The sequence below is a fragment of the Streptomyces sp. NPDC002853 genome (genome assembly GCF_053591915.1).
The window spans coordinates 401563-459233 of record NZ_JBSFUS010000007.1 but is presented as its reverse complement, the minus strand read 5'-3'; the positions used below and the strand labels follow the sequence as shown (position 1 = coordinate 459233).

The window sequence follows — 57671 nt, the reverse complement described above, 5'->3', positions numbered from 1 at the left end:
TCAGCAGCGGCAGTATGTCGTTGCCCCAGCCGGGGTCGACGCCGGACACGAAGAGGGAGCCGCCGCCGTCCGCGACGGCGGCGAGGAGCGGATCCCGCAGCTCGGGCGGGGCGTTGCGCTGGTCGTAGAGCGCGTACAGCGCGGGGGTGACGACGACGGCACCGGCCCGGATCGCCCGGCCGACGTCGTCCAGGGCCTCGTCGGGGCGGATGTCGCCGGAGGCCGCGTACACCACGGCCCGGGGCGACGCCGCGAGGACCGCGTCGATGTCATCGGTCGCCGTGACGCCCAACTGCCCCTGGAGACCGGCGAGGTCGGCCGCGTCGCGGCCGACCTTGTCGGGACTGTGGACGAGCACGGCCGTGAGCTTCAGCGCCGGGTGGGCCTCCACGGCACGTATGGCCGCTCGGCCGACATTTCCGGTACCCCAGACAACCGTGGAAATCATGCGCGGAGGGTAGCCAGCGGGCGTATCACTTCATAGGGCCATGACCGGAGAAATTTCCAACGAGAGCACTCGCCCTGAGGAGCAAGTGCGGGGGCCCTAGCGGATGTTGACGTCGATGCACGCGTAGAAGGCGTTCGAGGTGTCGCCTATGTTCCAGACCGCGAGCACCTTGTGCCTGCCGGTGGCGCTGCCGAGGTTGACCTGGTGCGAGACGGTGGTGGGGGGCTGCTGGTTGCCGCCGTCGATGGTGGCGACCTTCCTGCCGTCGACGAAGTACTCGTAGTTCGCGGTGCGGTGGCGTGCGGTGAAGGTCCAGGTGAAGGTCTGCGTCCGGCTGACGTCGCTGACCCGCCACCCCTTGCTGTCGTTGTCGAGTTCCGCGAACCGTGCGTTGCCGCCGCTGCAGCTGCGCAGGCCCTTGGGTCCTTCGACGCTCTGCGGTTCCCACTTGATCTCACCGCACGCGACCGTTCCGGCGGCGCACTGCGCCTGCCGGCTGGCCGGTGCGTTGACGTATCCGTGCGCACTAACCGAACCGGTCGGCAGGGTGAGGGCGAGGACCGGTGCGAGGCCCGCACCGATCATGGCGGCGATCTTCCGCTTCCTGTGCATGCGTACTCCTTCACGGCGCTGAGGTGGGGGTGTGCGTGAAGTGCTGGGGCGTGCTGGGGCCAGATGTTCGTGAGGGCCGATTAGTCCAGACCATAGACTTCGGCAGTCCTCGGTCAAGGCCCCTTTCGCGCCAGGTACGTGCGACAGGAGTTGCGCGGTCTACGCCGTGCGGCGAAGGCGTGCCGAGAGGTGGTGCTGGAGCGGCTGCCCGACCGCTTCGAGGTCGTGGACGAAGGTGAGTTCACCGTCTCCGGTCAGCGTGTAGCGGCGGCGGGTGGCCTTGACCTCCTTGGCGGTGGGGGTGCGGGCCACCTCGCCGGTGGAGAGGTCGATCGTGTCTCCGGCCGCCCGGCCCACCGCGATCTCCGCGATGCCGGTGGGCTGGGTGGTCAGCGCCTCCACCCGGCCGTCGGGCTGCAGCCGCCACCAGCCGCTCTCCCGTGCGGACGGCCGCAGCGGTGCGCCGTCCGCGTCCAGGAGCCAGGCCCGTGCCTCGTAGCGGAGGAAGGGGCGGCCGTCGTGGCTGAAGGTGACTTCCTGGGCGTACGTGAAGTCCGCCTCCAGGGTCGGGTATTCGCCCTGGCCCCGGCCGTGCCAGGTACCCAGCAGGCCGAGCACCGGCGCGAGCAGCGCGTGCGGCGTCGGCGCCTCGTCCGGCCGGTGACCGTCGGGGTACGGGTGCTCCGGTGCGGGGTCGAACACGGTGTGCGCTCCAAGGTCGGGGGCCGATGCCAGGAGAAGCCTAGGGGTCCGCGGAGCCCTGGAGCGGAAGGCGGCGGCAGCGGCAGGAACCCTCGCCACCGGTGGCCGAAAAGTTAGGGTAACCTAATCGACCGGCCCGGCTTCGGCGCGAAAAGCGTCCCGCATTACGCCCAAGTCCCGCCGCTTCCAGGGGAGTTGGCTGTTGGAGACCGTAAGGTGACGGAGAGCAGAAAAGTCCGCCCGGCCCTTCTCGTGGCTCTGCTCTGCACCGTCCTCGCCGTGCTCTGCGTGCTGTCGCTCGCCGTCGGCGCGGCCGCCGTCGCCCCGGATCAGGTCGTACGCGCCCTCTTCGGTCACGCGCCGAGCCGGCTCGTGGAGAACATCGTCTGGTCGGCGCGGGTGCCGCGCACCACGCTCGGCCTCGCGGCGGGCGCCGCCCTCGGCATCTCCGGGGCGCTCATGCAGGCCCTGACCCGCAATCCGCTCGCGGACCCGGGCATTCTCGGCGTCAGCGCCGGCGCCTCCTTCGCCATCGTGCTCGCCGTCGGGGTGCTCGGGATCGGCTCGTTCAACGGGTACGTCTGGTTCGCCTTCGCGGGGGCGCTCGCGGCGAGCGTCCTGGTCTACGCCCTCGGCAGGCTGGGCCGCTCCGGTCTGACACCGGTCAAACTGGCCCTCTCCGGCGTCGCGGTGACCTCGCTGCTCTCCTCCCTCACCAGCGCGATCGCGCTCACCGACCCCGACGCCCTGGACCGCTACCGCTTCTTCTCGGCCGGTTCGATGGCCGACCAGGACGGGGCGACGGTCCTGCGGATCCTGCCCTTCATCGCCGTGGGCACGGTCCTCGCCCTGGCGTGCGCACCGGCGCTCAACAGCCTGGCCCTGGGCGACGACGTGGCGGCCTCGCTCGGGCGGCGGCTCGGCCTCGTCCGGCTCCAGGGAGTCGCCGCGGTCACGCTCCTGACCGGTGCGGCGGTCGCCATGATCGGCCCGGTCGTCTTCATCGGCCTGATCGTTCCTCATATAGCCCGCGTTCTGGCCCAGTTGGCGGGCATCGGCCCCGACCACCGGTGGCTGCTGCCACTGTCGGCGGTCCTCGCCCCGTGCCTGCTGCTCGCCGCCGACATCGTCGGGCGAATCGTCGCGCGGCCCACCGAGATCCAGGCAGGCGTCATCGTCGCCTTCATCGGCGGCCCGTTCTTCATCGCCATGGTCCGCCGGCGCCATCTGTCGGAGGTATGAGCATGAGCACCTTCCGGCTGACGGTGCCGCCGGTCTCCGGGATCTTCCGCCCCCGGCTGGTGGCGCTGGGGGCGGTGCTCGCCGTCACCGCGTTTCTGCTGTTCTGCTGGGGCCTGTCGATGGGCGACTACCCCATCGCCCTCACCGATGTCGTGCGTGCCCTGGCCGGCTCCGGCGACCCCGGCACCGTACTGGTCGTCCAGGAACTGCGGCTGCCCCGCGCCCTGGTGGGACTGCTCGCCGGTGTCGCCCTCGGGGTCTCCGGGGCGCTGTTCCAGACCATGACCCGCAATCCGCTGGCCAGCCCCGACATGATCGGCCTGACCCAGGGCGCGGGCACCGCCGTCGTCGCGGGGATCGTCCTCGGCTGGGACGGCGGACTCGGCACCCAGGCGCTCGGCCTGCTCGGCGCGCTGACCACGGCGCTCGTCGTGTACGCCCTGGCCTGGCGACGCGGTGCCACCGGCTACCGCATCATCCTGGTCGGCATCGGGGTGGCCTGGATCTGCACCAGCGCCACCGACTATCTCGTGGCCAAGGGCGGGCGGTTCCAGGCGCAGGCCGCCCTCGGCTGGCTGGTCGGCAATCTCAACGGGCGTACGTGGGGCCAGGTCGGGCCGCTCGCTGTCGCCCTCGCGGTGCTGTTGCCGACGGCGCTGCTCCTTGGACGGCTGCTGCGCACCCTGCAGCTCGGCGACGATGTGGCCACCGGGCTCGGCACGCGGGTGCAGCCGGTGCGCCTCGCCGTCCTGCTCGCCGGGGTCGGCCTCGTCGCCTTCGCCACCGCATCCGCCGGGCCCGTGGCCTTCGTCGCGCTCGCCGCACCGCAGATCACCCAACGCCTCGCCCGCACCGCGTGGCCACCCGCGCTCGCCTCGGGCCTGACCGGGGCCGTGGTCGTCCTCGGCAGCGATCTCCTGGCCCGCACCCTCGTCACCGGCACGGAACTGCCGGTCGGCATCGTCACCGGCGTGCTCGGCGCGCCGATCCTGCTCTGGCTGCTCGTCCGCGCGAACCGCGCGGGCTCTGGAGGTTGATCCCATGTCGGCTGACTCCCTGTCGACCGACCCCGGTCCCGGCCCCGTCGAGGCCGCCGACGTGGACCTGCGGGCCGACGGCCTGCGCCTGGCCTACGGCAGCCGCGTTGTCGTGGACGGACTCGACCTCTCGGTCCCGCCGGGCCGCATCACGGCCATCGTCGGCGCCAACGCCTGCGGCAAGTCGACCCTCCTGCGCGCCCTGGCCCGGCTGCTCGCGCCCCGCGAGGGCAGCGTCCACCTGGACGGCCGCGCGCTGCACTCCATACCGAGCCGCGAGCTGGCCCAGCGGCTCGGCATCCTGCCCCAGAGCCCGGTCGCCCCGGAGGGCCTGACCGTCATCGACCTGGTCAATCGCGGGCGCTCACCGCACCAGACCTGGTGGCGGCAGTGGTCCAAGTCCGACGAACGGGCCGTGCACGAGGCGCTGGCCGCGACCGGCATGACCGACCTCGCGGACCGTCCCGTCGACGAGCTCTCCGGCGGGCAGCGCCAACGCGCCTGGATCGCCATGGCGGTCGCCCAGGGCACCCCCGTACTGCTCCTCGACGAGCCGACGACCTATCTCGACCTGGCGCACCAGATCGACGTGCTCGACCTGATCACGGATCTCAACCGCCGCGAGCACCGCACCGTCGTGATGGTCCTGCACGACCTCAATCAGGCCTGCCGGTACGCCGACCATGTCGTCGCCATGAAGGCGGGGCGGATCGCGGCCGAGGGCACACCGGCCGAGGTGATCACCGCCGATCTCGTCCGGGACGTCTTCTCCCTGCGGTGCCGCATCACGCCGGACCCGGTCAGCGGGACCCCGCTGGTCATTCCCATGGGACGTCACCACGGAGAAGCGACTTAGGGTAGCCTCACCTAGATTTTTACTGTCCGGCCCTGGAGAGGTGGCGGGTGAGTTCCTCAAGTCCGTCGGGGCGGGACGTCCTGAGAGAGTCGATACGGGGCCAGCGGCGCGATGTCGCCGTCGGCTCGGTGCTGGGTTCCGGGCACCAGATAGGCGAGGCGCTGGTCCCCGTCCTGATCGGTGTCGCGATCGACCAGGCCGTCACCGACTCCGACACCGGCGCCCTGCTCATGTGCCTCGGCGTCCTCGCCGTCGGCTATGTGGCGCTCGCGCTGAGCTTCCGCTTCGGCGCCATGGCCGGTGAGCGTTCCGCCGCCCGCGCCGAGCACACCCTGCGCGTCTCCCTCGTACGCCGCATCCTGGATCCCGGCGGCGGAGCCGAGGACGGGCGGCTGCCCGGCGCCCTGGCGAACATCGCCACCGAGGACGCCAAGCGGGTCGGCGCCGTCAACATGGCCCTGATGTCCGGGATCTCGGCACTGACCGGCATCCTCACCTGCGCGGTCGTCCTGCTGCGCATGTCCCTGACGCTCGGCCTCGTCGTACTGCTCGGCACACCGGTGCTGCTCTGGCTCGGGCATCTCCTGAGCAAGCCCCTGGAGAGCCGCAGCGAGGCCGAGCAGGAGCGGGCGGCCCACGCCTCGGCCGTCGCCGCCGACCTGGTGACGGGCCTGCGCATCCTCAAGGGCATCGGTGGCGAGTCCGCCGCCATCGCCCGCTACCGCACCACCAGCCGCGACTCCCTGGGCGCCACCCTGAAGGCGGCACGCGCGCAGGCCTTCCAGAGCGGCATGGTCCTCGCGCTGACGGGGTGCCTGATCGCCGCCGTCGCGCTGGTCGGCGGCAGGCTGGCCGCCCAGGGCAGCATCAGCCTGGGCGAGCTGGTCTCGGCGGTGGGGCTCGCGCTCTTCCTCCTCGGTCCGCTGGAGGTGCTCGCCTGGGTCAACGCCGAGTTCGCCCAGGGCCGGGCGTCGGCCGGCCGGATCGCGGAGGTGGTCGCCACCGAGCCCGTCGTCACCGGCGGGGACCGGAGCCTGCCCTTCCCGGTGCGCGGAGCGGTACGGCTCGACGGCGTACGGCACGGCGGGCTGCGCGGCGTGGACCTGGACGTCGCGCCCGGCGAACTGCTCGGCGTGGTCGCGACGGACCCCGCGCACGCGGGCGACCTGCTGCGCTGCCTGGCCCGTCGGACCGACCCGGAGGCCGGGACCGTGGAGCTGGACGGCATCCCGCTGCGGGACCTCGACCCCGCCGAACTGCGTACGGCCATGCTGGTCGCCGAACACGACGCGGACCTCTTCGAGGGCACCGTCCGCGACAACGTCACGGCCGCCGCGTCCGACGCCACCGACCCGGAGCAGGCCATGGCGGCGGCCGGCGTCGCGCAGGTCGCCCGGACCCTGCCGGACGGTGAGCACACGCCGGTCGGCGAGCGCGGCCGCTCGCTCTCGGGCGGGCAGCGCCAACGCGTCGCCCTCGCACGAGCACTGGCGGCCGAGCCCCCGGTCCTGGTGGTCCACGATCCGACCACCGCGGTGGACGCCGTGACCGAGGCCGGCATCGCGGCCGGTGTCCGCGAGATCCGCAAGGGCCGCACCACGGTCCTGGTGACCACGAGTCCCGCACTCCTCTCGGTCACCGACCGCGTGGTCCTGCTGGACGCGGGGCGGGTCATCGACACGGCCCCGCACGCAGACCTGATCCAGCGTCATGAGGCCTATCGCACGGCGGTGTTGGCATGAACGAGACCTCGGCCGAGCAGCACACGGACACCCGCGAGCTGCTCCCCACCGCCACCGCTACGCGCACCCGCGCCGCGGTCCGTGAACTGGTCCGCCCCTACCGCCGCCTGGCGGTGGGCGGCTTCGGGGTGATGATCGCGGCGACCGCCGTGGGCCTTCTGGTGCAGCCGCTGCTCGGCCGCATCGTCGACCTGGTGGCGGAGCAGCGCCCGGCGGGCGACCTCACGCTGCCGGTCGTCCTGCTGATCCTGGTCGCCCTCGTGCACGGCGGGACCACCTCGCTCGGTCTGACGCTCGTCTCCCGGCTCGGCGAGACCGTGCTCGCGCAACTGCGCGAGCGGTTCGTGGAGAAGGCCCTGCGGCTGCCGCTCGAACAGGTGGAGAAGGCCGGGGCCGGCGACCTCACCGCGCGGGTGACCCGGGACGTGTCGGTGGTGGGCGAGGCGGTGCGCAGCGCGCTGCCCGAACTGGCCCGCTCCCTCCTCGCCATCCTGCTGACGCTGGTGGCGATGGCGGCGCTCGACTGGCGTTTCCTGGTCGCGACCCTCCTCGCGGTGCCCATCCAGGCGTCCACCGCCCGCTGGTACGTCCGCCACGCCGTTCCGCTCTACGCCCAGCAGCGCATCGCCACCGGGGCCCAGCAGCAGCAGCTGCTCGACACCATCGCCGGCGCGGGCACGGTGCGGGCCTTCCGCATCGAGGAGGAGCACACCGCGCGGGTGACCCGGCGCAGCTCGACGGCGGTCGAGCTGAAGATGCGCGGCATCCGACTCGTCCTCGACTTCTACAACCGGCTGCACGTCGCCGAGTACCTCGGCCTCACCGCCGTCCTCGTCACCGGCTTCTTCCTGGTCCGCGCGGACTCCGTGTCCATCGGCACCGCGACCGCCGCCGCGCTCTACTTCCACAGCCTCTTCACGCCGGTCAACTCCGCGCTCGTGCTCCTGGACGACGCGCAGTCGGCGACCGCCTCGCTCGCCCGCCTGGTCGGCGTCGCCGACGAGGTCACCCCCGAGCCCGCGGCCACACCGCTGACGCAGCCCGGCACCGAACCGGACGGCACCGTCACCGTGATCGGCATCGACCACGAGTACGTGCCCGGGCAGCCCGTCCTGCAAGCGGTGGACCTGAAGCTCCGGGCCGGGGAACGTGTGGCGCTGGTCGGCCCGAGCGGCGCGGGCAAGACGACCCTGGCCAAGCTCATCGCGGGGGTGCACCGGCCGACCTCAGGATCGGTGCACCTGACCGGCACCCGGGGCCGGGGCAACGGCCTTCCGGTCGCCCTGGTCACCCAGGAGACGCACGTCTTCGCCGGGCCGCTCGCGGACGACCTGCGCCTCGCCCGTGCCGACGCCACCGACGACGAACTGCGCACGGCGCTGACCGACGTCGAGGCCATCGACTGGGCCGAGGCCCTGCCCGAGGGACTGCAGACCGTCGTGGGCGACGGCGGCCATCGCCTCACCTCCGCCCAGGTCCAGCAACTCGCCCTGGCCCGGCTGATGCTGGCCGATCCGCCGGTGGCCGTGCTCGACGAGGCGACCGCCGAGGCGGGCAGCACCGGCGCGCGTCTCCTGGAGAAGGCAGCGGGCCGGGCGGTCGAGGGACGCACGGCGCTGGTCGTCGCACACCGCCTCACCCAGGCCGCGACCGCGGACCGGATCGTCGTGATGGAGGACGGCCGGATCGTGGAGAGCGGCACCCACGACGAACTGCGCGCGGGCACCGGGCCCTACGCCTCCCTGTGGCAGGCGTGGTCGGGCACCCGTACCGCGAGCGACGAGACCCCCACGCAGCATGCCGGCACCGACACCACCACCGTGAAGGACGACGACTGATGCCCGGTTCTCCCAGACGCACCGGCCGCCTCGCGACCGCGCTCGCCTCCGCACTCCTCCTCATCGCCACCGCCACTGCCTGCGGCTCCGGGGACGACTCCGACGCGGGATCGGACGACGCCGCGTCCGCGAACGGCGCCTTCCCGGTGTCCATCGCGCACAAGTACGGCAGCACCACCGTCAAGACCGAGCCCAAGCGCATCGTCACCGTCGGCCTCACCGACCAGGACGCCGTGCTCGCCCTGGGCAAGGTGCCGGTCGGCACCACCGAGTGGCTCGGCGGCTACAAGGGCGCCATCGGCCCCTGGGCCGCCGACGAGCTCGGCGACGCCAAGGCACCGACCGTCCTGAAGGACACCGGTACCGGCCCGCAGACGGAGAAGATCGCGGCGCTCCGCCCCGACCTGATCCTCGCGGTCTACGGGGGCCTCACCAAGGAGCAGTACACGACCCTGTCGAAGTTCGCCCCGGTGGTCGCCCAGCCGAAGGAGTACCAAGACTTCGGGGTCCCGTGGCAGCAGCAGACCAAGACCATCGGCAAGGCGCTCGGCCAGGAGACCGAGGCGCAGAAGCTGGTGACGGGCGTCGAGGCCGAGTTCAAGACCGCGGCCAGGAAGAATCCGGCGTTCGCGAAGTCGAGCGCCGTGATGGCCACTCCGTACGAGGGAATCTTCGCCTTCGGCAGCCAGGACCCCCGCTCCCGCGTGCTCACCGACCTCGGCTTCACCCTGCCGGGCGACCTGGACAAGGTCATCGGCGACGAGTTCGGCGCCAACATCAGCAAGGAACGCACCGACCTGCTGGACACGGACGCGATCGTGTGGATCGCCACGGACCCCGCGAAGGACGAGGCCAAGCTCGACAAGAACGCCCTCTACGCCGATCTGGACGTGGCCGAGGAGGACCGTGAGGTCTTCGTGGCGGAGGCGAGCGACTACGGCAATTCCGTCTCCTTCGTGTCGGTCCTGAGCCTGCCGTACATGCTGGAGCGCCTGGTGCCGCAGCTGGCGTCGGCCGTCGACGGCGACACCGCGACCAAGGTGAAGCAGCACGCCGGGAGCCAGTGAACGTATGATCAGCCGATGTCTGACACGACCGAAACCACACCCGGCTGGCTGACCTCCGACGAGCTCGAGCAGGCCCGTTCACGCATGCCGATCCTGTATGTCGAGGCCGTGCCGGTGCGCGTCGACGACAACGGCGAAGTCACCAGCATCGGACTGCTGTTGGGCATGGGGCGGGACGGAGCGGTCAGCCGCTCCCTCGTCTCGGGCCGGGTCCTGCACCACGAGCGGGTACGCGACGCCCTGCTGCGCCACCTGGAGAAGGACCTCGGCCCGGCGGCGCTCCCCCGCGTCCCGGCCTCCCTGCAGCCCTTCACCGTCGCCGAGTACTTCCCGACGCATGGCGTCACGCCGTTCCACGACCCCCGCCAGCACGCGGTGTCCCTCGCCTACATCGTCCCGGTGGCCGGTGACTGCCGTCCCCGGCAGGATGCCCTCGACCTGGCCTGGTTCAGTCCGCAGGAGGCCTCGTCCGAGGTGGTCCAGAGCGAGATGCCGGGCGGCCACGGCGTCCTGCTCAAGCAGGCACTCGCGCACGCGGGTTGCCTGACCTGAGCGGAGTCCGGCGCGGCCCGGCGCACCGCCCCGCGAAACCCCCGGTGACGAATTAGGTAAGGCTCGGCTAAGTTGATCGGCGAGTGCCTTCCTCCGGAGGCACCCCTGCCAAGGAGATCGACGCAGCATGAGCTCAACCATCCGCCGGGCCCGCCGTACCACCGCGATAGCCGTGTCCCTCGCCGCGGGCGGCGCCCTGGCCTCGACCGGGACCGCGGGCGCCGTCACCGCGGGCGCCGGCTCCCCCGCCACCTCGGCGCCGATCGCGCCGGGTCTCTATCAGTCCGCGTACTCGGAGCGCAACGACACGCTCTGGGTCGCCTCTTCGGTGGGCCAGCCGCCGGCCCCCGTCACCGGATCCAGCCTGCTGAAGGTCGACCCGGACTCGCTGCGGGTGGAGAAGAGATTCGCGCCGGCGACCAACGCGGCCACGGGAGCCGTCCAGTCCGTGTACGGCGTCGCCGTCGACGACGAGCACAACACCGTCTGGACGACGAACACCCGCGACAACTCGGTCTCCGTCTACAGCCAGCGCACCGGCAAGCACCTCGCCACCCTGCCCGGCGTGATCCACGCGCGGGAGATCGTCGTCGACGAGCGGCGCGACCTGGTGTGGGCCAGCGCCTTCGGCGACGGCACCCTCGTCGCCTTCGACTCCCGCACCTTCAAGGAGGAGCGGCGCGTCACCGTCCCGGGCGCGGGACCGACGGGCCTGGCCGTGAACGAGCGGACCGGCTCGGTGTACGCGGCCGACCACACCGGCGACCGGATCATCGAGGTCTCCGCCGGTACCGGGAGCCCGCGGCTCATCCCGACCGGCGACGGCCCGCTGTCGGTGGCACTCTCCAAGAACGGCCGCACCGCCTACACCGGTGACCAGAGCGCGGGCACCGTCTCGGTCGTCGATCTCCGCAAGGGCGCCGTCACCCGGTCGGTGGCATCGGGCGTGGGCACCAAGTCCGTTGCCGTCGACCACCGTTCGGGGCACGTCCTGGCCGTGAACCGCCTCTCCGCCACCGTCACGGTCGTCGACCCGTACAAGGGCGCCGTCGTGAAGACGGTGACCACCGCGGCCCTGCCCAACCACGTCCACGTGAACAAGGGCACCGCCTATGTGGTCGACAAGTCGGCCTCGGGCCCCGCGGGCGAGGACCTGATGACCCGCTTCCGCGTCCGCCACTAGGCATCGCCGACTGCCGCTAGCCGCCGACGAAGTCGCGCACGCCTTGTGACACCCCGTCGTCCCCCAGCAGGTCGTTGTGCTTCAGGCATCCCGCCGCGTTGTTCGTCGCGCCGTCGACGCGCACGCTGCTGTCGGGGTTGATGACCTCGTCGCAATGGGACCACCAGGTCGCGTAGGCGACACCTCCCGGTGTCTCGTCGCCCTCCGCGAGCCCGTCCTGGACGTACGAACCCGGGGTCATGTCACGGCATGCCTGCGACCAGGCGGCGCAGGCCCAGGCGGTGGCGGTGCCGTGGTTGGGGCCCGCGAGGGAAGCCCAGTGCGCGACCGTGGCGGTGCCGCCGCCGTGTTTGACGTACCAGCGGGTGACGAGGCTTCCGAAGGAGTGGGCGACGACGTCCACCTTGGCGGCGCCCGTCCGCGCGCGCACTTCCTCGACGTAGGCGGCGAACCGGCCGGAGAGCACCTCGTTCACCGATCGGCTCGTGTCGTACCCCCAGGAGAACAGCTCCGCGTCCGTGTAGCCGGACGCCTTGAAGTCCTCCCGCAGGGCGCCCCATACGCCCGGGTCGGCGTTGTAGCCATGGACGAAGATCACCGGTGTGCGGGCGGCCTTCGGTGTCTCGTCCGCCTGGGCCGGGGTCAGCGGCAGCAGGAGGGCGGCGACGGCCGCGACGGTCAGCGGCAGGGACATTCGGCGCAGCACGGGTTCCCCCTCGGTCCGGCGGTCTTCACCACGTTCAGCCGAGAATGGTGAGGTCTGGGACGACGAATGAACAGACCTGTGCGGCAGGGAAGTTACCGCAGGTATCAAGCCTCTGGGTGATCCGGTGTGCCCGGGTCGGGCTGAATCGGCGCACCCGCCTCGTCGTCCAGGTTCCAGTCCAGGAGCCGGACCTTCGCCACCGTCCGCACGTGCCGGCGCATCGCGGCCGCCGCCGCGCGGCCCCGGCCGGCCTCGATCGCGTCGAGGATCGCGTGGTGCTGGGCGAGGGACCGGGCGGGTCGCCGCACCTGGCGCAGCGACTCGTTGCGGCTCTCGGTGATCTGCTCGGCGATGGAGCGCATGAACTCGGCGAGCAGCGCGCTGTGCGCGGCCGCGGTCACGGCGGCGTGGAAGAGCCGGTCGCCCTCGACCCCGTGCTCGCCCGCCTCGATCTCCCGCGCCATCGTGTCGAGCGCCTCCCGCATCGCCCGTACGTCGTCGTCCGTACGGCGCTCCGCGGCCAGTTCGGCGAGCTTGGTCTCCAGGGCCTCACGCGCTTCGAGGACGTCGGGCAGCCGGCGCTTGCGCTCCACGAGCCGCTCCACGGGCTCGGCGTCCAGGCTGTCCTTGACCAGATAGGTGCCACCGCCGTGCCGCACCTCGACCAGGCCCTGCACTTCCAGTACGACGATGGCCTGCTTGACGGAGGCGCGGGACACGCCGAGGCGCTGGGCCAGTTCCCGCTCGGGCGGCAGCCGGTCGCCGGAGCGCAGGCCGCCCTCGCCGACGTAGGCGCGCAGCCGGCCGAGCACCTGCTCGTACAGTCGCGTCCTGCCCATGGGGCGCAGCGCGTCAGACATCCCAGACCCCCATTTCGGCCTCAGTGCCGGATTTCGGTCCCCGTGCCGATGGGTCCGCAGCCTAACAGCGGCCGATCCAGTGGACGAGTGGGCAAGTGGCTGAGCCAATTTGCGTCCGATCTCTTGACGGCCGAAACCGATACCCCGACGCTGAGTTCCGCCAACGGCCAAATTGGCTCAGCCACTTGGCCACTGAGGGACGGCCCCAGGGACGGGAGCCCACGATGTCCGCCGAACTCATCTCCATCCTCGTACTCGTGGTGGTCTTCGTGATCGCCACCACCCGCTCCATCAACATGGGCGCGCTCGCCTTCGCCGCCGCCTTCGCGGTCGGCGAACTGGTCGCCGACCTCGACGCGGACGGCATCTTCGCCGGGTTCCCCGGCGACCTCTTCGTCGTCCTGGTCGGCGTGACCTATCTGTTCGCGATCGCCCGCGCCAACGGCACCACCGACTGGCTGGTGCACGCGTCCATCCGCCTCGTGCGCGGGCGGCTCGCCCTGATCCCCTGGGTGATGTTCGTGATCACCGGGGCGCTCACCGCGATCGGCGCGGTCAGTCCGGCCGCCGTGGCGATCGTCGCCCCGATCGCCCTGAGTTTCGCCGCGCGGTACGGGATCAGCCCGCTCCTGATGGGCGCCATGGTGGTGCACGGGGCGCAGGGCGGCGGCTTCTCGCCCATCAGCATCTACGGGTCGATCGTCAACGGCATCATGGAGCGCGAGAATCTGCCGGGGAACGAGGTCGTGCTCTTCCTCGCCTCGCTCGTCGTCAACCTCATCATCGCCGGGATCGTCTTCGTCCTCTTCGGCGGCCTCAAGCTGGGCGGCCGCTTGGAGGAAGCCGAGCCCGGAGAAGCGAAGACACGGTCGCAAGAGGCCAAGTCGGCCGAGAACGAGGCGGGTTCGCGGCTCGATCCGGCCAAGATCGCCACCCTCGCCGCCCTGGTCGCCCTCGTCGTCGCCGTACTGGCCTTCGATCTCGACGCCGGTCTGAGCGCCATCACGCTGGCCGTGCTCCTGAGCGCGTTCTGGCCCGACGTCAGCCGCAAGGCAGTCGGCGAGATCGCCTGGCCGACCGTGCTGCTGATCTGCGGCGTGCTGACCTACGTCGGCGTGCTGGAGGAGATGGGCACCATCAAGTGGGCCGGTGAGGGCGTCTCCGACATCGGCGTCCCGCTCCTCGCCGCCGTACTGCTCTGCTACATCGGCGCGCTCGTCTCCGCGTTCGCCTCCTCCGTCGGGATCATGGGCGCGCTCATCCCGCTCGCCGTACCGTTCCTGGCCCAGGGCGAGATCGGGGCGGTCGGCATGATCGCGGCGCTCGCCGTGTCCGCCACCGTCGTGGACGTCAGCCCCTTCTCGACCAACGGCGCACTGGTGCTCGCCGCCGCCCCCGACGTCGACCGGGAGCGCTTCTTCCGGCAGCTGATGGTGTACGGCGGGATCGTGGTGGCCGTGGTGCCCGCCGCGGTGTGGTTCGTCTTCGTGGTGCCAGGATTCGGGTAGGACGAACCAGCACAAGACAGAACCATGGAACCAGCACAAGACAACGGTCCGTGACGACAACCTAGGAGATACGCAGCGTGAGCTCCCCCCATCCGCCCCTCTTCCCGGCCCTCGTCGCGGGCCCCGACCTCCCCGCCCTGAGCTTCGGCGAACGCTCGCTGACGTACGCCGAGCTCGCCGCGGCGGCGGGTTCCCTGGCCGCCTCGATCGGCTCGGCGCCCAGGGTCGCGCTGTGGGCCACACCCACCCTGGAGACCGCCGTCGGCGTGGTGGCCGCGCTGCTCGCCGGTGTGCCGGTGGTTCCCCTGAACCCGAAGATCGGCGAACGCGAGCTGGGGCACATCGTGGCGGACAGCGCCCCGACGGTGGTGCTCGCGGCGCCCGAGGACGAACTCCCGGCGTCCCTGCGGGCGTTGAAACGCACGGACATCACCCTCACCGACACCACGACGGCCGCGGCTCCGCCCGTCGAGCCCGACCCCGAGTCCCCCGCCCTGATCGTCTACACCTCGGGCACCACGGGACCGCCCAAGGGCGCGGTACTGCCCCGCCGGTCCCTCTCCACCACCTTGGACGCCCTGGAGGACGCCTGGCAGTGGACGTCCGACGACGTGCTGGTGCACGGGCTGCCGCTGTTCCACGTGCACGGGCTGATCCTCGGCATCCTCGGGCCGCTGCGCCGGGGCGGCTCGGTGCGGCACCTGGGCCGGTTCACCGTCGAGGGGGTGCGGCGCGAGCTGGCCGAGGGCGCCACGATGCTGTTCGGCGTCCCGACCATGTACCACCGCATCGCGGAGGCACTGCCCACCGACCCGGGCCTCGCCAAGGCCCTGTCCGGCGCGCGCATCCTGGTCTCCGGGTCCGCCGCACTGCCCGTGCACGACCATGAGCGGATCGCGGCGGCCACCGGGCGCCGGGTGATCGAGCGGTACGGCATGACGGAGACCCTGATGAACACGAGCGTGCGGGCCGACGGCGAACCGCGCGCCGGAACCGTCGGGGTGCCGCTGGGCGGAGTGGAGCTACGCCTCGTGGACGAGACGGGCGCCGTGACCGCGGACCCGAGCGAGGTCGGCGAGATCGAGGTGCGCGGCCCGAACCTGTTCACCGAGTACCTGAACCGGCCGGACGCGACCGCCGCCGCCTTCACTCCCGACGGCTGGTTCCGCACCGGCGACATGGCGGTGCGCGACGACGACGGCTATGTGCGCATCGTCGGCCGCAAGGCCACCGACCTCATCAAGAGCGGCGGCTACAAGATCGGCGCGGGTGAGATCGAGAACGCCCTCCTTGAGCACCCGGGCGTACGCGAGGCCGCCGTGACCGGAGAACCCGACGACGACCTGGGCGAGCGCGTCGTCGCCTGGATCGTGCCCGCCGACCCCGAACAACCGCCCACAGCAGCCGACTTGGCGGACCACGTGGCCGCCCAGCTTGCTCCGCACAAGCGTCCCCGCACGGTGCGCTACCTGTCGGAGCTTCCCCGCAACGACATGGGGAAGATCATGAAGCGGTCCCTCCATGCCTGAGCCGACGCCCGGCGGCCCGGCTCTCCGCTCGACCGTCCGTCGGACCGCCCGCGCGGCCATCGCCGCCGTGGCGGATGAGGACAGCTTCCGCGAACTCCCCTCGTGTGTCGCCGACTTCGCGGCATCCCGGCCGGACGGCCCACTCGGCTGGCAGGGCTACGCCGAGTCCCTCGCCCGCGCCGGGGAACGAACCGGCGAGCGGGAGTCGGTGGTCTGCGGCACCGCCACCGTGGGCGGCACCCCCGCGGTGATCGCCTCCTTCGAGTTCGGTTTCCTGGGCGGCTCCCTCGGCGAGCGCACGGGGGACCGCCTGGAAGCGGCGCACCGCCACGCCCGGGACCACCGGCTGCCCGTCGTCTCGCTGATCGCGACCGGGGGCAGCCGCATGCAGGAGGGCATGCGCGCACTGGTCCAACTGCAACGCGTCGCACGGCAGTCCGAGCTCACCGGCGCGGCCGGCCTGGCCCGGATCGCCGTCCTGCGCGATCCGACCACGGGCGGCGGATGGGCCACCCTGGGGGCAGCCGCCGACCTGATCCTCGCCCTGCCCGGCAGCCAGGTCGGCTTCGCCGGGTCCCGGGTGCGCCCGGCGGACGCGGATCCGACCGCCTACACCGCCGAGGCCCAGCTCGCGGCCGGGGCGATCGACGACGTCGTACGCCCCGAGGAGTTGCGCGGGGCGCTGGCGCTGCGCCTCGGGCTGCTGTCCGCTCCCCGCGATGCCCACCTCGTGGCCGGTGCACTCGACTCCCCCGCACCCCCCGGCGCGCTCGGCCGCCGCGACCTGCCCGCCACCGGCTGGGAGGCCGTCAGCCGGGCCCGCGCCCCCGAACGCCCGCGCGCGGCAGCCTATTTGGACGCCTACTTCACGGAGCGGGCGCCGTTGCGCGGTGACCGGTGCGGGGGCACGGACCCAGGGATGCTCTGCGGGTTCGGGCAGCGCGAAGGACGGACCGTAGCCTTCGCGGCACAGTGCGGGACGGCGACGACACCCGCCGGATACCGCACCGCGGCGCGTCTCGTGCGGCTCGCGGGGCGGCTCGGGATCCCCGTCCTGACCCTCGTCGACACCCCGGGCGCCGCCAACGGAGCGGAGGCCGAACGGGCGGGCGCGGGCGCGGCGATCGCCGATCTGTTCGCCGCCGTCGCCACCTCACCGGTGCCGGTCACGTCGCTGGTCATCGGCGAGGGCGGCTCCGGCGGGGCGCTCGCGCTCGCGTCACCGGACAACCTCTGGGCGACACCGGACAGCTACTTCTCGGTGATCGCCCCCGAGATGGCCACCTCGATCCTCAAACGAGGGCAGGAGGAGGTCAGGGCGACGGCGGAGCAACTTCGTCTGCGCCCGCAGGACCTGGTCGAACTGGGTGTGGCACGCGGCATCGTGACGCCCCATCACGGCTGATCCCCTCCGCGCCCCCTTTCTGCCTCCCGGCTGAGTCTCCGCTCGCCACCACGAGGGGGTCAGGCATCCTCCCGTCGCCGAATTGAGCGGCCATGCGCAGTCGGATCTCGGGGCAGTTCGGGGGCGCCTGGCTCCAGTCGTCGGTGCCGACGCGGACACGACTTCAAGGCATGCCTCCAGTACGCCCACCCGCATTCCGGACTTCAGCCGTTGCGCCCGGATCCGACGCCACGGGTTCTTACGGACGGTGACGTGGACCCGGCATGGGCCACCCACGCGCACGAGAGCTCGACACCCCTCGCCTCCGCCCCATGGCGAGAACACGACACCCGCCACCCTCGCCACCACCCCGCCATTTCCTAAGGTGCGGGTATGCACAGAACCGCCACCCGCCCCGCCCCTCCACGGCCCCGCGGCAGTCACCTCCCGGTATTCGCCCCGACGGGAGGCGCCGCGTGACCCTCAATCAGTTGCGGGCCTTCGTCGAAGCCGAGCGGCTCGGTTCCTTCACTGCCGCCGCGCAGGCCATGGACATCGCCCAGGCATCCGCATCCGAGCTGGTCCGGCGCCTTGAGGCGGAGCTGGACGCCGAACTGTTCCTGCGCGGGAGCCGCACCCTGACCCTGACCGCCGCGGGGCGCGAGCTGCTGCCGTACGCCCAGGAATCGCTCGCCGCGGCGGACAGCGGGACCCGGGCCGTGCACTCCCTCGGGTCGCTCGGCGGCGGCACCGCCACCTTCGGGGTGCTGCGCAACGCCGACTACTACCTGCTCTCCAACCTCGTGCAGATGTTCCACGCCCGGTACCCGGCGGTCCGCGTCCGGCTCGTGGGCCAGAACTCCGCGGAGACCGCATCGGCAGTCGCCGAGGGGCGGATCGAGGCGGGTCTCGTCATCCTGCCCATCGACGACGAGGGGCTGGCCATCACTCCCCTCATGCGGGACGAGGTGCGCTACGTCAGCGCGAGTGCCGAACGCACCCGCACACCCGTGAGCATCGAGGCATTCTGCCGGGCGCCGCTCGTGCTGTACGACGCGCACTACGGCTGGAAGGACCCGACCCGGCGTCAGCTCGCCGAGCGCGCCCAGCTCGCCGGAGCCCGTATCGATCCCCTCATCGAGCTCGAACACGTGGAAGCAGCACTGAAGTTGGCGGCGACCGGCGTCGGCGACACGATCGCGAGCCGGGCGGTGATCGACAGCCCCAGGTTCCCCGCCGGCCTGCACACCGCGCCCTTCGCCGAACCGCTCTACGACACCATCGCGCTCGTCAGGCGCCGCGGCCGCCCCCTGTCCCGCGCCACCCGGGAGCTCGCCCGCCTCGCCGAGGACACCATCCGCGAGATCGGCCACGGTCTGCTGACCTGAACCGCACCCTGACCTGGGGAAACGCGCCCATCGGCGACATATCGGGCCCGCCGGAAAACCCACAGGGAAACCCTGTGGGACACGCAGGAATCACCCCTCTAGTCCTGTGCCCCAGGCGCATCTACGGTCCCGGGTATGCAGATCACGCACGACGAACAGAAGACCCTCGCTCCCTTCCAGTGGCTCAAGAAGCCGGAGGTCGACGGTCCCCCCGCCCAGCGCGACCCCAAGGTGGTCGAGCGCGTCTCCCAGATGCTGAAGGAGATCGAGAGCAAGGGCATGGACGCGGTCCGTGCCTACGGACAGGAGCTCGACGGCTGGTCCGGCGACCTGGAGATCAGCGCCACCGAGCTCAAGAAGTCGGGCGACGCACTGCCCGCCGACGTCCGTACCGCCCTGGAGATGGGCTACGAGCGCACCCACCGCTTCGCCTCCGCGCAGCGCGAGCACCTGACCGACTTCGAGGTCGAGCTCGCCCCCGGAGTCGCGGGCGGACAGCGCTACGTCCCGGTGTCGCGGGTCGGCGCCTACCTCCCGGCGGGCCGCTTCCCGCTCCTTGCCAGCGCCTTCATGACCGTGGGCGTCGCCAAGACGGCCGGCGTCCCCACCGTGGTGGCGTGCACCCCGCCGTCGGGTGAGCACGGCGCCCACCCGGCCGTGCTCTACGGCGCCTACCTTTCCAAGGCCGACCGCGTCTTCGCCGTGGGCGGCGTCCAGGCTCTCGGCGCGATGGCCTTCGGCCTCCTCGGTGAGGCCCCCGTCGACATGCTGGTCGGTGCCGGGAACGCCTTCGTCACGGAGGCCAAGCGGCAGCTCTTCGGACAGGTCGGGATCGACCTCCTCGCAGGCCCCTCCGAGGTGGCCGTCCTCGCCGACGACAGCGCCGACCCGGTCTGGGTCGCCGCGGACCTGCTCGGCCAGGCCGAGCACGGCCCGAACTCCCCGGCCGCCCTGATCACCACCTCGGAGAAGCTGGGCCGGGCGGTCGTCGCCGAGATGGACCGCCAGCTGGAGACCCTCGCCACCCGTGACATCGCCGGACCCGCGTGGCGGGACTTCGGCTCCGTCATCGTCGTGCGCGACCGGGACCAGGCCGTCGCCGTGTCGGACATCCTCGGCCCGGAGCACCTGGAGATCCAGACGGAGGACGACGACTTCTACCTCCAGAACCTCACCAACTACGGCTCGGTCTTCCTGGGCCCCTGGTCCACCGTCGCCTACTCCGACAAGGGCATCGCCGGCACGAACCACGTGCTGCCGACCGGCAAGACCTCCCGCTACAACGCGGGGCTCTCCGTCTCCCGTTTCCTCAAGCCCCTCACGTATCAGCGGGCCGTGAAGGAGGGCACCGCTTCCCTGGCGCCCGCCGTCGAGCGCATCTCCGCCTTCGAGGGCCTCGCCGCCCACGGCGCCACCGCCACGATCCGGATCGACCGGATCGGCCGTACCTCCGGCGCCTTCGACGCGGTCCCCGAAGCGCTGCGCGAGCAGCTCTGATCCAGTTCCGCGCCTCGCCTCCTCGCCCCCTGCGGCCGGGGACGAGGGGGCCCGGCGTCCGGAGCGCCACGCTCCGGGCGCGTCCGGTCCCCGGGCCGCCGCCGGCGTCACCTGCCCGGGACGAGTGAGTACCGTCCCCTATCAAGGGCACCCGCGCTCCCACTCCCCGAGGATCTCCCCATGCACCACCCCTCCCCAGACCCAGCCCCCACGGCCGCGGGCCCCGCCCTGCAACAAGGGCTCAAGGGCCGCCAGATCACCATGATCTCCATCGGCGGCGTGATCGGGGCCGGCCTCTTCGTCGGCTCGTCCACCGCCGTCGCGGCCGCCGGTCCCGCCGTGCTGATCTCGTTCCTGCTGGCCGCCGCCCTGGTGGTGCTCGTCATGCAGATGCTCGGGGAGATGGCCGTCGCCCACCCCGACACCGGTTCGTTCTCCACGTACGCGGACCGCGCCCTCGGCCGCTGGGCCGGATTCTCCATCGGGTGGCTCTACTGGTGGTTCTACATCCTCGTCATTCCCATCGAGGCCATCGCCGCGGGCGAGGTCATCGCGGGTCTCACCGCCATTCCAAGCTGGATTCCCGCGCTCGCCATGATCGCCCTGCTCGCGGGCAGCAACCTCCTGGCCGTGCGCAACTACGGCGAGTTCGAGTACTGGTTCGCGCTCCTGAAGGTCATCGCGATCGTCGCCTTCCTCGTGCTCGGCGCGCTCGCGATCTTCGGGGTGCTGCCCGGATCGGACGCCCACGGCGTCTCGCACCTGTGGAGCGAGGGAGGGTTCGCGCCCAAGGGCGGGGTGGCCGTGCTCGCCGGACTGCTCACGGCGATGTTCAGCTTCCAGGGCAGCGAGATCGTCACGATCGCCGCCGCCGAGTCCGAGGAACCCAAGAAGAACATCAAGAAGGCCGTCCGTGCCGTCGTGTGGCGCCTGGGACTCTTCTACGTCGGCTCGATCTTCGTCGTGGTGAGCCTCGTGCCGTGGAATTCCGACGCCCTCGCCGACGGCTCGTACCAGGCGGTCCTGGACCGGATGAACATCCCGGGCGCCGGGCGGATCATGGACGTGGTCCTTGTCGTAGCCGTCAGCAGCTGCCTCAACTCGGCCATCTACACCGCGTCGCGCATGGCCTTCTCGCTGGCCCGTCGCCAGGACGCCCCCGCGGCGCTGGCCGCCACCTCGGCGTCCGGTGTGCCCCGTAACGCCGTGCTCGCCTCGACCGTCATCGGCGTCGCCGCGGTGATCGCCAACTACCTTCTGCCGAGCGTCTTCACGTACCTCATCGCGTCCAGCGGTGCGATCGCCCTCATGATGTACATGGTCATCGCCATCACCCAGTACGCGACCCGGCGCAAGGAACCGCGGCCGACCGAGGTGCGGATGTGGGCGTTCCCCTATCTGACCCTCGCCACGATCGCCTTCATCGCCGGCGTCCTCGTCCTGATGGCGGTCCTGCCCGGCCACCGTCTCGAACTCTGGCTCTCCCTCGCCCTCGCGGCGGTCCTGGTCACCGTGGGAGTCCTGCGACAGCGGCGGCACGGCGACCGGCCCTCTGGTGAAACCGGTGACACGGGCGTCGGCACCGGCGCCATGACAGGTCAGCGGTAAGAGGTCAGGGGAGCCTGGCGTGCGTCGCCCGGGGCACGAACTCGGTCGGCAGGACGAGGCGTTCACCCTTGGGGTCGGCGTCGCCGTCGATGCGCCGCACCAGCAGCCGCGCCGCCTGACGCGACAGTTCCCGCAGGTCGTGCCGGACCGTGGTCAGCCGGAACACCTCCCAGGCCGCCATGGGGAGGTCGTCGAAGCCGATCACGGTCAGGTCGTCGGGGACCCGGAGCCCGGCCGCGAGCGCCGCGTTCAGGACACCGATGGCGACCACGTCGTTGCCGCAGAAGACCGCGGTGGGCGTCTGTGCCGCGTCGAGCAGTCGGGGCAGCGCCTGATACCCCGTCTCGTACTCGAAGGCGCCGCGCGCCACCCGGTCCTCGGGCAGTCCGATGCCCGCGTCGGCCAGGGCGAGGCGGAAACCCAGCTCGCGTTCGCGGCCGGTGGTCGTGTTGGCCGCGCCGAAGATGCCCGCGATGCGCCGGTGTCCGAGCTCGGCGAGCGTGTGGGCGACCAGACGCCCGCCGCCCTCGTTGTCGACGACCGAGGCGTAGTCGCCGCGGCCGCCCGTGTCGCGGTTGAGGAAGACGTACGGCATGCCGCGCCGGTCGAGCTGCGCCGGGAGACCGGAGTCGGTGGTGGCCGTCGCCAGCACCACGCCGTCCAGGGACTGGTCCAGGAGCTTCTCCTCGGCCACCGCCTCGTCGGAGCGCTCGGTGAGCAGCATCATGCGGTAGCCGAGGAGCTGGAGCTCGTCGTGCAGGGGGGCGATGACGTGCGGGTAGAACGGGTTCGTCAGGTCGGTCACGATCACCCCGATGCGCCGGGTGGACCGGGTGGACAACGTACGGCCCGCCTCACTGGGCACGTAGTTCAGGGCCTGCGCCGCCTGCCGGACCTTCTCGCGGGTCGCCGCGGACACCCGGCTGTCGTCCCGCAGGGCGCGGGAGACGGTCGGCTGCGAGACGCCGGCCAGCCTCGCCACGTCGTGACTCGTGATCGCCATCGGCCCTCTCCTCATCGCCCGGCGCGCCCCTCCGACGGCCCGCTTCTCAGTATACGTATGCCATACCCCTTGACATTGGACAGTGCAGAACCTGTCATGGAATGCATACGTATTCCATTCGAAGGAGCAGCCATGAACGATGTCGTCGTGTCCACCGCCGAGCTGGGGCGTCGCACGGTTCGCCGCAGCGACTTCGTCTCCTGCAACCAGGCTTTCATCGACTGCCGCACCCCGGGCTCGGACCGGAAGGAGAACTACGCGATGATCGGGCCCGGCGTCTCGCAGGCCGCAGGCCAGCACGTCAATCTCCGTCTGCCGCACGGCTACAACATCGGTGCGGCCGCCATGCCCCACGGCATCACCAACAATCTCCACCTCCACTACACCGCCGAGGTGTTCGTCTGCACCGAGGGCGAGTACCTCCTTCGCTGGGGCGCCGACGGCACCGAGGGTGAACTCCTGCTCAAGGCCGGGGACATCGCCTCCGTCCCGACCTGGATCTTCCGCGGCTTCACCAACACCGGGCCCGACGACGGCTGGATGTTCACCGTGCTCGGCATGGACCACACCGGCGGCATCATCTGGGGCCCGTCGGTCCTGCGCGAGGCCGAGGGCCACGGCCTGTACCTGACCGCCGACAACAAGCTGATCGACACGGTCGCCGGCGACGAGATCCCGCCCGGCACCGAGCTGACCGAGCCGATGACCCAGGAGTACATCGACCGCCTTCGCCACTACGGCGTCGACGAGATGAAGCGCCGGGTCGCGGCGGCGGACGACCTTGTCTGGTCCGAGCGGCCCTTCCTCGACAGCACCCTGCCCGGCGGCGGGGTGCAGCTGAGCTGCGTCATCGGGTACGGCATGACCGAGGACCTGCACCAGGAACCCCGCATCTTCAACCCGCACGGCCACAACGTCGCCTGGCTGCGCGCCGAACCGGGCCAGGGCGTGTCCCTGCACCGGCAGCACGAGACGCAGACGCTGATCGTCAAGGACGGGGAGTGGGAGATCACCCTCAACCGCACCGACCCGGTCTCGGTACGCCTGGGCCCGCGGGACATGCTCTCCGTGCCGCGGGACGCCTGGCGCACCCTGCGCAACGTCGGTGACGAGCGAGGCGACCTCATGGTCGTCAACTCCGGCGACGGCCGTGTCCGCCTGGACTGGGACGACGAGGTCTCCAAGTGCGCGGCCGACGCGGGTCTCGGCATCGACCACAACGGCTACGTGGCGCCGTACGCACTGCTCCCCCGCTCCGCACGCCGCTGGTGACCGCCGTGCCCCGCATCGAGTCGTCGTCCGGACCACTGCCGCTGGTGGTGGCCCCCGGCATGCTGTGCGACCCGAGCCTGTGGTCGGAGGTGGACTTCCCCGATGCCCACCCGGTCCACCACATCGAACTGAGCAAGCCGGACATCGGGGCCCTGGCCGACGACCTGCTGTCCTCGATGTCCGGCCCGTTCGTCGTGGTCGGGCTCAGCCTCGGCGCCATCGTCGCGTTCGAGGCGCTGCGGCGGTCCCCGGACCGGATCGCCGGGCTCTGCGTCATGTCGACGAACGCGGGAGCACCACGGCCCGAGCAGTACGCGGCCTGGCGTGCGATGGACGGCCTGATCGCCGACGGCAGGTTCGCCGACGTCGTCGAACAGACACTGCCCGGCATGTTCCCCGTCCCCCGGCCGCCGAGCTCATCGGCCGGGCGCTACCGGCACATGGCACACGCCGTGGGGCCCGGGGCCGCGCGCGCCCAGCTGGCCTCCCAGGCCACTCGCCGGGACGCGATCGACGCGCTGCGCGGGGCCCGTTGCCCGGCCGTGGTCCTGTCCGGGACCCAGGACGCGCTGTGCCCCCCGGACTTCCACCGGACGATCGCGCGGGCCCTGCCGGACGCCGAGCTGCGCGAAGTTCCCGGGGCGGGACACCTGCTGCCCTGGCAGCGGCCCGCCGCCGTCTCCACCGCGCTGCGGGACCTGCTGGCGCGGGTGCGCCGGACCCGGTCGTAGGCCACCACGCCTGGCCGCACATCTGAACGAACGAAGCGCCCCCTTTTTTTTGACGCCCGAGTTTTTTGAAGCCCAAGCCTTCCGAAGCCCGAGAAAGAGAGCCGTCATGCCCCGTTTCCTCAAGTCCCCCGTCCCCGCGGGCACGGTGAGTGCCGCCCGCGCGGATGTCGCCGACCGCGTCAGCGCCATCCTCGACGACATCCGCGCCCGGGGTGACGAAGCGGTCCGTCAGTACTCCGAGAAGTTCGACGACTGGAGCCCGGAGTCGTTCCGGCTGTCCCCGGACGAGATCAGGAAGATCGTCGCCGATGTGCCGGAGACGGTCCTGGACGACATCCGCTTCGTACAGGAGCAGGTGCGCACGTTCGCCCAGGCGCAGCGTGACTCGCTGCACGACGTGGAGATCGAGACCCTGCCCGGTGTCCGTCTCGGGCATCGCCACGTCCCCGTGGCCGGCGCCGGAGCCTACGTGCCGGGTGGGCGCTACCCGCTGACCGCGTCCGCGCACATGACGATCGTGACGGCGAAGGTGGCGGGCGTGGAGCGCGTCGCCGCCTGCACCCCGCCGATCCGGGGCGAGATCCCCGCCGCGACGGTCGCCGCCATGCATCTGGCCGGGGCCGACGAGATCCACCTCCTCGGCGGCGTCCAGGCCGTGGCCGCCCTGGCCATCGGCACCGAGACGGTCGGCCGGGTGCCGCTGATCGCGGGGCCGGGCAACGCGTACGTCGCCGAGGCCAAGCGGCAGTTGTTCGGCGAGGTGGGCATCGACCTGTTCGCGGGCCCGACGGAGATCCTGGTGATCGCCGACGAGAACGCCGACCCGTTCGTGGTGGCCGTCGACCTCCTCTCGCAGGCCGAGCACGGCCCGGACTCCCCCGCGGTGCTCGTCACCACCTCCGAGCAGCTCGGCCGTGCCGTCGAGGCCCACATCGAGCGGCTCCTTCCCGGCATGCCGACGAAGGACTTCGCCGGTCCCGCGTGGCGCGACCACGGCGAGATCGTCGTCGCGGACTCCCTCGACGAGGCCTTCGAGATCGCCGACTCCTACGCCGGCGAACACGTCGAGGTCCTGACGGAGAACCCGCGTCAGGCGCTGGACAAGATGCGGGACTACGGCGCGCTGTTCCTCGGGGAAGGGACCTGCGTCTCGTACGGGGACAAGGTCATCGGCACCAACCACGTGCTGCCGACGCGCGGGGCCGCGCGCTACACCGGCGGTCTGTGGGTGGGCAAGTACCTCAAGACCGTCACCTACCAGGAGGTCACCGACACCTCCTCGTCCGCGCTGCTCGGCGAGGTGTGCGGGCGTGCCGCGCGGGTCGAGCTGTTCGAGGGGCACGCCCGCTCCGGCGACGTACGGGCGGCCAAGTACGGTCACGGCACGCTGCCGTGGAACGACGAGGCGACCGCGTGAGCGCCCCCGCGACACCCCTGGCCGGGCGCACCGCGCTGGTCAGCGGGGGCGGCAGCGGACTCGGCGCCGCCATCGCCCGCGCCCTGCTCGCGGACGGGGCCCGGGTGGTGATCACCGGCCGCAACGAGCAGGCCCTGAAGGAGACCGCCGCGCGTCTCGGCCCTGGTGTGGTGCACCGGGTCTGCGACGTGTCCAGGCCCGAGGACGTCGAGGCGCTCACCGCGAGTCTCGCGGACGAGGAGATCTCGGTCCTCGTCAACAACGCCGGGATCGCGGGGCCGGTGGCTCCCCTGACCGAGATCTCGGCCCGGGACTGGGACGAGGTGTTCGACGTGAACGTCCGCGGGGTGTTCCTGATGTGCCGGGCCTTCCTGCCCGCCATGACGGCGCGGGGCGCGGGCGACGTCGTGAACATCGCCTCGGTGTCGGGCAAGCGGCCGCTGCTGAGGCGTACGCCCTACTGCGCATCCAAGATGGCGGTCATCGGCCTGACCACCACCCTGGCGGGCGAGGTCGGACCCTTTGGGGTGACGGTCAACTCCCTCTCCCCCGGGCCGGTTGCGGGCCCGCGGATGGAGCGGAACTTCCGCCTGGAGGCGGAACGCACCGGGGCCAGCTACGCGCAGGCCGAGGAGGCGTTCGTGTCGCGGTCGGCCCTCGGCCGGATGGTCACCGAGGACGAGGTCGGCGCGGCGGTCACCGCGATGCTCCGGATGCCGGGGCTGTGCGGCGCCGACATCGACCTCTCGGCGGGGATGGTGGCGCGGTGACGGCGGCAGGCGACGGCGCCGGAGCAGCCGTGGCAGAGATAGCCGGGCAGCGGTCCCTCAAGGAGCGGCTCGCGGCGGGCGAACGGCTGTACGGCGCGCTGCTGCGGCTCCCCTCGGAGACCTTGGTGGAGATGGCGGGCGTCGCGGGCCTGGACTACGTGGTCATCGACTGCGAGCACGGTCCCGCCGACACGGTGCTCCTCCAGCACCACCTGACGGCCGCGGCCGCACAGGGCATCGACGTCCTCGTGCGGGTGGGTACGTCCGAGCCCGCCCTCGCCCTGCGCTGCCTGGACCTGGGGGCCGCGGGGATCATCCACCCGCACGTCGACGACGCACGGGACGCACGGCGGGCGGTGGCCTCGGTCCACTACCCGCCGCTCGGGAGACGGGGGTTCGCGACGTACAGCAGAGCGGGCCGCTTCGGCACGGTATCCGCTGCCGACCACGTGACCGCCTCGCGGGAGGCCCTGGTGGTGGTGATGATCGAGACGGAGCGGGCCTGCGCCGCCGCGCCGGAGATCGCCGCCACCCCGGGGGTGGACGCGGTGCTTGTGGGCCCGGCCGACCTGGCCGCGGACTGCGGATTCCCGGGGCAGGACGTGGTCGACGCGCTCATCACGCGGGCCCACCGGGGTGCCCGTGAGGCAGGCCGGTCGGTGATGTCGATCGTGCCGGACGTCGAGGGCGCGAGGGCCGCCGGGCGGTCGGGGGCGCAGCTGGTGCTCTACAACATGGCCCAGGTCCTGATGGACACCTACCGGTCCCTCGCGACGCCCGCTCCGGGCGAGGGTCAGGGCCGGCGCGCATGACGCCGCACGGCCGCGCACAACTCCTCGGATCTGCTCCGAGGAGTGTGCCCGGCCGTGCCCGGATGAGCCGTTCGGGCCCTGCCCGAAATCCCCACCGGAACCCCCTCCTCCGCCTCTTGACGGCCTCCGTCACGCTCCTTAGTGTTCGGCGGAAGTTCATACGTATGCATTGCCCTGAAACCGCGCGAACGGAGAAGCCATGTCCGCTGTAGCGCCGCCCACCACCGCAACCGGCCCCCAAGGGACCGAGGCGGAGAAGCGGAATGCGATACGCCGCGCCATCGGCGCGGGAAGCATCGGAAACTTCGTCGAACAGTTCGACTACGGCCTCTACGGCTACATGGCGCCGATCCTCGCGCCCGCGTTCTTCCCGCAGAGCAACCAGGCCGTCGCCGTCCTGAGCACGTACGCGATCATCGCCATCGCCTGCCTGTTCCGCCCTCTGGGCGGGACGCTCGTCGGCCGCTGGGGCGACCGGGTGGGCCGCAAGAAGACGCTGCTGTGGACCATCGTGTTCATGGGCGTGACCACCGCGATGATCGGCGCCCTGCCGACGTATCAGCAGATCGGGATCTTCGCGCCCCTGCTTCTCCTGCTCCTGCGCGTCGTCCAGGGCATGGTGTCGGGCGGGGAGTACGTCGGAGCGGTGGCCTTCATCGTGGAGTGGGCGGAGCCCGAGCGGCGCGGTTACTACGCCTCGTACGCCTCCAACAGCTGCTTCGCCGGCATCCTCGCGGGAGCCGGCACCGCCGCCCTGACCAGCTGGGCCTTCGAGGGCCCGACACTGGACTCGTGGGGCTGGCGCATCCCGTTCCTGCTCGCGCTGCCGCTGAGCGCGGTCGGGATCTGGCTGCGCCGGCGCATCGACGAGTCACCCGAGTTCGTCCGTGCCACGGAGGGCGGCATCGACGTCGTCAAGGCCCCGATCCGCGAGGCGCTGCGCACGCAGTGGCGGCCGATGCTCGTGTTCTGCGGCGTCTCCGTGATGCTCGCGATCCTGTCCTACACCTGGGTCACGTTCTATCCGGAGTACCTGACCGGCACGCTGGGCCTGCCGCGCTGGATGGCCCTGACGTCCAACGCCATCTCCGTCGCCGTGCTCATCCCGCTGCTGCCGCTGGCCGGCATGATCTCGGACCGGATCGGCCGCAAACCGATGCTGATCGCCGGTGCCGTCGCGTGCATCGTCCTGGTCCCACTGGCCTTCCGGGTCGGCGAGTACGGCACCTTCGGCGCGGCCGTCGCCAGCCAACTGATCTACATCATCCCCGAGTTCTTCCTGACCGGCATCGTCACGGTCTGCACGGCCGAACTCTTCGCGACGCGCACCCGGTTCAGCGCCAGCGCCATCGCGTACAACAGCTCGTTCTCCATCTTCATGGGCATCACGCCGTTCGTCGCCGCCCTGCTCGTCACCAGCTTCGACACGATCTACGCCGTGTGGGTCTACCTCGCGGCCGCCGCGATCCTGGCCCTCGTGGTCGTCAGCGCGTTCATGACGGAGACCTACCGGAGCCACCTCGGGGCGGACAAGTTCGCCGCCTGAGGAACGGGCCGCCCGGTCACCCGGGCCAGCCAATTGCATACGCATACACAGACCCGTCCGACACGTCCAGATACGCAGAGTTCGAGAAAGGCACCCACCATGTCGCTTGACCCCGTCGCCTACCTTCCCTACGCGGACCCGGACGACTTCATCCGTGAGGTCACCGACCGCATCTGGGTCGACCGGGACATCTCCTACATCGTCGACAACTACGAGCCGGACTCGATCGTCCACACGAGCCTGGGCACCGTGGTGGGCCGCGACGGCGTGATCGAGGGCACGACGATGCGCATGGGCAGCACGCCCGGACACATCGGCCAGGCCGAGGACGTGGTGTGGGAGGCGCGCGGGAACGACGCCTTCCTCAGCTCACACCTCGTCTTCTCCGCCGACGAGCACCTGGTCGACGGCCGGAACATACGCATCCGCAAGCGCACGGTCGCCAACTGCCTCTACCGCCGCGGCCGGATGGTCGAGGAGTGGGTGGTCCGCGACGAGCTCGCCACCTGTCTGCAGCGCGGCGACGACCCCGACGAGGCGGCCCGCGCCCTGCGGTTCCAGGGGTACAGCGGATCGATGACCGAGGAGCCGCCGAAGGACGTGCTGCTCGCCGGTGTCAGCGGACCGCGGCCCGACGAGTTCCGGCCCGAGTGCGAGATGGTCCTGGAGTTCATCGACGAGGTGTGGACCCAGCGCCGGCTGCAGAAGGTCAACGACTTCATGACGCGTGACCTCTTCCTGCACACCATCGGCGACCGGACCGTCATCCGCCCCGAGCGCTACCAGAGCGACCTGATGGCCATGGTCGCCGCGTTCCCCGACGCCCGGTTCGAGGTGCGGGACGTGCAGACCAACCACTCGCCGCGGTACGCGGGCCTGCGCGTGGCCGTCACCTGGACCATGCACGGCACCTACCGGGGCACCCCGGACTTCGGCCCGCTGACCGACAAGCCGGTGACCATGCTCGGCGTCTCCCAGTTCCTGATCCAGGACGGCCGGATCGTACGGGAGTTCCGCGTGTACGACGAGATCTCGCTGCGGGCGCAGATCAACGGCACGCGGGGCGACGGCCCGGCTGTGGAGGCCAACATCTACTGAAGGGCCGACAGCTGCTGGAGGACCGACATCTGCTGAAGGACCGATGGGACGTGGAGGGGCTCCGGTGCATCCGGGGCCCCTCCCCCCGTCAGCGGGCCGCACCCACGGGTCGCGGCACGGTGGGTCCGGGCTCGGGCAGGGTGCGGAACAGCAGCCAGCTCAGCACGGGCATCAGGACCAGGGGCGCCAAGGCGCTCCGCAGTGATGTCGCATCGGCGAGACCGCCGATCAAGGGGCTCACCAGACCACCGATGCTCACGGTCAGACCGAGCGTGATCCCGCTCGCGGTGCCGACGCGGGAGGGCAGGTAGTCCTGCCCGAGCGTGACCTGCAGCGAGAACGGGACGTACAGGCCGGCCGAGGTCAGGGCCACGCACGGATAGAACGCCGGACCGGGCACGAACACCACACCCGCGACACATCCGGCCGTGAGCAGGTACGACCAGCGCGCGACGGTGACCCGGTCCCAGCGCTCGGCCAGCGCGCCGCCAAGGACCGAGCCCACCGCGCCACCGAGGTAGAGCACGAACAGCGCCGCTGTGCCGGCGGCCGTGCTGCCGCCCATGCGCTCCCTGGCGAGCAGGGAGATGAAGGTGCTCAGGCCGATGAAGACGATCGACCGGCACACCACGGCCAGCGACAGTTTCACGAACGACGCCTTGTCGTCCTTCGCCGCGACCGCCGCCGCACCCGCGCCGTCCCCGGCGGCTCCTCGCTGCCGCTCCAGCGCACGCAGCACGGGCAGGCACAACACGGCGCCGACGAGCGCCGGAAGGACGAGCAGCGGGGTCAACCGCAGTCCTCCCGCGGCGACCACAGCGCTGACCAGGAGCGGGGCGACCGCGAAGCCGAGGTTGCCGCCGAGCGAGAACCACCCCATGCCTCGGTGGCTGCCCTGGCTCGCGAGCCGGGCGACCCGTGCGGACTCGGGGTGATAGGCGGCCACGCCCACCCCGGACACCGCCACGAACACGAGGGTCAGCCCGTAGGAGCCGCTCACGCCGCTCAAGGCGATGCCCACACCGCCCAGCAGCGTGCTGACCGGGAGCAGCCACGGCATCGACCGGCGGTCGGTGAGAATCCCGAACAGCGGTTGCGCCACCGACGACAAGAGCGAGGCGGCGAGCACGATGCCCGAGACGGCGGCGTAGCTGTAGGCGCGCTCGGCGACGAAGAACGGCACCAGGGACGCCACGGCGCCTTGATACAGGTCGACGCAGGCGTGCCCGGCGGACAAGAGGGTGATGGACGTATTCCTTCGCACCCCGTCATCGTCGACGCCGGGCGCCGTGTCGCACTTCCGGTAATTCGCCAGAAGATGCCGATGTTCCGCCAAGCACCGGTCACCGCCGCAGCTTCCCGCTGTGATCGGCTCCGTGGGGGTCCTCTTAGGAACTTCTTAAGCGCGCCACCGACGCTCTCCCTCGTGAACCACGCGATGAACAACAGCAGTCAGCCCCAGGGAGCCCGGCACAGTGACGTCGCGGGCGCGGGGCGTCGGCGACGTGTCCGTACGTATGGCATCGCCGCGGCGGTGGCGCTGACCGCCGGTACGGCGTCGGCGGGTTACCTGGCCATGGGCGAGCCGACGTCCGGGGGCGGCAGGCCGGCGGTGCCGCCTCAAGTGCACGGCGCCGCGGTGGACTTCACCGTGCGGGGCGGCACCGCGCGCGTGGACACCGGGTCGCTGCGCGTCACGGGGCGGGCCGGCGACGGGACCTCGCTCCCGGTGTCCGGCGCGGCGGGACAGCGGCTCGGCAAGCCGGGCCGAGTGACCGTGGACGGCGGCACGGCCCGCTGGTCGTACCCCGCCAAGCAGCTCACCGTCACGGCGAAGAGCGAGCGCGGCCGCCTGCGGATGACGGTGCGCTCCGCGGCCGACCAGAACCTGTCCTGGCCCCGTACGTCGCCCGGCGCCGGCGCGGCCCTGCAGATCCCCCGCGGCGAGGGCCTGCGCGTGCCGGTGAGCGACACCTTCTGGAACTCCGGCGAGGCCGGTCTCAAGGACTCGGAGGCCGAACTCTCGGGCGGCCTCACCCTTCCGGCCTGGGGCTACACCCAGGGCAAGCACGGTGTCGGCTACATCGTGCCGGAGGAGGTCGGCACGTCGCTCGCCTTCGGGTCGAAGGACGGCCGGATCGGCTCCACCGCGCGGCACGAGTTCTCGCGGCGCGAGCGGACCCGCGACTACACGGTGCACTTCTCCCTCACCGACTCGTCCCCGGTCTCCTCCGCCGCCGACTACCGCGACTACCTCGACGAACACGGCGAGCTGCGCTCACTGAAGCAGAAGATCGACGAGAACCCTTCCGTGAAGCGCCTGTTGGGGGCCGTGCACGCCTACGCCTGGGGCAGCGCACGGACCGCAAAGGGTGTGAACGAACTGCGTGAGCTCGGCGTCTCACGGCTCTGGCTCGGTTACGACGCGGACGACCGGCCGATGGACGAGCAGGCCGTGCGGGCAGCGAAGCGCAACGGCTACCTGGTCGCCCCGTACGACTCCTACGCCAACGGCCAGCCCTCCGACACCGCCGACAACCCGTCGTCGAGGTGGCCGGGCTCGGTCTACCCGGACTTCTGCGTGCGGAACTGGAAGGGCGAGATCAAGGAAGGCTTCGGCGGCCGCGGCTGCTATGTCAGCACCCAGGCCTTCGCCCAGGCCGAGCCCACCAAGCACTACCTGGCCGACCGGGCGAAGAAGATGACGGCCAACGGCGCCGACAGCTATTTCCTGGACGTCGACGCGGCGGGCGAGCTGTTCACCGACAGCAGCGAGGGCCACCGCATGAACAAGAAGCAGGATCGCGCCAATCGCCTGCAGCGCATGCGGAAACTGGCGTCCGACGACAAGTTCGTCCTCGGCTCCGAGTCGGCGGGCGCCTGGGCCGCCCCCGTGCTTGCCTTCGACCACGGTGGCCAGACACCGGTCGCCGACGGCTTGTGGAAGCTGGAGAAGGACAAGGAGAAGTGGGGCGGCTACGCACCGCAGGGCGAGCCCGCGTTCTTCTTCAAGGAGGCCGAACTCCCGGCCGCTCTGGCAAATGCGATGTTCGACCCGCGCTATCGCGTCCCGCTGTACGAGACGGCACTGCACGGTTCCGTCATCAACACCGACCGCTGGGAGATGCCGTACAACAAACTCCCGGCACAGAAGAGGAACCGAGCGCTGATGTCCGCGCTCTACAACACGCCGCTCAACTTCACGCTCGGGGAAAGGAACTTGAGGTCCACGGGCAAGGAGATGGCCGCGCTGCAACGCTACTTCGCGCCCTTGCACCAGGCCGCGGGCACCGAGCGGATGACCGGCTACCGGCGGCTCAGCGCTGACGGGGCTGTGCAGCGCTCGGAGTTCGGCGCCGGGGAACTGACGGTGACGGCCAACTTCGGCAAGAGGGCGTACGGTTCGCTGCCGGGCGGCTGCGCGGAAGCCAGGCTGAAGGGCGAGCCGAAGCCCCGCCGTCTCTGTCCCGCACGGCTGCCCTGACCTGTCGGCTGCCCTGACCTGTACGGCTCAAGCGGTCTCGCTCGCGGGGTGGATGGTGAAGACCTGGTCCAGGCCGACGATGCGCAGGATGCGCAGCGTGTTGGCGGGGATGCCGACCAGAATCAGCTCGGCTCCCGCGTCCAGGGCGCGGTGGCGGGCGGCGAGCAGGACGCTGATGCCGGTGGAGTCGCAGAACTCGAGACGGGTCAGGTCGATGGTCAGGTTCTGGCCCCGGGACAGGGCCACGCAGTCGACCTGTTCGCGTAGGGCGGTGGCCCGCTCGTAGTCGAGTTCACCGGCCACGTGCAGGACGGGGCCGGTGGCAGCGGTGCGGCAGGTGATGTTCAGAGGGCTCATCGTGGGTGATCCGTTGCCGGGTGGGCGGCGGGGACGCCCAGTGCGAGCAGTGCGGTGTCGTCGTCCAGGCCGTCGCCGAAGCTTTCAAGCAGCCCCGTCAGCGCGGCGATCATCTCGTGGGGTGTGGTGGGGGCGTGTTCGGCGGCGAAGGCCTGGAGGGCTTCGTCGCCGAAGAGGCTCTGGCGGGTGGAGCCGGTACGGGCCTCGGTGAGCCCGTCGGTGTAGAGCAACAGCGTGTCACCGGCGGCGAGGGTGGTCTCCGCGGTGGTGAACCGGGCCTGGGGAAGGACGCCGACGAGCAGCCCCCCGGGAGTGGGGAGGTAGTCGGCGGTGCCGTCGGCCCGCATGATCAGCGCCGGCGGGTGACCACCGGAGGCGAGGCGCACGGATATGTCCCCGTCCTCGGCACCCGGCTGGATCACGCCGAAGATGACCGTGCAGTAGCGGGGGTCGCCACTGGCTCCGTAGCGCTCGTGGAGGACGGCGTTCAGCGTGTTCAGGGCCGTGGCGGGCTCGGAATCGTGCAGGGCCGCGGCGCGCAAGGTGTACCGCGTCAGCGAGGTGAGCGAAGCCGCCTGGGGACCCTTGCCGCACACGTCCCCGAGGAAGAAGGCCCACCGGCCGTCGCCCAGGGCGAACAGGTCGTAGAAGTCGCCGCCGAGACGGTCCGGAGAGGCCGTGTGGTAGTAGACGGCGGCCTCCAGTCCCGGCACGGCGGGCAGCGAGGAGGGCACGAGGGACTGCTGCAGCACGGCGAGCGAGTCCGCGAGGCGCTGCCGGTCGGCCTCGGCCTGCCGACGGGCCTCCTCGGCTTCGGCCCGCGCCCGCTCGGCCTCCTGGCGGCGGTGCAGGAGCTCCTGCTCGTAGGCCCGCCGGTCGGAGGCGTCGGAGAGGGTCGTGCGGATCAGCAGCGGGTCGCCCTCACCGCTGTGCTTGATCACGGAGGAGACCATCACCGGCAGCCGGCTCCCGTCGGCTCCCTTCATCTCGAGCGCGATGCCGCGCAGCTCGCCCTGCATGCGCAGCAGCGGCGCGAAGTGCGTCTCGTGGTAGAGCTTCCCGCCGACGGTGAGGAGATCGGCGAAACGGACCTGCCCCACCACGGCCTCGCGCTTCAGGCCGAGCCAGTCGAGCAGCGTGGTGTTGACCTTGGCGATGGTTCCGTCCATCAGCGTCGAGAGGTAGCCGCAGGGAGCCCTCTCGTACAGGTCCTCGGCACTGTCCTCGAGCAGTGCGCTGAACGCGGCGTCCGTGCCCGCGGCGTCCCCGATCTCCGACGGCTCCGGTTCGTCGCCCGCGAGGCCCATCAACGGCGGTTCCCGAGGAATTCGAGGATGGCTTCGTTGGTGGCCTCCGGCGCGCTCAGCTGCGGGCAGTGCCCGGTGGCGTCCAGGGTGACCAGGCGGGAGGAGGGGATCGCGGCGTGCACGTACGCGCCGACCTCGCGCGGCGCGATCACGTCCTGTGAGCATTCGAGCACCAGGGTCGGCACCGTCACGCTCTTCAGGTCCTCGCGGCTGTCGGACAGGAACGTGGTGCGGGCGAAGACCCGGGCGATGTCCGGGTCGGTGGCGCAGAAACTGTTGGTCAGTTCCTCACCCAGTTCCGGCCGCTCCGGATTGCCCATGATCACCGGCGCCATCGCGGACGACCAGCCCAGATAGTTCGAGTCGAGCGAGGCCAGCAGCTCGTCGATGTCCTCCGCGGTGAAGCCGCCCCGGTAACCGTCGTCGTCGATGTACCGGGGAGAGGGCGCCACCATCACGAGCGACCCGATGCGCTCGGGCGCCATCCGAGCGGCGAGAACTCCGACCATGGCGCTGACCGAATGCCCGACGAAGACCGCCTGCTCGAGTCCCAGTTCCGCACAGACGTCGACCACGTCCTGGGCGTAGCCGTCGAGCGACGCGTACCGCTCCTGGCTCCAGGCCGACAGATCCGAACCTCCGGAGCCGACGTAGTCGAAGAGCACCACGCGGTGCCGCTCCGCGAGGGCCGGCACGGCCAGCCGCCACATGTTCTGGTCACAGCCGAAGCCGTGCGCGAGGACCACCGCGGGCCCGTCGGCCGGCCCCGTGACCGTCACATTGTTCCTGGCTCGTATATCCATGCTGTCCATACTCCCACCTGCCACAGGAGCCCCGGACGCGGAGACCGCCCCCGCGGCCGGCGCAGGGCGCGAAGAACGCGGCGTCGAGGCGGCAACCTCGGGCTCCGCCGTGACCACTACGGCGTGCGGAACAGCGTCACCCGGGATTCGACGACGAAACAGGGAGCCGACCATGAGCCGAGCACGTTCACGAAGACTGCATTTCACGCTGGCCACGCTGGTCGCCACGGCCGCGACCGGTGCGGCGCTGACACTGCCGGAGGCCTCCGCGCAGCCGGACACGTCCGCGCGGCCCGGGGCCTCGGCCGCGGTCGGCAGCGCCACCGGCTACGCCACGCAGAACGGCGGGACCACCGGCGGCGCGGGCGGGAAGACGGTGCGGGCCACGACGGGCACCGCGATCCACACGGCGCTGTGCACCCGCGCCGCCGACGACACTCCGATCACCATCGAGGTGGCGGGGACGATCAACCACGGCAACACCACGAAGGTGTCGGGCGACAGCTGCAACACCGCCGCCGGTGTGATCGAGCTCAAGCAGATCAGCAACGTCACGATCGTCGGCGTCGGAAGTGGCGCCGTCTTCGACCAACTGGGCATCCACATCAGGGATTCCAGCAACATCATCATCCAGAACGTGACCGTCAGGAACGTCAAGAAGTCCGGCTCCCCCACGTCCAACGGCGGCGACGCCATCGGCATGGAGAGCGACGTCCGCAACGTCTGGGTCGACCACACGACCCTGGAGGCGTCGGGCGGGGAGTCGGAGGGCTATGACGGCCTGTTCGACATGAAGAACAACACGCAGTACGTGACCTTGTCGTACAGCATCCTGCGCAACTCCGGGCGCGGCGGCCTGGTCGGGTCCAGCGAGAGCGACGTCTCGAACGGCTACGTCACGTACGACCACAACAAGTACGAGAACATCGACTCCCGCACGCCCCTGCTCCGCGGCGGCACGGCCCACATCTACAACAACTACTACGTGGGTCTGAACGAGTCCGGCATCAATTCCCGCGCCGGAGCCAAGGCCAAGGTCGACAACAACTACTTCAAGGACTCCAAGGACGTCCTCGGCACCTTCTACACCGACGCGGCCGGCTCCTGGCAGGTCAGCGGCAACACCTTCGACAAGGTGACCTGGTCACCCGCCGACGACGAGTACAAGCCGGCGGGCCCGAACCCGACGTCCAACACCACGGTGAGCATCCCTTACGCACACAAACTCGACAGCGCCGCGTGCGTGCCGGCCATCGTGGCCAGGACGGCGGGAGCGAACACCGGCCTCAAGGTGTCGGACGGCAGCTGCTAGACACAGCGGCCGTTCTGTCCACCCTGCCGCAAACAATCTTGAGGCGGGAAAGGCGCTGGCCAAGGGCGCTATCCGGCTCAACTCCGGCTCCGTATACGAACTTTGGAGGCATCAGACCCCTCAGTCTTGGATAGCAATCCGCTCACACCACGCGGCTCCCCAGGCCTGCGGCATGTGCCGGCCTGGGCTGCCGCGCCGGGCAGGATTCCTCAAGGCTGAAGGGTCCCCATCATCGTGCAACCGGCTCAAGAGTTCGGCGACAACCCTGTCGAAGTACGTGAAACCGGGCACTACACGGAGGAGTACGTCCCCAGCTTCGTCGAAAAATGGGACTCCCTCATAGATTGGGAGAAAAGGGAGGAGAGCGAAGGGAATTTCTTCATCGACCTGCTGCGCAAGTGGGGGGTGAGGAGCGTGCTCGACGTCGCGACGGGCACCGGATTCCATTCCGTACGGCTGCTGGCCGCCGGATTCGAGACCGTGAGCGCGGACGGCAGCGCGGAAATGCTGGCGAGGGCGTTCGAGAACGGCACGAAGCAGGGAGGGCACATCCTGCGGGTCGTGCAGGCGGACTGGCGATGGCTCAACAGAGACGTGCACGGGGAGTACGACGCCATCGTCTGCCTCGGCAACTCCTTCACGCATCTCTTCTCGGAGCGGGACCGGCGCAAGGCACTGGCCGAGTTCTACGCGATGCTCAAGCACGACGGAATTCTCGTCCTGGACCAGCGCAATTACGATGCGGTCCTGGACGACGGGTACACCAGCAAGCACCGGTACTACTACTGCGGTGAGGACGTCATCGTGGAACCGGAGTACGTCGACGAGGGCCTGTGCCGCATGCGGTACAGCTTCCCGGACGACTCCATCTACCACCTCAACATGTTCCCGCTGCGCAAGGACTACACCCGGCGTCTCATGTCCGAGGTGGGTTTCCAGCACATCGAGACCTACGGCGACTTCCAGCACACCTACCGGGGCGAGCAGCCGGACTTCTTCGTGCACGTGGCGGAGAAGGAGTACCGGACGGAGGACGAGGGGCAGTACAAAGGCGCGGTCAGCACCGCCCGCAGCTACTACAACTCACCGGACGCCGACACCTTCTACGCCTCGGTGTGGGGCGGCGAGGACATCCACATCGGCCTGTACGAAAGCCCCGTGGAACCCATCGCGGCCGCGAGCCGGCGGACCGTCGAGCGGATGGCGTCGAAGCTGGAGCTGACCCAGGAATCCGTGGTGCTCGACCTCGGTTCAGGGTTCGGCGGCTCGGCGCGCTATCTGGCACAGACGTACGGCTGCCGGGTCCTCGCCCTCAACCTCAGCGAGGTGGAGAACCAGCGCCACAAGGAGCTGAACTCGGCCCGCTCGCTCACCGACAGGATCGAGGTCGTGGACGGGTCCTTCGAGGACATCCCGTACCCGGACGACCACGTCGACGTCATCTGGTCCCAGGACGCCTTCCTGCACAGCGGCAACCGGGTCCAGGTCCTCAAGGAGATCGCGCGGGTGCTGCGGCCGGGCGGCCGTCTCATCTTCACCGACCCGATGGCGGCGGCGGACGGCGGCCGCACGGACGTACTCCAGCCGATCCTCGACCGGATCCATCTGGACGACATGGGCTCGCCCGGCTTCTACACGCGCGAGCTGGACCGGCTCGGCTTCACCGCCGTGGACGGTGGCTTCGAAGAGCACCGCGAGCAGTTGGTGAACCACTACACGCGGGTCCTGGAGGAAACCGAGCGCCAGGAGGCCGAGGGGCTGGCCAGGAGGATCAGCCACGACTATCTCGCCCAGATGAAGAAGGGCCTGGGCCACTGGATCGCCGGCGGCCGCGACGCCCACCTGACCTGGGGAATCTTCCACTTCAGGCTCGGCACCGGTGACTGAGCAGATCGACTGAGCGGGACACCCGAGCAACCTTCGGGGCCCGGGTGCCGGCCGGCACCCGGGCCCCTCGGCACTTGCTTACATAGGGGCGTCCGTCAGTGGTCGGAGTAGCTGAAGTCGCCGATGGTCCAGGCGCTGACATCCTCGATCGCCACGCGGTACATGCCGCCGGTCTCCGGGATTCCCACCGTGCCCTGCAGAATCCGCGCCACGTGGAAGTGCAGATACCGCGGGGGCCCCTCCTTGTCCGTCCCGGCGGTGAACATGGCGGAGAAGTCGCTCAGGCGGTCCGAGTCCGCCAGGACCTCCGAGACCCGCTGCCTCCAGACGGATTCGGGAGCCAGCCGGCCCGTGATGACAGCACCACAGGCGACCACGGTCAGAGACATCTGATTGCTGTGCCCGGACTCCACCAGGGCGGCGACGTCAACGAGCAGTTCGTCAGGCTTCGACATGAGAGAAGATTCTAATCACCGGCCGCCCGCTCAGCTCACGCAGTGCCGCAGCACTCCGCTCAACTCACGCGGTGCGCCGCACGCCGCTCACGAGCGTGAGGCAGTGCCGCAGCCCGCTCTGTCGGACTCGGCCATGCGCGAGTCCATCGACTCGCTGCGGTCGTAGGGGTCGACTTCGGGGCCCTCGTGCGCGTCCGGGGCGGCGCGCTCCGCGCCGAATGCGGGGGTGAGGTAGCCGGTGTAGGTGTCGCAGCCGCCGTTGGTGGTGTCGACCTTGTAGGAGATGAAGGAGAACGTCCCCTTCTTGGTGATCACCTTCGCCGGGTCGTCCCAGCTCATCACGGTCTCGCGGCGCACGATCGTACGCACGACTTCGTCGCTGCCCGCCTTGGCGCTCACGACCGGATAGACATAGGTGACATCGGCGGTCACCTCGACCGCGCCACGCTTGCCTTCCTCGAAGGTGATCCGACCCCGCGTCTTGACCACGTCCCCGACGAGTCGCACCTTCGACTTCTCGAATCGGCTGAACATCAGCAGAGGGTCGTTCTCCTGGCTGGGCGCGCTGAACGCGACAGACAGGAATTCCTTGACGTCGGCCTGATGCGGATTGATGAGGTCGATCGCCTTGCGCGGCCGCTCCCCGCGCAATACCTCGGGATCCAGACTGGAGGCCACGAGGAAATCCCGGGACCGCTCGAGGGTCTGTTCGACCTGCTCCCGGCTCATCCAGCCCGTGGCCCGCGCCTCGGGCAGATGAATCCCTGCCGCCCCGTCACGCCACCGCGCCGCGGGCGACCCCCTGAACGGTTCGTCCACCGTGGGCCGTTGGGCCGCGGCCTCCGTCGCCGGCGCCTGTCCCGGACGAGCCGACTCCGCGGCGGCCTGCGGGGCGTCCCCGCCACCGTCACCTCCGAGCCAGCCGGTCAGGTTTCCCGGCGCGACCGCCACCGCCAGGACCAGTGCGACCGCGACCAGACCGACCACGTACCAGCCCTTGCCCCATCGCCGCCGGGCCGGTTGATGGGTCCGCCACCCCTCCGGCCGGCCGGGCTCCTCCCGCAGCCGCCGCGCCACCATGCGCGCCCGCGCCGAAGGCTCCTCGGGAGCGCTCTGCGCGCCGGCCTCGGCATCCCGCAGGAAGCGCGCCCACTCCTCGTCCGATATGGACCCATCCTTGCCCACGCCGCGTCCCACCCCTTCTCATACACCCGGCCTCTCCCCAGGGCCGGACATCATCCGCGTATCATCACACAACCCGGCCGACGCGATTCCGCGGCTCTGACGTCGTGAAAGCGGACCGCCTCGACACCCCCCTCAAGACCCCCTCGACGCGTCCCGAAGCCGCCGGTGACGTGAGATGCGCCATGCCGCGCAACGCGCAAACGACGCTCGATAGCAGCGAATCGCGCTGCATGCGGGGCGGTGAACCACCCACCCTACGAACTCGCCTAGTAATGATCTCTCATTGCCTGCGCGCACGGCCCTTCCCAGAATGTCCCGGAACCGGGGGCCAGGTCGAGAAGGACGAGAATTGAAGCGAAAGCTGGCAACGATCATTTCCATGGCCGGGGTTATCCTCGCGTCCATGGCCATGCCTACTGAGGGTGCCGCCGTTCCTTCTCGTCTGGGTGTCTACGCCGGTCCGGGCAAGACCGATGCCGTGAACGATTCACGGACGTGGCTCGGGCGGTCGCAGATGGATGCCACGGACTATCTGGACCCGTCCGAGAACGACGGCTGGAATCAGTACGCGGCCAAGTACTGGGGTGACTGGAAGAAGGCCGGGGACGGCCGGCAATTCGTGCTCGGGCTGCCGATGCTGCCCAAGGGCGGAAACTTCAGGGACGGGCTCGCCGGGAAATACGACGGCCAGTTCCGGGACCTCGCCGACCTGCTGGTCAAGAACGGCCTCGCCGATTCGGTCATCCGCCTCGGATACGAGGGCAACAACAAGACCATCGGCACGTGGCAAGGGACCGACGACCCGGCGGCCTATCGGGAGATGTTCCGCAGGGTGGTCACCCTGATGCGCGCCCGGACCGGGACGCATTTCCGCTTCGACTACAACATGGCCGTCGGCACCTCGGGCAAGGTCACTTCATTCGAGACGCTGTACCCCGGCGACTCCTACGTCGACATCGTGGGTCTGAACATCTACGACGTGTGGTGGGAGCACCCGGACGCGACGCCCGCCCAGCGGTGGGACCACACCCTCACCACCCCCATGGGCGTGAACGACTTCAAGGCGTTCGCCGCCGCCCACCACAAGCCGAAGTCCTACCCCGAGTGGGGCCTCTACGGGAAGGGCGACGCCTACATGGGCGGCGGCGACTCCCCTTACTTCATCGACCGGATGGCCGACCTGGTCAAGGACTCGGAGTACCAGGCGTACTTCGACTTCGACTGGGGCGGCGGAACACTGGACGACTACCCCAAGGGCAAGGCGCAGTACAAGCTCCGCTTCGGCGGCTGACGATCACCGGGAAGCGGCGAAGGACGCTCCTTCCTGCCACGCCTTGCTGCCACACCCTCCTCCTGCCACGCGGGACTCACCGGACAACAGAAAAAGGGCCGTTCGAAAACGGCCCTTCATCTGCGACGTTCGATAGTTCGAACTAGTCGGGACGACAGGATTTGAACCTGCGACCCCTTGACCCCCAGTCAAGTGCGCTACCAAGCTGCGCCACGTCCCGGTGCCCGTGTGACCTGGGGTTTCCCCTGGCCGAACGTGCACCGAAACAATACCGCACTCGGAGCTGTGATCGCTCACGCCTTTCGCGGGCTGTTGACCTCAAGCGGACTTGAGGTTGCACGCTCTGTGGCATGACGACGACAACGGAACGCACGCTCGGGCGGGCGGATGGATACGGATACGCGGACCTGTCCCGCCTCATGGGGCGGATGACGGGGGACGAGAAGCACGGGCCCGCCGCGACGTCCACCCTTGACGCGCTCTGGGTGCTCTACGACCGGGTGCTCAGGGTCACACCCGAGCAGACGGAGGAGGCGGGGCGGGACCGGTTTCTGCTGTCCAAGGGGCACGGCCCCATGGCGTACTACGCCGTCCTCGCCGCCAAGGGGTTCATCCCAGTCGACTGGCTGGAAGGGTTCGGGGCCTTCGACTCGCCGCTGGGGCACCATCCCGACCGGGTGCTCGTCCCGGGGGTCGAGATCGGGAGCGGCTCGCTCGGGCACGGGCTGCCGATCGCGGTCGGGACCGCGCTGGGGCTCAGGGCGCGGAAGCTCGAGGACGCCCGGGTGTGGGTGCTCGTCGGGGACGCCGAGCTGGACGAGGGCAGCAATCACGAGGCCATCGCCTTCGCCGGGCCCGCCGGGCTCGAACGGCTGCACACCGTCGTGATCGACAACGCCTCCGCCCGGCACGCCAGGCCCGACGGCATCGCCGCCCGCTTCGAAGCCGCCGGGTGGTCCACCGTGACCGTCGACGGGCGCGATCACGACGCCTTGTACGCGGCCTTCACCGCGCCGCATCCCGGGCAGCCACACGTCGTCGTCGCCCGGGTCGAGCCGAAGGGCCCCTAAGGGCTCGCTCTCCCCTCCCCCACGGCCGCTCTCCTTGCCTCGCGCCCGTCGCTCCGTTCACTTTTGCGCCACCCCTCGGAGGTTTTGTCATGGACACCATGCGTGATCGCTTCGCCCCCACCCTCTCTCGACTGCTCGACGAGGATCCGCGCGTCGCCGTCGTCCTCGCCGTGATCGGTGCGGACGGGTTCGCGGAGGCTCAGCGCAAGCACCCGGAGCGGGTGATCGACGTCGGGATCCGGGAGCAGCTGCTCGTCGGGGCCGGGTCCGGGCTCGCGCTGGCCGGGCTGCGGCCCGTCATGCATACCTTCGCCAGCTTTCTCGTGGAGCGGCCGTTCGAGCAGGTGAAGCTCGACTTCGGGCATCAGGGCGTCGGGGGCGTTCTGGTCAGCGCCGCGGCCTCCTTCGACTGGCCCGCGGGCGGCTACACGCACATGTCGCCCGGCGATGTGGCGCTGCTCGACACGCTCGACGGTTGGACCGTGCACGTACCCGGGCACCCGGACGAGGCGGAGACCCTGCTGCGGCACGCGGTCGCCGCGGGCGACGACAAGGTGTACGTACGACTCTCCGTGCAGTCGAACGCTCGGGCTCTGCCCGTCGACGGGGCCCGCTTCCACACCGTGCGCGAGGGTCGTGGTGGGGTGGTCGTCGCTGTCGGGACCATGTTGGACAACGTCCTCGCCGCCACTGAAGGCCTCGACCTCGCCGTGCTGTACGCGACCACCGTGCGGCCCTTCGACGGGGATGCGTTGCGCCGCGCGACCGGGGCGGGCACCGTCGCCGATGTGGTGGTGGTCGAGCCCTATCTGGCCGGGACCTCCACCGCTGCCGCGAACGACGCACTCGCCGATGTTCCGCACCGGGTGCTCGGGCTCGGCGTCGGCCGTGCCGAGCTGCGCCGCTACGGGCAGGTCGAGGAGCACATGGCCGCGCACGGGCTCGACGCCCGCTCGCTGCGGGAGCGGATCAGCGGTTGGCTGGGGGCGTCCGCGCAGGTTCTCGTGTAGCTCCCGGCCCTCTCCCCCTTCCCTCTCCTCCTCCCTCCCCCGCATCGCTCTCCGGTCATCGCCGCGCGCCACGGTCCGCGCGCAGGGTCTGTCCGGGGCGGTCGGTCCCCGGGGCTCCCCCGCTCCGGACCGGCGCTCTCCCGTCCACCCGCACCAACCCACGTATCGCCGGCACGGAGAGCATGGCGAGGCAGACGACGACTGTCGTCACGGCGCCCGTGATCAGCACCCGTTCCGCGCCGAACGCGCTCGCGGCAGGTCCCGCGAGGGCCTGGCCGACGGGCAGCAGGGCGATCGATCCCGCGACGTCGTAGGCGTGGATGCGGTTCAGGACGTCGGGCGGCACCTGCGTCTGGACGCTCGTCGCCCACATGACTCCCCAGAAGGAGAGTCCCGCGCCAGCTACCGCGGCACCCGCGGCCATCAGCGGGACGCCCAGCTGGGCGCCGACGGACGCCGGGAACGCGCAGTAGCCGATCAGGGCGCAGGAGCCGGCGCGGAGCATGTGGCGGGGGCGCAGACGCAGGGCGACCAGGCCGCCGAGCACGGTGCCGGCGCCCAGGGCGGAGTTCACCAGGCCGTACGCCCCCGAGCCGTGCTCCTGGACCACGAGGGTGGCGACGAGGGGCGTCAGCGGGCCCGTGGTCGTGATCATCAGGACGCAGAAGATGGCTATGACGCCCCACAGCCAGGTGCGGGACCTGAACTCCCGCCAGCCCTGCACCAGGTCGGCCCGGAAGCCCTTGCTGTGCGGCAGCGAGCCGGGCAGCGCGGGCGGCAGCCGGAGCAGGACCAGGCACAGGGCGCTCAGCCCGTACGTCCCCGCGTGCGCGGCGAAGACCGCGCCGGGCGAGGCGAAGGCCACGAGGACGCCGGCCACGGCCGGTCCCGCCAGGGCCGCGGCGGACTCGGCCACGCGTATCGCGCCGTTGGCCTTCTGTACGTCGGCGGCCAGGCGCGGGACCGTGCTGGCGACGCCGGGCTGGAAGAGGGCGCCCGCCGCGCCGTTGACCGCTCCGATCACGCAGATCTGCCAGAGGACGACGTGGCCCGTGAAGAAGAGGGCCGCCGCGACCGCCTGCGTGCCGAGCCGGGCCACATCCGCGCCGATCATCAGCAGGCGGGTGCTGAACCGGTCGGCGAAGACCCCGCCGAAGATCACCAGACCGGCGAAGCAGACCGTCGTGGCGGCCATGGCAAGACCTACGGCGCCCGCGCCGTGCCCGTGCTGGAGCAGCCCCGCGGCAAGGGCGACGGGCAGCATCGTGTCGCCGAGCTTGGCGACGGTCCGCGCGCCGAAGAAGAACCCGAAGTCCCGCGACCAGATGCTCTTCTCTGGGGGCGTCATTGGGGGTGTTTCTGAGGGCGTCCCTGGGTGCGTCGCTGAGGGCGTCCCTGGGTGCGTCACTTCTTCGGTCAGCGCCAGCGGCACGGCCATAGCCGTGGGCTTGGTCTTGGGCTTGGGCTTGGGCTTGCGGCTCAGCGGCAGCTTGCGGCTCGGCCTGGCCTTGTACTCGCGCATGGCGCGCCCGCCCTGCCCGCCTCGCCTCCCTGCCGGGAAGCGCGCACCCTCACCCTCGCCGACCCCGCCGGCCCCGCCGCCCCCAGCAGCCCCGCCCTCGTCCATCCCGTCCCCTGACGGCACCGCGATCCCCTCCCCTGGCGGCGGCGCCCGGTCCGTCGTCCCACGAGCCCCGCCCCCTCCTGCCGGGATCATGCCACGGGGCACTGACAGCGGCCGATCCCTTTTAGTCCGCCGGCGGAAGCCCCAACTCCGGGTATGCGTCCAGGAGTCGGGTGGGGGCCGCCTGGCGCCAGGAATCGGCGAGGATGTCGCTCAGCTCGTCCTTGTCGAGCGCCGAGAGCCGTGCGCGCACCCAGGCGAACATCGCCTCGTGGTCGGCGATCCAGAACTTGTCGGGCTCCGCGAGGACCAACTCGTCGCGTTCCTCCTTCGGGCACCGCACGGCGATGGACGTCTCGTCCTCGGGAAGCGTGGCGAACATTTTTCCTGCCACCCGGAAGGTGGGCATGCTCCAGGCGATCTTCTCCGTCGTATCCGGCAGGGCCAGTGCGATACGCCGGACGTCGTCACCCGTGACCTGGGCCTTTGAATGAGCTCGAGACATGCCCCGAACGGTAGCCAACACCACTGACAGCGGCCCCCGTAACCACCGACGACGTCCCCCGGACCACCCACAGCGGCCCCGCCCCTCACAGCACCCGCTTGTCCATCCAGGCCAGCAGGTCCTCCTGCACCTCATCCCTGTTGGTCTCGTTGAGGATCTCGTGGCGCGCCCCCTCGTACCCCTTCCAGGTGAGGTCGTCGAGGCCCACGTACCGGTAGTCCTCCACGAGTTCGTGGACCAGTGTCATGCCCTGGTTGCAGGGGTCCTCGGTACCGACGGCGATGTGGACGGGCAGGTCAGCGGGGACCCGGGCGAGGTTTCGCGGGTCGTTCATCTTGCGCACGGCACGCACCCAGTCCAGGCAGAGCCCGGCGGAGAAGGGGAAGCCGCAGCGCTCGTCGGCGACGTACGCGTCGACCTCGGTCTCGTCCCGCGAGAGCCATTCGAAGCCCGTGCGGTGCGGGTACGCGTCGTTGAAGGCGGCGAAGAGTTCGGGGAGGTAGGAGGAGAGCACCTCACGGCCGCCCTCGGCGATCTCGCGCTCCAGGCGGGTGATCGATTCGTCGATCCCGACCCCGGGCAGGGAGCGGAAGGTGCCGGAGAGGATCACGCCCGCGAGGCCGTCCGGGTATTCCTGCGCGTAGTCCCTGGCCAGGTGCGAGCCCATGCTGTGGCCGAGCAGGAAGAGCGGGGTGCCGGGATGCAGGGTGCGGACCTGGTCGCCGATCGCCTTGAGGTCGTCGACGATGGCGCGCCAGCTGTCGAACGCGGCGGACTCACCGGACGGATCGGACCGCCTTGCGCCACCCGCCTCGTCGGACCCCCCGTCCGACGGCCCGTCGGAGGACGAACCCGTCACCCCGTACCCCCCGGTCGCCTGCGCCGTCGCGCCATGCCCCCGGTGGTCCGACGCGATCACCCCGTAGCCGTGCTCCAGCAGGTGGCGGGCGAATCGGTCGTAGCGCAGGGCGTGTTCACCCGCGCCGTGTGCGATCTGCACGAAGGCGCGCGGCCTGCCGCCCTCGGGCAGCCAGGTGTACGTGGCGACGGGGACGCCGTCCGCCGCGTTCACGAGTCCGGCGGTGTACGCGGCGGGGGCGGGCGTCGAGGCGTGGTCAGGCATTTCGTGAGGCTCCTGTACGACATCTGGGACACGGATCTGGGACGGTTCCGGGGCGGCTTCGGCGGAGCTGGGGCCCCTGCTGCTCCTCCAGAAAGGCCCGCTCCCGAACGCCCGCCCCTGAAACCCTCCCCCGCACACGCGCCCTCATACCAGTGCCCTCGCCGAAGTGCCTCCGCATGCCTCTGCGTGACTCCCTTCTCACGCCAGGCCCTTCCGACCCATTGACCCCCCGTCAGAGCGGAACCTACGCTGAACAACGCGCAGGAGAAAGCGCTTTCTAACCCGCGCACCCCGCACCCTCGCAACACTCACCACGCACCCCACACCCGCGCAACTCGCACTCACCGCACACCCGGCTACCGGCAGCCGTCCACCCGCCCAGCCCAGGGAGCGCCATGAGTTCCACGAGTCCCACCGCGCCCAGACGCGGCCCCACCCCATCGAGACCGGGCCCCACCACGCCGAGCCCCTGGCTCGCGCTCATCGCCCTGTTGGCCCTCGTCATCGGCCTTGGTCTCACCGCTCCGCCCCGCGCGACGGCGCAAGCGGACGCACAGCCGAAGACCGCAGCCACAGCGGAAGCGGCAACGGAAGCCGCGGACGACCCATTCCGCGTTCTCGTCTTCTCCAAGGTCACGAACTTCCCCCACGACTCGATCCCCGCGGGTGTCGAGGCCATCAAGAAGCTCGGCAGCGAGAACGGCTTCGAGGTCGAGGCCACCGATGACGCGGCGGCCTTCACCGACGTCAATCTCGCCCGCTTCCAGGCCATCGTCTTCAACAACACCAACTCCACCCCGGAGAAGGGCGATCTGCTCGACGCGGACCAGCGTGCGGCCTTCCAGAAGTACGTCCGCGGGGGCGGCGGCTGGGTCGGCCTGCACGCGGCGTCGGCCAGTGAGCGGGACTGGTCCTGGTACGAGGGCCTGGTCGGCGCGATCTTCGACAAGCACCCCGAGGTGCAGACCGGGCGGGTCAAGGTACTCGACCACGCGCACCCCTCCACCAAGGGCCTCCCGGAGCTCTGGGAGCGCACGGAGGAGTGGTACAACTGGCGCGCCAATCCGACGGGCAAGGTGCACACCCTCGCGCAGGTCAAGGTGCGCGACGGCGTCACCGGTCTCGACGAGGGCGTCGACCAGCCGTGGTCCTGGTGCCAGAACTACGACGGGGGCCGCTCCTGGTACACCGCGGGCGGACACGACAAGGCGGCCTACCAGGAAGAGGGCTTCCTCAAGCACATTCTCGGTGGCATCGAATGGGCCGCGGGCAACAAGCCCGGCGACTGCACCGCCACCAAGACCGGCGCCTTCCAGCGCACGCCGCTCGCCACGAACGACCTGGCCGACCCCTTCGAGCTGGCCGTCGCCCCCGACCGCCGGGTGTTCTTCATCCAGCGCACCGGGAAGCTGAAGATCATCGACCAGGAGACGCTGAAGGTCTCCACGGCGCTCGACCTCGACTACACGGCCGAGATGACGAGCCAGTCGGACGGGCTGCTCGGCCTCGCACTCGACCCGAAGTTCAAGGACAACCACTGGGTCTATCTCCTGAACTCCGACAAGACCGAGAAACGCATCAATCTCTCCCGCTTCACGGAAGCGGGCGGAAAGGTCGATCCGGCGTCGGAGAAGCGTCTGTTGACCATTCCCACCTTCCGTGGCGAAGGCCGGGCGAACTCGCACATGGCGGGCTCGATCGCCTTCGACAACAAGGGTGACCTGTACATCGCGACGGGTGACAACACCGATCCGTTCGCATCGGACGGATTCAGCCCGATCGACGAGCGCGAGGGCCGCCGCGCCTGGGACGCCCAGGGAACCTCCGGCAACACGAACGACCTGCGGGGCAAGGTCCTGCGCGTCACACCGAAGGACGACGGGACCTATTCCGTGCCCGAGGGCAATCTCTTCGCTCCGGGAACGGACAAGACCCGCTCCGAGATCTACGCGATGGGCATGCGCAACCCCTTCCGCATCACCACGGACCCGCTGAGCGGCGCCCTGCTGATGGCGGACTACGGACCCGATGCGAAGAACGCCGTGGCCGACCGCGGACCGGAGGGGACCGTCGAGTTCAACCGCATCACCAGGGCGGGCAATTACGGCTGGCCGTACTGCGTCGGAGACAACACCCCGTTCAACGACTACGACTTCGCGACGAAGAAATCGGGCGCGAAGTTCGACTGCGCGAAGATCGTGAACGATTCGCCGAACAACACGGGCCTGCGCGACCTTCCTCCGGCCGAGTCCGCGGATGTCTGGTACGCCTACTCCGCCTCGGAGAAGTTCCCCGAACTCGGCACGGGCGGCGGCGGTCCGATGAGCGGTCCCGTCTATGACTACGACGCCGCCAACACGTACAAGACGAAGTTCCCCGAGTACTTCGAGGGGAAGTGGTTCAACTACGAGCTGACGCGGCAGTGGTTCAAGGTCTTCTCGATGCAGGAGAAGGACCAGACGTTCACCGACCCGCGCTTCGAGCCCGCCAAGGCGGGCGATCTCCAGTCGATCAACTCCATTTTCGGCGACATGAAGTGGAATCAGCCTTTCGACGCCGATTTCGGTCCTGACGGTGCCATGTACGTCATCGACTTCGGGCTCGGCAGCGGCACGGGCCGCGGCGGCGGCAACGAAGGCGCGGGCATCTACCGCATCGACTACGTGGCGGACGGCCGGCTGCCCGACGCCCGCGTCAAGGCCACGCCGGACAACGGCAGCACGCCTCTCGAGGTCAAGTTCTCCAGCGAGGGTTCGGGCCTGCCCGGCGGCAAGCCCGTCACGTACGCGTGGGACTTCGACGGCAACGGCACGACCGACTCGACCGAGGCCAACCCGACGCACACGTACACCCAGAAGGGGCAGTTCAGCGCGCGCCTGAAGGTCACCGGGCCGGACGAGCTGAGCAGCCTGGCCGTGCAGGAGATCACCGTCGGGAACACCCGGCCCGTGGTCAGCATTCAACAGCCGCCCAGCGGCGGGACGTTCAGCTTCGGCGACACCATTCCGTTCAAGATCAAGGTGACGGACAAGGAGGACGGGAAGATCGACTGCAAACGGGTCGTCGTCCAGTCCCAGCTCGGGCACGACACCCATCTGCATCCGCTGGACAACTACACCGGCTGCGCGGGCGAGATCGTGACGGACGCCGGCGACAGCCACGGTCCCGGTCAGAATCTGTACTACGGGATCACGGCCCAGTACGAGGACAAGGGCGCGTCCGGTGCGCCCGCCCTGACGGGGTCCTCCTCGCTGACGCTGCGGACCTCCTTCCGGGAGGCCGAGCACCGCACCGCCACCGGCGGCGCGCACGGCGGGGTGGACATCGGTGACCGCGCGGACGCGTCCGGCGGCAAGCGGCTCATCGAGATCGAGGACGGCGACTGGGTCTCCTTCGACCCGGTGAACCTCAAGGGCGTCGACTCCGTGACGGTGGGCGCGGCTTCGGCCGGGCTCGGCGGTGACATCGAGTTCCGGGCCGGCTCTCCCACGGGCAAGCTGCTCGGCAAGGTGAGCGTGCCGAACACCGGCGGCTGGGGCAATTTCATCTCGCCGACCACCCAACTGGCCGACCACGACGGCACGACGAAGCTGTACGCCGTCTTCACCAACCCCGAGTGGTCGTCCGAGAAGGCCGATCTCATGACCCTCGACTGGCTGCACTTCAACGGCCCCGGGGTCGAGAAGAAGGCCGGTGCGAAGGTGACGGTCAAGGCGGCTCCGGCCGACGGCACCGCGCCTCTCGCCGTCAAGCTCACGAGCACCGTGAAGCTGCCCGCAGGCCGCACGGCGGCCTCGTACCACTGGGACTTCGGCGACAACGTCAAGCCGACCGGCACGGAGAGCGCCACCGCCGAGCACACGTACGCACGCAAGGGCCCTTACACGGCGCATCTGACCGTCACGGACGACAAGGGCGACACGACGACCGGCGCTGTCCGGATCACGGCGAAGTGAGGGGTCAGCCATGACATCCATGCGGAGAACCGGTCTGAACGGGACCAGCCGTAGGGGGCCCGGCCTCAACGGGACCAGGCGCGCCTTCCTCGGTACGTCGCTGGGGCTGGCCGCGGCGGTCGGTACCGCCCTGCCCGCGCGCGCGGCTGACGCGTCACGGTGCCGGCGCATCCCGCGCGGCGGCATCGGCATGCATCTCTACACGATGCGCAACGCCCTCGCGCAGGACTTCGCGGGCACGCTGGAGCAGCTCGCCGACATCGGCTACGCGACCGTGGGTGTGAGCGGGCGGCACGGGAACAGCGCGGCCGACATCCGGCGGATGCTCGACGCGGTGGACCTGCGCGCGGTCCTCGAACATGTCTCGTACGACATCCTCAAGGGCAGCGGTCTCCCGCAGGCGCTGGAGGATCTGCACACCCTCGGCGCGAAGTGGCCGGTGGTGCCGAGTCTGCCCGGGGCGCTGCACACGCCGGACGGATTCCGGGAGGCCGCACGGCAGTTCAACCGCATCGGGCAGGCGTCACGCGACGCAGGGCTCGGTCCGGTGCTCTTCCACAACCACGGCTCCGACCATGTGGTGGTGGACGGCACGAGCCTGTACGACATCCTCGTCACCGAGACCGATCCGCATCTGGTCGGCTTCGAACTGGACGTGTACTGGGCGGCGAAGGGCGGCGCGGATCCGGCGACGTACTTCGTGCGGCACCGGCGGCGCTTCCCCGCGCTCCATGTGAAGGACATGGCACCGGACGGCGGCTTCGCCGACGTCGGCTCGGGGACGCTGGACTTCGCCGCGATGTTCGAGGACGCGCAGGCGGGTGGCGTCAAGCAGTGGCTGGTGGAGCACGACAGCCCCGCCGACGCGTTCGCCACGGCCCGCAACAGCTACGCGTATCTGGCCGCGTTGCGGTACTGAGGTGCCCGCTCCGGCCGGGGTGCGTCCGAACCGCCCACCTTCTTGAAGAAGAGGGTGGTCGGGTGGAGCATCCCGGCCGGATCGGCCGCGTAGTCGGGAATGACCCCGGCAACCGTCCAACCGCCACGCCGGTACAGGGATTCGGCGGGGCTGCCGGTCTCCGTGTCCAGGACAAGGAGGGTCACGCCCGCGTCGGCCGCCGCCCGTTCCGCCGTGGCCAGGAGGGTGCGGGCGAGACCCCGGCCGCGTGCGGAGCCATGGACCATCAGCTTGGCGATCTCGGCGCGGTGCCTGCCGTTGGGCTTGTCCACGAAGCCGACGCTGACCGTCCCGGTGACCCGCTCTCCGTCGCGCACCACCCAGATCGCGAGCCGTCCGCCGGCCACCGCCGGGGCCAGGCTCCGCCACCAGTCGGCGGCGGCCGTCCTGTCCAGGGGCGCGAGGAAACCGAGGGACGATCCGCCCTCGACGACGTCGGCGAGCAGGTCCGCCAAGTCGTCGGCTGTCTCGCGGAGTTGACCGGCGGTGAGGCGCGTCGGAGCTTGGGGCGCTCGCCCGGTGCTCATCGCGCGACCACAACCAGGGCGTATCGCACGGCCCGCTCTCCGACGCACCGGAACCGCGTCGCCCCCCACACCCGGAAGCGCAGGCAGTCCCCAGGGGCAAGGGCGTGGGGAGCGCCTTGCACGGTCACTTCAAGACCCCCGTCGAGCACCCAGATGTGCTGCTCGAGCCCGGGTACGGGAGGTCGGTCGTACGACACGTCGGCGCCCGGTTCCAGTCGGCCCTCGACGAGTTCGCCGCGCAGCCCGGCGTGCGGCGGCGACACCGACCGGCGTACGAAGCCGGACGCGCCGTCGGTCCACACGCTCTGCTCGGCGGCGCGCACCAGTTGCGCGGGCTCGGCCTCCACCTCGCTCAGGAGCTGCGACATGGTGCGCTCGTAGACGGCACAGAGCCTGTTCAGCAGGGACGCGGTGGGGCTGATCTCCGCGCGTTCGGCCCGCGACAGGGTGGAGCGGCTCACGCCGCTGCGATCCGCCAGATCACCCAGGGACCAGCCGCGCTCCGCCCGCAGTTCGGCGAGGCGGGCGGCGAGCCGGTCGTCGACCCCGTCGTGTTCATGTTTCAGGTTCGGCGCGCGTTCCATATTCGGCACGCTATCCCGAATGTGAGACAGGCGCCATACTTCTCTGCGGCTGCGGCTGCGGCTGCGGCTCAGGCGTTACTCGTGCGCCGACACCGCCCCCAGCAGCTCGCGGATGCGTCCGGTGGCGTCGCGGAACTGGTCTGTGGCCAGCGTCGTCGCGTACGAGCGCTCGGCGGGGAGGCCGACCTCGATGATCTCCTCCACCGTGCCGGGGCGCGGACTCATCACGACCACGCGATCCGCCAGGTAGACCGCCTCCGGGATCGAGTGGGTCACCAGGAGCACCGTGGTCCCGGTCTCGCGCCAGATCCGGTTCAGCTCGACGTTCATCTGCTCGCGCGTGAGCGCGTCGAGCGCCCCGAAGGGCTCGTCCATGAGCAGCACGGGAGGCTCGTGAAGCAGCGCCCGGCAGAGCGCGACACGCTGCTGCATGCCGCCGGACAGCTCGTGCGGATAGGCGTCCTCGAAGCCGCCGAGCCCGGTCATGCGGATCAACTCGTCGGTACGCGCGCGTGCCTCGGCTCCCGGGATCCCCCGCATCTCCGCCTGAAGGAGGATGTTGCGACGTGCCGTGCGCCAGTCCAAGAGGGCGGCGCGCTGGAAGACGTACCCGATGTCGCGGCGTGGCCCGCGCACCCGCTCGCCGCCGAGCAGCACGTCGCCGGACGAGGGCGCGAGCAACCCGGCGATCAGCTTCAGGAGGGTGGACTTGCCGCAGCCCGACGGCCCGACGATCGCCACGAACTCGCCCGCGCCGACGTTCAGGGAGACGTCCCGCAACGCGGTGACGTCCTTCTTCTTCGTACGGAAGCGGACGGCCACGTCATCGAGGCGTACGGCGGACGGTGCCGCCTTCTGTGACGGCGCGCGTGGCTCGTCGCTCATCTTGAGAGTCGCATCCTTCGTCATGTGCCTGCCGCCCCTCAGCCCTTGATGCCCTTGGCCGCGTCCCAGTACTCGGCGACGGGCTTGGCGTTCTTGACCATGCCCGCCTCCGAGAAGACGTCGATGGTCTGCTGCCAGTCCGCCTCGGTGTTCGCGCCCGGCGCCTTCCCCTTCGTCGCGTCGGTGTGCAGCAGGGTCAGCGTCGTCTTGAACTGCTCGGACAGCACGTCCTTGGGCGGCAGTTGCTCGGAGGCGCCCTCCATCGAGGTGACCGCGGGCTCCGGGCTCTTCTCGGCGGCCGCCCACGACTCGCTCACGGCGGCCGTCATGCGCTTGGCCAGATCGCCGTTGCCCTGCAGGGTCTTGGGGCCGGCGATGAGGCCGTTGGAGTAGAAGTTGAGGCCGTTCTCGGAGAAGCGCAGATACGAGACGTCCTTCTTGGCCTTGTTCTGCATGGTGGGGCCCTGGTCGCTCGCGTACCCGAGCAGCGCGTCCGTCTTGCCCGAGATCACCGCGGCGATCTTGCCCGCCGGGTCGGTGTTCTGGACCTTGACGTCGGAGAGCTCCATGCCGTTCTTCTCCAGGAAGATCGGGAAGGTCTTGGTGAGCGCGTCGCCCGCCGTGCCCGCGATCATCTTGCCCTTGAGGTCGGCGGGCGCCTTGATGCCCTGCGCGTCGAAGAACTGCACGGAGGCGGGCGTCGTCTGCAGGAACACCCCGAGGCTCTTGACCTTGACGCCCTGGTCGACGCCCGCGAGCACCGCCGGGGTGTCCGCCCAGCCGAAGTCGGTCTGCCCGGCGCCGGTGGCCTGCACGGTCTTCTGCGACCCCTGGCCCGCCCTGATGTCGAGGTCGATGCCGTGCTTCTCGAAGATCTTCTGCTGCTTGCCGTAGTAGAACGGCGCGTGTTCGCCGTACGGATACCAGTTGAGCGTCAGCGTCACCTTGTCGAGCTTCTTGCCGGAGTCGCTCACGGTCGTCTTGTCGTCATCGCCGCCGCAGGCCGTCGCGGTCACCGCGACGAGGGTCAGGGGGACGAGGCCGGTGAGCAGTCTGCGCGCGTGCATGGGACGGCCCTTCTCGCGTACGTCGGACATGGCTGGGGGGGCGATGGTGCGTGCGGGGGTCAGTACGTCGTGGTGGCGGCCACGTCCCTGCGGCTCGCGTGCCATGGGAGCAGCAGCTTCTCGGCGATCTCGACGAGCACGAAGAGGACGACGCCGATCAGCGACATGACGAGCAGCCCCGCGAAGAGCATCGGGGTGTCGAGGTTTCCGTTGGCCTGGAGGATCACATAGCCGAGGCCTTCGTTCGCGCCGACGAACTCGCCCACGACGGCGCCGGTCACGGCGAGCGTGACGGCCACCTTCAGGCCGGAGAAGAGGTGCGGCAGCGACGCCGGGAAGCGGATCTTGAGGAAGGTCTGCCAGGGCCGCGCGCCCATGGTGGCGGAGAGTTGGAGCATCTCCGGGTCGACGGCCTTCAGGCCGGTCACCATCGAGATGACGACGGGGAAGAAGGCGATGAGCACGGCGATGAGAATTTTCGGCGCGATGCCGAAGCCGAGCCAGACGACGAACAGTGGGGCGATCGCGATCTTCGGTACGACCTGGGCGAAGAGGAGGATCGGGTAGAGCGTCTTCTCGACGGTCGTCGAGTAGACCATGAGGACCGCTGCGAGGACGCCGACGACCACGGCGATGACGAAGCCGAGCAGGGTCTCGTAGGTGGTGACCCAGGTGTGCTGCCACAGGTAGTCGGGCTTGTCGAGGATCACGTCGAAGGTCGCGCCCGGCGAGGGCACGAGATACGCCTCGACCATCTCGGTGGCGGCGATCAGCCACCAGACGCCGAAGCAGACGAGCAGCAGGACGAGCGGACGCCAGCTCTTCTCGGCCGCTTCTGCGACGCGTTGGCGCGGGGTGGGGCGGCTGCGGTCGACAACGCCTGCCGTTTTCACGGGAGTTGCCTGCAGTGCGCTCTGGCTCACGGTGAACTCCCCTGGCGATTTCGGCGGGGTACTTGTGGTGTTCCGGTGGTGCGGAAACCGCTTTCAGAAAGCGCTTTCTGATAGGGTGTCCGCCACGCTAATGACTGGCTGACCGCAGGGTCAATAGGTCGGCTCGAAGTTTCGCGGCGCGAGACGAGGGGGGCGCGGTGCGGGCGTTGGGGCGCGAGCAGGGGTCCGGAGCTGAGCTGCGGCAGGGGCAGGCACGGGCACAGACGCGGGCGCGGGCGCGGGGTCAAGGGCAGGAACCGCAGGCCGCACCGACCGGGCAGGAACCGCAGGCCGCCGCGCCCGGGCAGGATCTGCAGGCCGCCCCGCCCGGGCGGGGACGCGAGCGCGGGCCCCATGTCACCCTCCACGCGGTGGCCCGGACCGCCGGGGTCTCCCCGGCCACCGCGTCCCGGGCCCTGAACGGCACGACGCGCGTACGCGAGGACCTGCGGCGCAGAGTGCTCGAAGCGGCGGACCTGCTGGGGTACATCCCCAACGCCCATGCGCAGGCGCTCGCCAGTTCCTCGAACAACACCGTCGGCATGATCTGTCACGACGTCGGCGACCCGTACTTCGCGGCCATCGCGAGCGGGGTGATGGCAGCGGCGGCCGAGCAGGACGTGCTGGTCATGCTGGCCAGCACCTTCCGCGCACCGGCGCGCGAGATCGCTTACGTCTCGATGCTGCGGGCGCAGCGGGCGCGCGCGATCCTGCTGATCGGTTCGGGCTTCCAGGACCCCGCGTGGGAAAGGGCGTTGGAGTCGGAGCTCGCGCCCTACATGCGTGACGGGGGCCGGGTCGCCGTGGTCAGCCGGCATCGCAGCCTTCGCGTGGACACGGTGCAGCCGGAGAACCGCGAGGGGGCGGGTGCGCTGGCACGGGCCCTACTGGACCTTGGCCACCGGGAGTTCGCCGTCCTCACCGGCCCCGAGCGCCTCACC

49 protein-coding genes, 1 tRNA gene and 1 pseudogene (2 of these 51 only partly in view) are annotated in these 57671 nt (G+C 70.5%); 30 read left to right on the top strand and 21 right to left on the bottom strand.

Annotated features, from left to right (window positions below):
- The 3 genes from ACWD02_RS21595 to ACWD02_RS21585 form a co-directional block, all read right to left on the bottom strand.
- Positions 1 to 448 carry the beginning of an NAD(P)H-dependent amine dehydrogenase family protein gene (locus tag ACWD02_RS21595; RefSeq protein WP_451213076.1) on the bottom strand. It extends 632 nt beyond the left edge of the window, so only the first 448 of its 1080 coding nucleotides appear in the window; the start codon lies at positions 446 to 448; its stop codon lies off the left edge, out of view.
- Between the two features lie 96 nt (positions 449 to 544).
- Positions 545 to 1060 (bottom strand): lytic polysaccharide monooxygenase auxiliary activity family 9 protein, encoded by a 516-nt coding sequence (locus ACWD02_RS21590; RefSeq protein WP_451213073.1) that lies wholly within the window; start codon positions 1058 to 1060, stop codon positions 545 to 547.
- Positions 1061 to 1219: 159 nt separating this feature from the next.
- Positions 1220 to 1762 carry an FABP family protein gene (locus tag ACWD02_RS21585; RefSeq protein ID WP_451213070.1) on the bottom strand — a complete coding sequence of 181 codons (543 nt, stop codon included), beginning with the start codon at positions 1760 to 1762 and terminating at the stop codon, positions 1220 to 1222.
- 216 nt (positions 1763 to 1978) lie between these two features.
- Here ACWD02_RS21585 and ACWD02_RS21580 point away from each other — a divergent pair, with 216 nt between their 5' ends.
- From ACWD02_RS21580 to ACWD02_RS21545, 8 genes are all read left to right on the top strand, one after another.
- Positions 1979 to 3004: a FecCD family ABC transporter permease gene (locus ACWD02_RS21580; protein WP_451213067.1), complete on the top strand. Its 1026-nt coding sequence runs from the start codon at positions 1979 to 1981 to the stop codon at positions 3002 to 3004.
- Between the two features lie 2 nt (positions 3005 to 3006).
- On the top strand, positions 3007 to 4041 hold the full coding sequence (locus ACWD02_RS21575) for a FecCD family ABC transporter permease (RefSeq protein ID WP_451213064.1): 1035 nt from the start codon (positions 3007 to 3009) through the stop codon (positions 4039 to 4041).
- A gap of 4 nt (positions 4042 to 4045) precedes the next feature.
- Positions 4046 to 4897, top strand: coding sequence for an ABC transporter ATP-binding protein (locus ACWD02_RS21570; protein WP_451213061.1), 852 nt, complete (start codon positions 4046 to 4048; stop codon positions 4895 to 4897).
- A gap of 47 nt (positions 4898 to 4944) precedes the next feature.
- Positions 4945 to 6639, top strand: coding sequence for an ABC transporter ATP-binding protein (locus ACWD02_RS21565; RefSeq protein WP_451213058.1), 1695 nt, complete (start codon positions 4945 to 4947; stop codon positions 6637 to 6639).
- The gene (locus ACWD02_RS21560; RefSeq protein ID WP_451213055.1) at positions 6636 to 8477 is read left to right on the top strand and encodes an ABC transporter ATP-binding protein; all 1842 of its coding nucleotides are present in this window, start codon (positions 6636 to 6638) and stop codon (positions 8475 to 8477) included. Before ACWD02_RS21565 ends, ACWD02_RS21560 begins: the two co-directional genes overlap by 4 nt.
- Entirely contained in the window at positions 8477 to 9544 is a 1068-nt protein-coding gene (locus tag ACWD02_RS21555) for an iron-siderophore ABC transporter substrate-binding protein (protein WP_451213052.1), read from the top strand. Before ACWD02_RS21560 ends, ACWD02_RS21555 begins: the two co-directional genes overlap by 1 nt.
- Before the next feature lie 15 nt (positions 9545 to 9559).
- On the top strand, positions 9560 to 10096 hold the full coding sequence (locus tag ACWD02_RS21550; RefSeq protein WP_451213049.1) for an NUDIX hydrolase family protein: 537 nt from the start codon (positions 9560 to 9562) through the stop codon (positions 10094 to 10096).
- Positions 10097 to 10223: 127 nt separating this feature from the next.
- Positions 10224 to 11279: a YncE family protein gene (locus ACWD02_RS21545; RefSeq protein ID WP_451213046.1), complete on the top strand. Its 1056-nt coding sequence runs from the start codon at positions 10224 to 10226 to the stop codon at positions 11277 to 11279.
- Positions 11280 to 11295: 16 nt separating this feature from the next.
- On the opposite strand, the gene ACWD02_RS21540 is transcribed toward ACWD02_RS21545, so the two are convergent.
- Positions 11296 to 11973 carry an esterase/lipase family protein gene (locus ACWD02_RS21540; RefSeq protein ID WP_451213383.1) on the bottom strand — a complete coding sequence of 226 codons (678 nt, stop codon included), beginning with the start codon at positions 11971 to 11973 and terminating at the stop codon, positions 11296 to 11298.
- Positions 11974 to 12089: 116 nt separating this feature from the next.
- A complete protein-coding gene (locus tag ACWD02_RS21535; protein WP_451213043.1) occupies positions 12090 to 12845 on the bottom strand; it encodes a FadR/GntR family transcriptional regulator in 756 nt (251 codons plus the stop codon).
- Between the two features lie 224 nt (positions 12846 to 13069).
- Between ACWD02_RS21535 and ACWD02_RS21530 the strand changes: the two genes are divergently transcribed.
- From ACWD02_RS21530 to ACWD02_RS21505, 6 genes are all read left to right on the top strand, one after another.
- A complete protein-coding gene (locus tag ACWD02_RS21530; protein ID WP_451213040.1) occupies positions 13070 to 14353 on the top strand; it encodes an SLC13 family permease in 1284 nt (427 codons plus the stop codon).
- 77 nt (positions 14354 to 14430) lie between these two features.
- A complete protein-coding gene (locus ACWD02_RS21525) occupies positions 14431 to 15882 on the top strand; it encodes an acyl-CoA synthetase (protein WP_451213038.1) in 1452 nt (483 codons plus the stop codon).
- Complete coding sequence (locus ACWD02_RS21520) at positions 15875 to 17287, top strand: carboxyl transferase domain-containing protein (RefSeq protein WP_451213035.1); 1413 nt, start codon at positions 15875 to 15877, stop codon at positions 17285 to 17287. Before ACWD02_RS21525 ends, ACWD02_RS21520 begins: the two co-directional genes overlap by 8 nt.
- Before the next feature lie 455 nt (positions 17288 to 17742).
- Entirely contained in the window at positions 17743 to 18654 is a 912-nt protein-coding gene (locus ACWD02_RS21515; protein WP_451213032.1) for a LysR family transcriptional regulator, read from the top strand.
- 135 nt (positions 18655 to 18789) lie between these two features.
- Positions 18790 to 20151: a histidinol dehydrogenase gene (hisD, locus tag ACWD02_RS21510; RefSeq protein WP_451213029.1), complete on the top strand. Its 1362-nt coding sequence runs from the start codon at positions 18790 to 18792 to the stop codon at positions 20149 to 20151.
- Between the two features lie 180 nt (positions 20152 to 20331).
- A complete protein-coding gene (locus ACWD02_RS21505; RefSeq protein WP_451213027.1) occupies positions 20332 to 21759 on the top strand; it encodes an amino acid permease in 1428 nt (475 codons plus the stop codon).
- Positions 21760 to 21763: 4 nt separating this feature from the next.
- Here ACWD02_RS21505 and ACWD02_RS21500 read toward each other — a convergent pair whose 3' ends face one another.
- Positions 21764 to 22762, bottom strand: coding sequence for a LacI family DNA-binding transcriptional regulator (locus tag ACWD02_RS21500; protein WP_451213024.1), 999 nt, complete (start codon positions 22760 to 22762; stop codon positions 21764 to 21766).
- A 132-nt stretch (positions 22763 to 22894) separates the two neighbouring features.
- Between ACWD02_RS21500 and ACWD02_RS21495 the strand changes: the two genes are divergently transcribed.
- The 7 genes from ACWD02_RS21495 (at position 22895) to ACWD02_RS21465 (ending at position 30408) form a co-directional block, all read left to right on the top strand.
- Positions 22895 to 24034: a cupin domain-containing protein gene (locus ACWD02_RS21495; protein WP_451213021.1), complete on the top strand. Its 1140-nt coding sequence runs from the start codon at positions 22895 to 22897 to the stop codon at positions 24032 to 24034.
- Between the two features lie 5 nt (positions 24035 to 24039).
- Entirely contained in the window at positions 24040 to 24765 is a 726-nt protein-coding gene (locus tag ACWD02_RS21490; protein WP_451213018.1) for an alpha/beta fold hydrolase, read from the top strand.
- Between the two features lie 106 nt (positions 24766 to 24871).
- Positions 24872 to 26182, top strand: coding sequence for a histidinol dehydrogenase (gene hisD, locus ACWD02_RS21485; protein ID WP_451213015.1), 1311 nt, complete (start codon positions 24872 to 24874; stop codon positions 26180 to 26182).
- Positions 26179 to 26952, top strand: a complete 774-nt coding sequence (locus tag ACWD02_RS21480; RefSeq protein WP_451213012.1) for an SDR family NAD(P)-dependent oxidoreductase — start codon at positions 26179 to 26181, stop codon at positions 26950 to 26952. Before hisD (ACWD02_RS21485) ends, ACWD02_RS21480 begins: the two co-directional genes overlap by 4 nt.
- Entirely contained in the window at positions 26949 to 27764 is an 816-nt protein-coding gene (locus tag ACWD02_RS21475; protein WP_451213009.1) for an HpcH/HpaI aldolase family protein, read from the top strand. Before ACWD02_RS21480 ends, ACWD02_RS21475 begins: the two co-directional genes overlap by 4 nt.
- A gap of 199 nt (positions 27765 to 27963) precedes the next feature.
- Complete coding sequence (locus ACWD02_RS21470; RefSeq protein ID WP_451213006.1) at positions 27964 to 29310, top strand: MFS transporter; 1347 nt, start codon at positions 27964 to 27966, stop codon at positions 29308 to 29310.
- 99 nt (positions 29311 to 29409) lie between these two features.
- Positions 29410 to 30408, top strand: a complete 999-nt coding sequence (locus ACWD02_RS21465) for an ester cyclase (protein ID WP_451213003.1) — start codon at positions 29410 to 29412, stop codon at positions 30406 to 30408.
- An 88-nt stretch (positions 30409 to 30496) separates the two neighbouring features.
- On the opposite strand, the gene ACWD02_RS21460 is transcribed toward ACWD02_RS21465, so the two are convergent.
- Complete coding sequence (locus ACWD02_RS21460; RefSeq protein ID WP_451213001.1) at positions 30497 to 31672, bottom strand: MFS transporter; 1176 nt, start codon at positions 31670 to 31672, stop codon at positions 30497 to 30499.
- A 162-nt stretch (positions 31673 to 31834) separates the two neighbouring features.
- On the opposite strand from ACWD02_RS21460, the gene ACWD02_RS21455 reads away from it, so the two are divergent.
- Positions 31835 to 33892, top strand: coding sequence for a glycoside hydrolase (locus ACWD02_RS21455; protein WP_451212998.1), 2058 nt, complete (start codon positions 31835 to 31837; stop codon positions 33890 to 33892).
- A 27-nt stretch (positions 33893 to 33919) separates the two neighbouring features.
- Here the strand turns inward: ACWD02_RS21455 and ACWD02_RS21450 are convergent, their stop codons facing one another.
- The 3 genes from ACWD02_RS21450 to ACWD02_RS21440 are packed head-to-tail and all read right to left on the bottom strand — an operon-like array spanning position 33920 to position 36359.
- Positions 33920 to 34249 carry an STAS domain-containing protein gene (locus tag ACWD02_RS21450; RefSeq protein WP_451212995.1) on the bottom strand — a complete coding sequence of 110 codons (330 nt, stop codon included), beginning with the start codon at positions 34247 to 34249 and terminating at the stop codon, positions 33920 to 33922.
- Complete coding sequence (locus tag ACWD02_RS21445) at positions 34246 to 35556, bottom strand: PP2C family protein-serine/threonine phosphatase (protein WP_451212993.1); 1311 nt, start codon at positions 35554 to 35556, stop codon at positions 34246 to 34248. Before ACWD02_RS21445 ends, ACWD02_RS21450 begins: the two co-directional genes overlap by 4 nt.
- Entirely contained in the window at positions 35556 to 36359 is an 804-nt protein-coding gene (locus tag ACWD02_RS21440; RefSeq protein ID WP_451213380.1) for an alpha/beta fold hydrolase, read from the bottom strand. The genes ACWD02_RS21445 and ACWD02_RS21440 overlap by 1 nt, the downstream gene beginning before the upstream one ends.
- 172 nt (positions 36360 to 36531) lie before the next feature.
- Between ACWD02_RS21440 and ACWD02_RS21435 the strand changes: the two are divergent.
- Both ACWD02_RS21435 and ACWD02_RS21430 read left to right on the top strand, forming a co-directional pair.
- Positions 36532 to 37668: pseudogene (locus ACWD02_RS21435) on the top strand (pectate lyase family protein); the annotation flags it as partial.
- A 237-nt stretch (positions 37669 to 37905) separates the two neighbouring features.
- Positions 37906 to 39558, top strand: coding sequence for a glycine/sarcosine N-methyltransferase (locus tag ACWD02_RS21430; RefSeq protein WP_451212990.1), 1653 nt, complete (start codon positions 37906 to 37908; stop codon positions 39556 to 39558).
- Positions 39559 to 39653: 95 nt separating this feature from the next.
- On the opposite strand, the gene ACWD02_RS21425 is transcribed toward ACWD02_RS21430, so the two are convergent.
- Together ACWD02_RS21425 and ACWD02_RS21420 are read right to left on the bottom strand one after the other, a co-directional pair.
- On the bottom strand, positions 39654 to 40013 hold the full coding sequence (locus tag ACWD02_RS21425; protein ID WP_451212987.1) for a hypothetical protein: 360 nt from the start codon (positions 40011 to 40013) through the stop codon (positions 39654 to 39656).
- Between the two features lie 87 nt (positions 40014 to 40100).
- Positions 40101 to 41198, bottom strand: a complete 1098-nt coding sequence (locus ACWD02_RS21420; protein WP_451212984.1) for a hypothetical protein — start codon at positions 41196 to 41198, stop codon at positions 40101 to 40103.
- Positions 41199 to 41601: 403 nt separating this feature from the next.
- On the opposite strand from ACWD02_RS21420, the gene ACWD02_RS21415 reads away from it, so the two are divergent.
- Entirely contained in the window at positions 41602 to 42489 is an 888-nt protein-coding gene (locus tag ACWD02_RS21415; RefSeq protein ID WP_451212981.1) for a glycosyl hydrolase, read from the top strand.
- A gap of 146 nt (positions 42490 to 42635) precedes the next feature.
- Here the strand turns inward: ACWD02_RS21415 and ACWD02_RS21410 are convergent.
- Positions 42636 to 42709: transfer RNA gene (locus ACWD02_RS21410), tRNA-Pro, on the bottom strand.
- Positions 42710 to 42839: 130 nt separating this feature from the next.
- Here ACWD02_RS21410 and ACWD02_RS21405 point away from each other — a divergent pair.
- Both ACWD02_RS21405 and ACWD02_RS21400 read left to right on the top strand, forming a co-directional pair.
- Positions 42840 to 43559 carry a transketolase gene (locus tag ACWD02_RS21405; protein WP_451212978.1) on the top strand — a complete coding sequence of 240 codons (720 nt, stop codon included), beginning with the start codon at positions 42840 to 42842 and terminating at the stop codon, positions 43557 to 43559.
- 89 nt (positions 43560 to 43648) lie between these two features.
- Positions 43649 to 44569, top strand: a complete 921-nt coding sequence (locus ACWD02_RS21400) for a transketolase family protein (RefSeq protein WP_451212976.1) — start codon at positions 43649 to 43651, stop codon at positions 44567 to 44569.
- A gap of 55 nt (positions 44570 to 44624) precedes the next feature.
- Here the strand turns inward: ACWD02_RS21400 and ACWD02_RS21395 are convergent, their stop codons facing one another.
- The 3 genes from ACWD02_RS21395 to ACWD02_RS21385 form a co-directional block, all read right to left on the bottom strand.
- Positions 44625 to 45917, bottom strand: coding sequence for an MFS transporter (locus tag ACWD02_RS21395; RefSeq protein WP_451213377.1), 1293 nt, complete (start codon positions 45915 to 45917; stop codon positions 44625 to 44627).
- Between the two features lie 400 nt (positions 45918 to 46317).
- Positions 46318 to 46698 carry an MmcQ/YjbR family DNA-binding protein gene (locus ACWD02_RS21390; protein ID WP_451212974.1) on the bottom strand — a complete coding sequence of 127 codons (381 nt, stop codon included), beginning with the start codon at positions 46696 to 46698 and terminating at the stop codon, positions 46318 to 46320.
- An 85-nt stretch (positions 46699 to 46783) separates the two neighbouring features.
- Complete coding sequence (locus tag ACWD02_RS21385; protein ID WP_451212971.1) at positions 46784 to 47821, bottom strand: alpha/beta fold hydrolase; 1038 nt, start codon at positions 47819 to 47821, stop codon at positions 46784 to 46786.
- Positions 47822 to 48216: 395 nt separating this feature from the next.
- Here ACWD02_RS21385 and ACWD02_RS21380 point away from each other — a divergent pair, with 395 nt between their 5' ends.
- Together ACWD02_RS21380 and ACWD02_RS21375 are read left to right on the top strand one after the other, a co-directional pair.
- Positions 48217 to 51777: a ThuA domain-containing protein gene (locus ACWD02_RS21380; protein WP_451212968.1), complete on the top strand. Its 3561-nt coding sequence runs from the start codon at positions 48217 to 48219 to the stop codon at positions 51775 to 51777.
- Between the two features lie 10 nt (positions 51778 to 51787).
- On the top strand, positions 51788 to 52696 hold the full coding sequence (locus ACWD02_RS21375; RefSeq protein ID WP_451212965.1) for a sugar phosphate isomerase/epimerase family protein: 909 nt from the start codon (positions 51788 to 51790) through the stop codon (positions 52694 to 52696).
- On the opposite strand, the gene ACWD02_RS21370 is transcribed toward ACWD02_RS21375, so the two are convergent.
- The 5 genes from ACWD02_RS21370 to ACWD02_RS21350 all read right to left on the bottom strand — a co-directional run bounded on the left by ACWD02_RS21370 (position 52666) and on the right by ACWD02_RS21350 (position 56721).
- Entirely contained in the window at positions 52666 to 53262 is a 597-nt protein-coding gene (locus ACWD02_RS21370; RefSeq protein ID WP_451212962.1) for a GNAT family N-acetyltransferase, read from the bottom strand. The genes ACWD02_RS21375 and ACWD02_RS21370 overlap by 31 nt on opposite strands.
- Positions 53259 to 53846: a helix-turn-helix domain-containing protein gene (locus ACWD02_RS21365; protein WP_451212959.1), complete on the bottom strand. Its 588-nt coding sequence runs from the start codon at positions 53844 to 53846 to the stop codon at positions 53259 to 53261. The genes ACWD02_RS21370 and ACWD02_RS21365 overlap by 4 nt, the downstream gene beginning before the upstream one ends.
- A 75-nt stretch (positions 53847 to 53921) precedes the next feature.
- Positions 53922 to 54731 carry an ABC transporter ATP-binding protein gene (locus ACWD02_RS21360; RefSeq protein ID WP_451212956.1) on the bottom strand — a complete coding sequence of 270 codons (810 nt, stop codon included), beginning with the start codon at positions 54729 to 54731 and terminating at the stop codon, positions 53922 to 53924.
- Between the two features lie 38 nt (positions 54732 to 54769).
- Entirely contained in the window at positions 54770 to 55798 is a 1029-nt protein-coding gene (locus ACWD02_RS21355) for an ABC transporter substrate-binding protein (protein ID WP_451213374.1), read from the bottom strand.
- A 59-nt stretch (positions 55799 to 55857) separates the two neighbouring features.
- Positions 55858 to 56721 carry an ABC transporter permease gene (locus ACWD02_RS21350; RefSeq protein WP_451212953.1) on the bottom strand — a complete coding sequence of 288 codons (864 nt, stop codon included), beginning with the start codon at positions 56719 to 56721 and terminating at the stop codon, positions 55858 to 55860.
- Positions 56722 to 57101: 380 nt separating this feature from the next.
- Here ACWD02_RS21350 and ACWD02_RS21345 point away from each other — a divergent pair, with 380 nt between their 5' ends.
- Positions 57102 to 57671: the 5' portion of a LacI family DNA-binding transcriptional regulator gene (locus ACWD02_RS21345; protein WP_451212951.1), read on the top strand. Its footprint extends 429 nt past the window's final position; the window shows 570 of its 999 coding nt (coding positions 1-570); it begins with the start codon at positions 57102 to 57104; the stop codon falls past the right edge of the window.

Coding starts and splice junctions, on each gene's coding strand:
- ACWD02_RS21590 (WP_451213073.1), bottom strand. CDS start 1,060: ATGCACAGGAAGCGGAAGATCGCCGCCATGATCGGTGCGGGCCTCGCA.
- ACWD02_RS21575 (WP_451213064.1), top strand. CDS start 3,007: ATGAGCACCTTCCGGCTGACGGTGCCGCCGGTCTCCGGGATCTTCCGC.
- ACWD02_RS21570 (WP_451213061.1), top strand. CDS start 4,046: ATGTCGGCTGACTCCCTGTCGACCGACCCCGGTCCCGGCCCCGTCGAG.
- ACWD02_RS21560 (WP_451213055.1), top strand. CDS start 6,636: ATGAACGAGACCTCGGCCGAGCAGCACACGGACACCCGCGAGCTGCTC.
- ACWD02_RS21555 (WP_451213052.1), top strand. CDS start 8,477: ATGCCCGGTTCTCCCAGACGCACCGGCCGCCTCGCGACCGCGCTCGCC.
- ACWD02_RS21550 (WP_451213049.1), top strand. CDS start 9,560: ATGTCTGACACGACCGAAACCACACCCGGCTGGCTGACCTCCGACGAG.
- ACWD02_RS21545 (WP_451213046.1), top strand. CDS start 10,224: ATGAGCTCAACCATCCGCCGGGCCCGCCGTACCACCGCGATAGCCGTG.
- ACWD02_RS21540 (WP_451213383.1), bottom strand. CDS start 11,973: ATGTCCCTGCCGCTGACCGTCGCGGCCGTCGCCGCCCTCCTGCTGCCG.
- ACWD02_RS21535 (WP_451213043.1), bottom strand. CDS start 12,845: ATGTCTGACGCGCTGCGCCCCATGGGCAGGACGCGACTGTACGAGCAG.
- ACWD02_RS21530 (WP_451213040.1), top strand. CDS start 13,070: ATGTCCGCCGAACTCATCTCCATCCTCGTACTCGTGGTGGTCTTCGTG.
- ACWD02_RS21520 (WP_451213035.1), top strand. CDS start 15,875: ATGCCTGAGCCGACGCCCGGCGGCCCGGCTCTCCGCTCGACCGTCCGT.
- hisD (WP_451213029.1), top strand. CDS start 18,790: ATGCAGATCACGCACGACGAACAGAAGACCCTCGCTCCCTTCCAGTGG.
- ACWD02_RS21505 (WP_451213027.1), top strand. CDS start 20,332: ATGCACCACCCCTCCCCAGACCCAGCCCCCACGGCCGCGGGCCCCGCC.
- ACWD02_RS21500 (WP_451213024.1), bottom strand. CDS start 22,762: ATGGCGATCACGAGTCACGACGTGGCGAGGCTGGCCGGCGTCTCGCAG.
- ACWD02_RS21495 (WP_451213021.1), top strand. CDS start 22,895: ATGAACGATGTCGTCGTGTCCACCGCCGAGCTGGGGCGTCGCACGGTT.
- hisD (WP_451213015.1), top strand. CDS start 24,872: ATGCCCCGTTTCCTCAAGTCCCCCGTCCCCGCGGGCACGGTGAGTGCC.
- ACWD02_RS21470 (WP_451213006.1), top strand. CDS start 27,964: ATGTCCGCTGTAGCGCCGCCCACCACCGCAACCGGCCCCCAAGGGACC.
- ACWD02_RS21465 (WP_451213003.1), top strand. CDS start 29,410: ATGTCGCTTGACCCCGTCGCCTACCTTCCCTACGCGGACCCGGACGAC.
- ACWD02_RS21450 (WP_451212995.1), bottom strand. CDS start 34,249: ATGAGCCCTCTGAACATCACCTGCCGCACCGCTGCCACCGGCCCCGTC.
- ACWD02_RS21445 (WP_451212993.1), bottom strand. CDS start 35,556: ATGGGCCTCGCGGGCGACGAACCGGAGCCGTCGGAGATCGGGGACGCC.
- ACWD02_RS21440 (WP_451213380.1), bottom strand. CDS start 36,359: ATGGATATACGAGCCAGGAACAATGTGACGGTCACGGGGCCGGCCGAC.
- ACWD02_RS21425 (WP_451212987.1), bottom strand. CDS start 40,013: ATGTCGAAGCCTGACGAACTGCTCGTTGACGTCGCCGCCCTGGTGGAG.
- ACWD02_RS21415 (WP_451212981.1), top strand. CDS start 41,602: ATGGCCATGCCTACTGAGGGTGCCGCCGTTCCTTCTCGTCTGGGTGTC.
- ACWD02_RS21405 (WP_451212978.1), top strand. CDS start 42,840: ATGACGACGACAACGGAACGCACGCTCGGGCGGGCGGATGGATACGGA.
- ACWD02_RS21400 (WP_451212976.1), top strand. CDS start 43,649: ATGGACACCATGCGTGATCGCTTCGCCCCCACCCTCTCTCGACTGCTC.
- ACWD02_RS21395 (WP_451213377.1), bottom strand. CDS start 45,917: ATGACGCCCCCAGAGAAGAGCATCTGGTCGCGGGACTTCGGGTTCTTC.
- ACWD02_RS21390 (WP_451212974.1), bottom strand. CDS start 46,698: ATGTCTCGAGCTCATTCAAAGGCCCAGGTCACGGGTGACGACGTCCGG.
- ACWD02_RS21385 (WP_451212971.1), bottom strand. CDS start 47,821: ATGCCTGACCACGCCTCGACGCCCGCCCCCGCCGCGTACACCGCCGGA.
- ACWD02_RS21380 (WP_451212968.1), top strand. CDS start 48,217: ATGAGTTCCACGAGTCCCACCGCGCCCAGACGCGGCCCCACCCCATCG.
- ACWD02_RS21375 (WP_451212965.1), top strand. CDS start 51,788: ATGACATCCATGCGGAGAACCGGTCTGAACGGGACCAGCCGTAGGGGG.
- ACWD02_RS21370 (WP_451212962.1), bottom strand. CDS start 53,262: ATGAGCACCGGGCGAGCGCCCCAAGCTCCGACGCGCCTCACCGCCGGT.
- ACWD02_RS21365 (WP_451212959.1), bottom strand. CDS start 53,846: ATGGAACGCGCGCCGAACCTGAAACATGAACACGACGGGGTCGACGAC.
- ACWD02_RS21360 (WP_451212956.1), bottom strand. CDS start 54,731: ATGAGCGACGAGCCACGCGCGCCGTCACAGAAGGCGGCACCGTCCGCC.
- ACWD02_RS21355 (WP_451213374.1), bottom strand. CDS start 55,798: ATGCACGCGCGCAGACTGCTCACCGGCCTCGTCCCCCTGACCCTCGTC.